Below are 57,671 nucleotides of genomic sequence, written 5' to 3'. Positions count from 1 at the left end.
CTGCAAAATCTTCTGGTTCTCCCCATCTTCCTGCCGGAATTCTAGCCAAAATAGAATTTGCCCGTTCTTCGTTATTACGTAAGGCTTCTGTATTGTCCGTACTTATATACCCCGGTGCAATGGCGTTGACATTTACTCCGCTACCGGCCCATTCGTTAGCAAAGGCCATGGTCAACTGACCGATCGCTCCCTTACTGGCTGCATAGCCCGGCACGGTTATTCCACCTTGGTAAGTTAACAACGATGCCGTAAATATTACTTTTCCTGTACCACGCTCAACCATTTCTTTTCCTATTTCCCTGGTTAAAATGAATTGTGCATTTTGGTTTACCTCTATCACTTTATCCCATAACTCGTCTGAATGTTCAACGGCTGGCGCCCTTAATATGGTTCCAGCATTGTTTACCAAAATATCTATTACAGGAAAATCGCCTTTAACGGCTGCAATAAAACTATATAGTGCTTTTCTATCACTAAAATCACACGCATAGGCTTTAAAATCTCTACCCAGTGCCTTTATTTCCTTTTCTACATCGCTACCGCTTGACTCTAAAGTAGCACTTACACCTATGATATTTGCACCAGCCTCCGCAAGACCTATTGCCATGGCTTTACCTATGCCTCGCTTACAACCCGTAACCAATGCCGTTTTTCCTTTTAAACTGAATTTATCCAGTACTCCCATTTTCTTTTAAAGTTTTAGTTCTTAGTTATGATTGACAATCCATCAAGACTTTTAGTCCGTCGGGGTTTTTATCTATATTTTCAAATACCGTTTGTATGTTCTTTAGCGGTTGCACGTCCGTAATCATTTCATTGAATGGCAATTCATTCGCCGTAATTAAACGTATAGCCTGTTCATAATCCTCTTTTTCATACACTCTTGCCCCTATTAATTTAAGTTCTTTCCAAAAGAATTTAAATAAGTCTACTTCTTTCTTTTGCCCATGTATAGCTACCATTACAATTCTACCTCTAATACCGGCAACCTCTGTCATAATATCCAATGCAGGCTGAACTCCTGCAACCTCGAATACAACATCTGCCCTTTTATCATCGGTCTTGCTTTTTACATAATCTACTAAGTCCGTTTTTATAGGGTTTACAGCATCAAGTCCTAATTCTTTTGCCTTGGATATTCTTGTTTCATTTACTTCAGATACAATTACCTGTGCCCCTTTTTCCTTGGCTACCAAAGCAACTAAAAGACCTATTGGGCCACCGCCCAAAACCACGGCGGTCTCACCTGCCTTTAATTCACCCATTCTTACATCATGCACTGCTACTGATAAAGGCTCTATCAATGCCGCCAATTTTAAGTCTGTTTCTTCTTTTAATTTATGAAGTGTAAATGCAGGTACGTTCCAGTACTGTTGCATAGCACCCGGACTATCAATACCAATAAACTTAAGCTCTTCACAAATATGGTTGAACCCCTTGTCAGATGATTTCACCTTTCTATCATCCAACGGTCTAACCACTATTTTATCACCTACTTTGAATCCGCTTACACCCTCACCTATGGCGTCTATGGTTCCGGACATTTCATGACCAATGGTCTCAGGTATGTTTACGCGTTTATCCATCATACCATGATAAATGTGTACATCTGTACCACATACGCCTACGTATGCCACTTTAATTCTAACTTCTCCTTTTGCTGGAGCTTCTATTTCTTTTTCTATTACAGAAAATGTTTTATCGCCTTTGTACTGTGTTGCTATCATTTTAAATTGCTTTTTCTCCTATTGCTGTATGTGATGTTTTATTATATGACGAAAACCGCTGTATACTTTGATAATCGTCGTTATTGTAAATATGGGTCAAACCCCATCTTAATATTTCTGTTGGATTACCCCCGGTATCCGCAGTCCTATTTAAACCTATGGCATGTGGCGGATTTTGAATACTCGCCACAATTTCAAAATTGATACCATCTGGAGACCATTGTATGGTATTTTTCTCCGGTCCGTCCGTAGTGATCAAAGATGCTATTCCATCATCATAGGGCCATACGCAGATTTCATGACCGCTATTGCTGATGGGATTATATACCGACTTTTCATAAGGTCCTAACGGATTATCCGCAATAGCAACCCCATGTCTAATTTGACGTCCGCCGAAGTTTATTTCCTCTCCCATTTGTTCGCCTTTGTAATACAAGTAAAATTTGTCTTTATACGGCAAAATGCATGGATCATGTACTTTATGACTATCAAAGTCCCCTTTTTTTTCAACCTTAAACCTATTATCCTCTTCACCTAACCAAATTCCGTTATCAGCTGGTGAAAGAATAGGTTCCGGTAATTTTTGCCAAGGACCAATAGGGCTATCTGACCAAGCCAAACCAACTTGATTTTTCACCCGAACCGTATATGGACTTTTAACCGTTTGATAGCTCAGGTAGAATTTATCATTATGCTTCATTACCTCTACTGTAAAAACAGAACGGTCATCAAAAGAGCCAGAATCTCCTCTTTTTACAGCGATACCTTCTTCCTTCCATGTCCAGCCATCTTTAGAAGTTGCATACCAGATATCGCAACGGTCCCATGGAAAAACCTTATCCTTCTCAATATTGCCTGCAAAACCCTGCGTAGCACCTAAACTTTTGCTATACCATACGTAGTATTTGCCATTCTCTTTAATTATAGCACTTGGGTCTCTTCTACAGACACCTTCTTCATATGCCAAATCTCCCAATAAAGGTTTAAGTTCTTCAAACTCAACAAACCATTCATTACCAACCTCGGGCCATTGTAATGCCCGTTTAGATGCCGCACTTAAATATTGTGCATTGGTAATCCCCAATTTGTCTAGCTTAATTTTTGGGATTTGACCTTCTTTAATGGTTGGTTTATTTATGGTTTGCATGGATTTTTTCCATATTGATTATTACTACATTGTCTATTGCAATCATCATTTTAAATAGAAAATGAATTATGTCTTTGTCAAAAACAAAAATTATTATGCTTATCAATTGTTTACTTTTTACTTCGCAACAATTTCATATTCATATTTTTTTTCTATAGACAATTATCATTTCGATAATGAGAAGCAATTTAGAAATAACCGTTCATCTACTTTAAAATAGACACTCAACAAAAACTGGACATACAATTAATTCAACAAAACGATTCTTCTACGTTTTAACTCTGTAGCGGTAAACTACCTCTTTCACACACCTTTTTAAGCACCATATCAGCTAAGAGATACTACAAATGATCAATCCTATTAAAAAATCTTTTCAATTAATATTTAAGGTATATTACTATCAGCAACTCATTTTTTTCCTACCAATACAATCCATAATTATTAAATATATCCACTAGATAGAACATACAGTCCAGTTTTTGTTCAGGTGAGTTTTTTTAACGTGATTTATATCCATATTCCAGAGACAAAATGGTTTAGACAATGACAGCCTAATTGACGCTATTTACCCAGAGACTTTTAATTCATTTTATCAAAAATCAAGCATAATATGAATTGCCAACATTATTGGATATTAAATATGACCAAGTTGAAGATCCTGAAAAAATGTTCTACTATAATTATATAAGAATAGAAGATCAACCAAAACTACATTGAAGTAATGCTTAACAGCAAGACTAATAATTAGTCTCAATAAGAAAAAGTCTGACAATAATTTGAATTAATGCCATGAGATAATTTTGAGAGAACTTATTCCCAACCAAAGTCGGCTAATTTGATAAACAAATATAATAACCCCTTAAAACGCTTAAAGGTCTATGATTATAGACTACCGAAAACATCAACAATTAAAATGTTGAAATTATCTTTAAATTCATTTATAACTGTGCTATAAAATCTTCAAGATTTTCCTTTCTTTCCAGTTTCAATTTTTTACGCAATCTATAACGGGTAGTATGTACAGATTCTACCGAAATACCTAACAGCCTGGCCATATCTTTACTGGAAAAATTCAATTTAATAAGAGCACAAACCTTATGGTCACTTTGAGTAAGATTAGGGTATTTTTTAGTTAATTTCTTATAGAATTTCTCATTAACTGCCGTAAATCTGAGTCTAAACTCCTCCCAATTATTATTATTGTTTACAGATATGGTCCGTAACAATTTATTTATCTCAGATTGCTGTAGATTGTCTTTATTGGATTTTAATTTTTCTTTTAAGTCTTTTAAAAACTCGTCTTTCTCAACAAGCTGTAACACAGAAGCGGCTAGTTCTTTATTCTTCAATTCTAAAAGTTCGTTAGCTTTTTGTATTTCTAATTCTTTGTTTCGTCTAATCAACTGTTTTTCTAACTTATGCTTATTACGAAGGTGCCTAAAAAAGAAAAATGCCAATATTAAAATAAAGACTATAGTGCCCAACAAAATCACACGCTGCAACATTGAAATTTTCTCTTCTTGTTTTAGCTTTTCAAATCGCTGTTGTTGTATTAAATCTAATTGCCGTTGTTTTTCAATTCTAAATTCATCCCGAATTTCTAACATGGATTTATTCTTAGAACTTCGACCATCAAAAAATAGTGCATCTAAATTCTTTGCTATTTTTAAATTCTCGTATGCTTTTTGATAATTACCTTGCTTTACATAATGTTCCGTTAAGCGTTCGTAAATAAGTGGTGTAAAATCAATATGCCGCTTATACTTTTCTGATGCATTTATAGCTTTTTCATAATATTTTACACTGTTATTTAAATCACCTATATTCTGTAAAACATCACCCCAATAAGTATAGACCAAAACCATATATGATGGTCTATTTTCTAGAAAATATGGTTCCAAATTTTTAAACAACTCTAGTGCTTCTTCATTATGCCCTGTTTTAGATAAAATAAATGCCTTTTCAAAGTTCAATTGAGGCATAGGCAATTGATTTTTTACATCTTTATAATAAATTAAACAACTGTCTAAATATTTACTTGCAAGTTTTGGCATATCAAACTCGCGATAGGTACTTACAAAAGCAAAGTAATTGAGGACCAAATAAGCGGGGTCTGCATTGCCTTCCTTAACCATATTTTTTTTAATGTTCAATGCCTTGTTCAAATACTTTAGAGATTCCTTTTCTCTTTTATAGAAGCTATAAAACCTACCTAAACGCCATGCGATCAAGGCGTCTAAAGAATCATTCTTTACACGATCCGCTAAAAAAAGGGATTGCCAGAACACATCATAGGAATTTGCATACTCTGCTCTATGGCCGTAAACATCTGCCAACTGCATTAAAACATCAATCCCCTGTAAAGTATCTCCCTTTTGAAGCAAGGTTTCATGTCTTTTTCGAAGTTCCTTAATTAACTCTCCAGAATTCTCATATTTTTTCCCTTTTGAATCTAAAAAGAAATTCTTACCGCTTTCATTAATATCGTTGGCTCCTTGGGCAAGTACGACACTACTAAATAACCAGAATGTTCCAATTACAAAAGAAATAATATTTGAATATAAACTAGAAAAAAGGTGTTTCAAAACTGTACAAATAGGAAGTTATTATACCTTTAAATATACAATAACTTATTGATTATATTTTTTATAAAAAATGTTAGACAAACAGAATATTTTTTAAAACAAACCATATAAAAAGTTAATAACGGAGATACTTGTTTTTCATAATATTTTGATTTTCAACATATTAATTCAAGGATTATGATAAGCTATACATTTACTACCTAATTGGACAATATCATATACTAGACTTCAGTTGCAACAATAAAGAAAAACCAAAAAAAGAGCATGGTAACAACCCCATGCCCTTAACTCAATTAAATAAACTAACAACTATTTTTCCACTGGTTTGTATATTCTTATCCAGTCTACCTTCAGCGTATGGCCTTCAGTATCTGAAAGCTCATTATCTGTTGGTGTATATGTATCCGATTGATTTCCAGATGCTGGACTAGATCTCCAGTCCTGATCTTCCACATCTATAATAATATCCATTTCTTTACTTAATCCTGTACGCGTATCAGAACTGGTATCGCCTGGGTTCGTTGCATTTGTGTAAAACAAAGGATCAATTTGATCCTTACCAGATACGGTCCTAATCAACTCCCCGTCTATATAGTACTCCAAATGCCATGGGTCTCTCCAGTATACACCATAGGTATGGTAGTCCTCTCTCCATTTAATATTATCTTTCATAAACCACGAACCTGCATCTTTAGGCTGATAATCTTGAAATGGGTCCCTTATAAATACATGGTGACTAATATGCATTCTAACTTCATACCATGAATGGCTCGCTTGGGCACTTTCTGAATATGCCGCTCCATAAGCTTCCATTATATCTATTTCTTGTGTATCATCTGGACTTAACATCCAAATACCGTTGGCTAAAACTGAGTTCATGATTTTAGCTCTCGCCTCTACATAAACAGGATACTGAACCCTTGTTTTATTCGTAATGCAACCTGTGCTTATTTTATTTGTACCAGCTTTTCTTTTCGCCGGTATTTGCAATAAACCATCGGCTACAAATGGGATATCCCTACTCCATTCGGTCAAGCCCGGTCCAGACCAATTATTATGGTAAAAGTCATCCCATTTATTAAAAAAGGCATCGCCTTTATTTCCTGCTGGTGCCTCATATTCAAAATCATCCGAAAAATCTTGAAATTTCCATTCCAATCCTGAACCTGGATCCGCAGGAACCGCCATTGTACTGTAATCTTCTTCTGTCTCTTCCTCTTTCTCCTCGCCTTCTTTTGGATCTTTATTGTCCACTTCTACATCAGGAGTTTCATTAACATCCGAACTAGAATTACAATTAGATGCCGTTAGCAAAAAAAGGAATAATGAAGACAGTATTAAAAATTTAAATTTCATGAGTGAGTTGATTTAAGCTTGGTTGAAAACCGATTTCAAGGTACAGTTATAAGAATAAAAACCTCAATTAAACAACTAGACAAAAACTGACATAGTCCTGAACATTTACTGATACCTATATTATTGAATTAGATGTACACAGACCTAATTACAGGACTTACCCCTTAAAAACAGCGCAATCCTGGAGAAAAAATATCTAGACCAATAAAATGAATGTAAAAATCCACACTGTTAAAACCATCAAAAAAATGTATTTTAAAGGTGAATTGCTCCAACTAAATCGACCATAAAATGTTCTTAAAAAGAATAGCACGCCTATTGCTGTCGTTCATGATAATCAGCTTAATGAGCTGTAATTATAACAATCAAGAACCTTATGTACTAAAAGCAAGCCTATTGGTTAATGAAGACCACTCTTGGCACAAAGCTTTTATTTTTTTTGGTGAACGATTAAAGGAAAAATCCAATGGACGATTAGTATTGGAAACTTTTCCTTCTGAGCAACTTGCCAAGGAAGTTGAGGCAATACGTATGATACAGGCCGGTGTATTAGATATGACCACCACTAGTTCCCTTCTTAGTAATTGGACAGAAATAATGACCTTTTGCGAGTTACCGTTTCTTTTAAAAACTCCTGATGATGTTGAAATTTTGATGCAAGGACCTTTGGGAAAACGTATATCCAAGGAAATGTTAGAGAAAACAGGCTTAAAACCTTTGGGTTATTTTCAAGCTGGTGTAAGACAACTAACTTCTAACAAGCCAATTACCCACCCAGATGACCTACAAGGTCTAATCTTGCGCGTACCCAATGTACCTTCTTTTGTATCTGCTTGGGATGCTTTGGGCGCAAAAACTACACCTATGGCATTTTCTGAAGTTTTTACCTCTCTACAACAAGGAACCATTGATGCGCAAGAAAATCCTTTGGCACTTATTAAGGTCTCCGGATTTTATGAGGTTCAAAAGTACGTGAACCTTACCAACCATGTAGTTAGCTGGTCATACCCCGTTATCGGTGAAAAATCGTTTCAGAAATTACCAGAAGACCTTAAAGCTATATTCTTAGAAGCATCGGAAGAAATGATTACCTACCATCAGCAATTATTTCTTGAAAATGAAAAAAAAATCAGAGAAGAACTTGAAGCAAAGGGTATGGTTTTCGTCAATGTGGACAACGCCGCTTTTATAGAAAAATGTGGCACAACAATATACGATACCCTATCTCCAGAAATGCAAGAAATATATAACACTGTAAAACAAGATTTACCTTAATGTCTTTATTTAAATTTTTCAGAAAATCAATGAAATGGGGTACTATCATAAGTACCTTACTTTTTGTTGGCATTACACTTGTTCAAATTTACGGTCGATTTTTTATGACCAAGGCACCTTCTTGGACTGAAGAAGCCGCCAGAGTTGCATTTATTTATGCTATTGCCTTTGCAGCAGGTTTGGCAGTTAGGGGTGCTTACTACGTTAATTTCGGATTCTTGGTCGAAAAATTCAGTCAAAAAAATCAAGAACTTCTTCAATATTTTATCTGGATCATCACTTCTCTTTTCATTCTAGTTTTTACCTACCACGCTTTTGAATTCATAATGATGGGGACCGTAGAAAAATCTCCAAGCTTAAAATATCCAATGGCCATATCGTTTTCAGGAATTGCAATTATGGGTATTTCTATTCTTGTTCATCTTTTAAAGGAAAAACCAAAAAACACTAAAATGCCTAAACCATGATCGTTATACTTCTTGTCGTCTTCGTCATTTGTTTATTATTACGATTTCCCATAGCTTTTTCATTAGGAATTTCGTGCATGGCATTTCTTATTTTTAATGGTACCGACCTTATTATCATGCCCATGAAAATGTATTCTGGCATAGATGTTTTTGTATTGTTAAGCATACCAGGATTCATCATTGCAGGAAACCTCATGAACCAAGGCGGACTTACCTCTAAAATCATTAAGTTCTGTAATCATCTTATTGGTCACGTACCTGGCGGACTTGCTCTTGCAAACATTGGTTCTTCTATGTTATTTGCCGGTATTTCGGGCACAGCTATTTCAGATACTGCCAGTATTGGCTCCGTTATGATTCCTGCCATGAAAAAGGAAGGTTACGATGCCGATTTTGCCTGTGCCGTAACTGCTTCTTCTTCTACTGTAGGACCAATAATTCCGCCAAGCGTTCCTATGATCATTGCGGCTACCCTAAGTGGTCTTTCTGTAGGTAAATTATTTTTAGCCGGAGCCTTACCCGGGTTATTATTGGGTGTAGCGATGTTAGCACTCACCTACTACATTGCCAAAAAAAGAAAATATCCAAAATACAAGCGAAGTTCCTTTAAACAGATATTTACAGGTTTTATAGATACATTCTGGTCTTTGCTAATGACGTTCATTATCCTTTTCGGAATCATTGGTGGTGTTTTTACACCTACAGAAGCATCTATAATTGCGGTACTCTACGCTTTTTTAGTGGGCACTTTCGTTTATAAGAGACTCAACTTTAAAAAGACCATGGCAATTTTAATAGATGCCATGAAAACTTCAGCCAGTTTAATGGTGCTCATTGGTTTCGCTAATTTGTTTGGTTACATATTAGTTTCGGAAAAAGTACCTCATGAGATTTCAAATATGATTTTAGGCTTTTCAGATAACAAATATGTGGTGCTTTTACTTATTAACCTACTACTAATTTTAGTAGGAACGTTTATGGAAACTATTGCGGCACTTTTAATTCTGTTTCCTATTTTATTAAAGGTAGCGTTAAGTGTAGATATTGACCCTATTCACTTTGCCATTATCGCATTACTGAACTTGATCATTGGTTTAACTACACCACCATTGGGGGTGTGTTTGTTTGTAGCATCTGGTATTGGAAAGGTGCCTTTAGAAAAGGTAAGTAAAGCAAATTTACCGTATTTGGGAATCAGCTTTTTAGTACTGATTTTGATTACCCTATTTCCACAAATAACACTGTTTTTACCAGACTTATTTATGGGCGATTGAGGAATTAAAGAACAAATAGGTTTTACGTATATGTTCTTGCCAGTATTCCCATTGATGACCGCCACTAAATTCAAAATATTCATGCGGTATTCGCAATTCGGTTAATTGTGTATGTAAATCTCTATTACCAGCGATTAATTGGTCTGATTTGCCACAATCAAACCGTAACGGTGGCAATGTAGTTCTGTTATCGGCAATCACATCTAGCACATTGGGTTGACTTGCACTATCTAAATAAACATTTAAAGGTTCTTCTACAAAAAGTTCCATTTCCTCTAATTTGGTAATGGCACTGTGTGCAGAAATGGCACTAAACTTATCAGAATATTTTGCGCCTAAACTTAAGGCTCCGTAACCTCCCATGGATAATCCGCCAATACAAAGTTTACTTTTATCACCCGCTTCCGGAATATTTTCTTGGATGGCCAAAGGCACATCTTCAACAATCCATTTCGCAAAGTCCTTGTTATGATGTGGAAAATAAGCAGAACCATCTCCCCACAATCCATCGGATGGCATTGCAATAATGGCCGGTTCTATTTCTCCATTGTTCATCATTTCTTGTGCAGAAATATGTGCGCCACCTTTTAACGCCCAAACCCAAGCACTACCGTATACGCCATGTAACAAAATATAAATAGGTAAATTGGTAAGCGGTTTTTTTGTCTTGGGTACAAATACGCAAATATCTCCCCTACCCTTTAAATTTGGGGTTTTGACGGTTAAAAATCGGAGTCCGTCAAATTCTAATTTAGTATCTGAAAGTTCTATGGTTCTAAATGATCCTTGCATAGTTTATTTAAAAACAATGACACCTTTTGCGTTTTTACCTTTCAACATATCATCAAAGGCTTTGTCAAGTTGGTGCAATTCATATTCTTTGGTTATCATCTCATCTAACAGTAAATCTCCTTTTTTATATAAGCCCATTATTTTAGGAAAATCTATTTGTGGGCGACATTTGCCGTAAAGCGGATTTATATAAATTTTGTCCCATTCGAACAAGCGCATATCTATGGTTATTTCTTCTTCAATTCCACTAACCTGAACGGCCGTTCCCGCATTGCGCACCATAGCCAAAGGGGCTGCACCTAATGCAGGTATGGCGGTACATTCAAAAGCATAGTCCGCCATTTTATTTCCTAGAAGGTTTTTTACTTGGGATGCCGCATTCAGTAAACCCACATCCTCTTTTTGAGCTAAAATAACATCCGTTGCCCCAAAGGTTTTGGCCAATTCCAACTTAGTGGGGTTAATGTCTATCGCAATAATCCTATTGGCTCCTGAAATTTTACAGGCGTTGATCACACTTAAACCAACACCTCCACAACCCAAAATTACAGCTGTGCTACCTGCATCTAATTTTGCGGCGTTTACTACGGAGCCGTAACCCGTCATAACCCCACAACTAACTATGGCGGCAGCTGAGAAATTCAATGATGTCTCTTTTACCTTCACCAAAGCTGATGCTTTCACCAGTACATATTCGCTCAAAGAGCCTAAATTAAAGGAACGTTCTATTGCCCAGCCCCGCCATTTTGTACTTTCTAACGTTGCATGCCCAGGCGTATGACCGTTACCACCTGCTACTACAGGAGAGTTATTATCACAAATATGCTGATTGCCTTCTTGGCATTGAAAACAGTGCATACACGGTGTTGCCCAATTTAAAATGACTTGGTCCCCCGCTTCAAATTCTAAATTACCATTTCCCACTTTTTCAACTACACCCGCGCCTTCATGCCCCATAACTATGGGTTTGCCCCAAGTAAGGGAATCGTAGTCCGTATGACATAGTCCGGCAGCCTTCATTTTTACCAAAACCTCATCGCTCTTAGGCTCATCAATTGTAATGGTATCTATTATAAATTTTCCATCACCAGTGGCAACAGCTGCTTTTACATTAATGGGCATTTGTTTCGGTTTTTATAAAATTATTCGGCTTAAACGGAATTGTATTATCTGCAATTTTCAATGGATCCACAAGAATCTTGTTCTGGATAAATTTACCCCCAAGAACAAAAGCTTTCCCATTATTTACGGCATCTACCGCAATAAGTGCATCATTTTTAAAATACCAAATTGAAAAGCAATCTATTTTATCTGCTTCGGTACGTTTTACCATATGTGTAAATCCTTTAGATAAGCCAACCATTTGCAATTTAACATGATATTGATCTGACCAAAACCACGGTATAGCACTATAGTTTTGTATATTACCAACTATATTAGAAGCTACATTTTTTGCTTGATCCACGGCATTTTGCACACTTTCCAATCGCATCCATTCTTTATAGGTAGGATGATAAAATTGTGCTACATCACCAATGGCATATACATCTTCTACCGTAGTTTGCAAATTCTCATCTACCTTAAAACCATTATTAATTTCTGCCCCAATTTCTTCCGCCACAAATGTATTTGGCTTTACACCAGTACCAACAATCAAAACATCGGCAGTAAAAACATTACCGTTATTACATTGTATTTCTATAGCAGTATCAGTTTCTTTTATTTTAATAGCAGAGGTACCTGTGTGAATTTTCACCCCGTTTGCCGTATGTAATTCTTGAAAATAATCGGCTAATGCTATAGGGGCTACACGTGCCAAAATACGTTCTTCACGTTCTAGAACGGTAATATTTCCGCCCAATTTCCTCAATGATGCAGCTGTTTCCAATCCAATATAACCACCACCAATAATTACCACTTCTTTATTGGTACTTGTTTTAAAATCTTGCTGTATCTGTATGGCATCTTTCGCACTGCGTAACACACTTACTTTTCTACAGGACTCTATACCTTCAATAGGTGGTACATTCGCAGAAGCCCCTGTAGCGATTACAAGCTTATCATATCTTATAGTTTCACCATTGCTCAAAATAACGGACTTCAGTTTTTTAATTACCTTGGTTACCTTAAGACCAAATTGTAAAGTGATTTCTTCTTCTTGGTATCGCTCTAGTGCAAACAACGGTTTAAATTTCGTTGCCCCTTCCTCTTCTTTTGATAGATATTCTTTTGATAAAGGCGGTCTATGGTAGGGCAAATGTGCATCGGTATCTATTAAATAAATATTGCCTTGCCAACCTTGCTTTCTTAGTTCCATGGCGCAATTAGCACCAGCATGGCTTGCCCCAATAATTACGCAATTTAAATTTGTAGTATCCACAGGTAATTTAATTTGCCACGCTTACGGTAATACCATCAACGGCTGCGGAAATAGGAATTTGACAGCATAGTCTACTATACTCCGTTACATTATCATCAAACTCCAACATATCTGATTCTATCTCTGTTGGTGCATCTAATTTTTGATAGAATTCTGGTGCAACATGCACATGGCAGGTGGCACAAGAACAGACTCCACCGCAGTCCCCATCTATACCGGCTACCTTATGCTTAACCGCTAACTCCATTAAACTACCACTATTGGCTTCTAGTTGTATTTCTTCTCCTGCTTTAGTGATGTACGTTATTTTTGCCATATTATTTTGCGTTTAATCTTATAGTTAATTTATCAAAACCCGCTTTTCGTTTATGAGCTCCCCAATTTTCAATATTTTCTACAGCATCTATAATTTCAATAGTACTTACCTTTTCAGTCAATATTCGTAAAAACACCTTCATTAATTGTCTTGCATGTGTTGCCCCTAAACATTTATGGGCACCAAAACCAAAAGCTACATGCGGATTCATTTTGCGATCCAAAACAATCTCGTTTGGATTTTCAAATACACTTTCATCTCTATTGGCAGATGCCCAACATAAGGATACACGGCTATTTTCTTTTACAATATGTCCGCTAATCTCTTTCTCCTCTTTTACCACCCTACCCATGTGGGTCAATGGTGAAAAGTAGCGTACAAATTCCTCTATTGCCGTATTTACTAACGCAGGGTTATCGTTTAATTTCTCAATTGCTTCTGGGTGTTCGGCTAAATAGGTAATGGTATTGGTCAAATAATTAATAACGGTATCCCTACCTCCTGCAAAAGTTAAAATAAGCACCCCTTTTACCTCCTCTTTGGTCATTTTACGACCTTGATATTCCGAGTTCAGTAAAACGGAATACAAGCTATCATCTGGAGCTGCTATAGCTTTGTCTATTTCGGCATCTATATAATCGTATAAAATAGAAGCCTTATCCGCATCTAAATCAGAATCTTCACTTCTAAACACATGCGTTCCCCAAGAAATCCAAGTTTCCGCTTCACTTAAAGAAATATTCAACAACAAGGTCAATGCTTTTGATTGTATGGGTAAAGACAATTCTGAGATGGCTTCTATAGCTCCTTTTTGCAATACACGTTCAATCTCTGCCTCAACAATCCTTGTTAATTTAAATTCATAATCGATATCTAATGGGCGTTTGAACCAATCTTCTACCAAGGCGCGATATTCTGTATGCTCAGGCGGATCTACTTCAAAGGGAATTTGCCTAGTATCCCTAATATTTACCTCTGACGGAACCACTATTCTACCGGGCTTTGCCGCTGAACTAAAGTCTTTTGTATTATGTGCCGTTTTCCTCACATCCTTAAAACGAAGTAACATAGTTACAGGATCATCTTGATCATTAAAAGGGCAGGTTCCTTTAGACGCTCTAGTGTCTTTAAAGGCATCAGAAAAAATGCTAGCGCTCATTTACATCTCTAGTTTTGATTATTTGTAGATCACAAAGACCAAAAAGTATTGACTCTATACATTTAAACTGGTCTTATTACAAAAATCATCATTATTTAAATTTCATTTATAATCTATATTTGCAATTAATTAATCTATATTGTCATATTATTTTAAAATAATTAAAATATACTGATTGAATAGTGAATAAATTTAAATATGAAACCACAATTAGAGGCTATACCATTTTCTGAGAACAGCAACATTTTGGCTTACCGATTTGTGGATAGCCATTTTGATGCTCCCTGGCATGTGCACCCTCAGTGCGAATTAACCTTTATTGAAAAAAGCAAGGGCACTAAATTTATTGGGGATTACGTAAGTGGCTATGAACCGGGAGAATTAGTACTTTTAAATTCCAACCTACCACATTGTTGGAAAAACGAGAATAATGCGGATGAAGAAAGTATTTCTATCGTAATTCAATGGAACAAAGAGATATTTACCTCAATACCGGAATTAGCAGAATTACATGATATGATGCAACAAGCAAGTAGAGGTATTCTATTTCAAGCAGCAACGACCACATCTATATTATCAGATCTTAAGTCTCTTCCTCAACTAAAAAGTGCAGAACAATATTTGGTCTTATTATCCATTTTACTTAAACTCTCCAAGGCAGAATTCTTTTTGTTATCCAATGCAAAATTTACCAAAGAACTTCCTTCTGAACATAATAATAGAATGGCCATTATTCACGATTTTGTTGCTACAAACTATCACGCCCCCATTAGTTTACACCAAGTTTCAAATATGGTCAACCTATCTCAACAAGCATTTTCCCGATTTTTCAAAAAAATGATGGGGCGTTCATTCTTTGTTTACCTTAATGAATATAGAATAAATTTAGCCGCCAAAATGCTGATTGATACTGACATGACCGTTGCAGATATTGCCTATAAATGTGGTTTTGAAACCCTGCCTTTCTTTTTTAAGAAATTTAAAACTCAATATGATACTACTCCTAACCTTTACAGAAAGCAACATGCAACCAAAGCACCTTAAAATTATACGCCAGAAACAACCTCTAAATTAGAATTCTTGGAAAATTGCTCAATTTCATCTGCACTTACCTGTGTTTGCCAGATGTAAACCTTTTTTAGGTTCGCCATTTCACTTAGCATAGGTAACAAATTGTTGGTCACATTAGTCTTATATACATTTAACGATTCAAGGTTTTTTAAAGTTTTAAGCGGTTGAACGGAAGTATCTGTAATTGTCGTATTGTCCAACACTAATTTTCTAAGATTGGTAAAACTTGCAATCTGAACAAGAATGGCATCAGAAAGTTCATTCCCGCCAAAATCTGCCCACAGTATTTGGTCTTTCAGAGGAACTAACAATTTAAAATTTTCTTCCCACTTGTTGATATTCTCCGCATTGATCTGTCCATCCTCTAGAGTTACCTCTACCAAACCGGAACCATCTATAAGCTCTTTCACCTTAAAACCTTGTTCGGTAATGGAATGTACAACTTCCATATTCAAAGGGTTTGCTGTTGGTAAAACATCAGTTGAGCCATGTGCCAAGCCTGCAGCTGCAAATCCTAAGGTAGATGCTGCGTACGCCAAAATATCTTCTGGCACCTCGGTTTCACCTAACGTGGTCAACTCATTGGCTTGCCCTTGTTCTATCCAATATTTAAGTAAGGCACTTTCCTGATCCGTTAATGGCGTTTTACCTTCCGGCGGCATAACATCCTCATGGTTTTCTGGCAGGTTTATTCTCCGTATCAATTCTGACCCTTCAGCATCGCCAGCGGTAAAAATTGATCCGTCATCACCACCTAACGTCAAAGCTTCAAAAGAATGCATGGCAAGACCTCCTTTTTTCTTGGATTCATTATGACAGCTTACGCATTTGGCTTCAAATATCGGTTTGACCAAATAAGGATAAACAGTTGCATCTTCTAACTTTGCCAATTGCGGCAAAGGCTCCTCTTTTTCTCTAAATGGCGCATATTTCACCAAATAATCTTCCCCATGGGTTAAATTTCCGCCATAGTGCCCTGTTACGCTTAATAATATAACCATTACTGTTAATAAGGCCAGATTGGGTTTTGCCTTTTGTAAAAATGCAATTTTAAGCTTACCCGACTTTACCGCCCAGGCAAAAAATGCAATTACCGTAGTACCAAAACCAAACCAAAAATGTCCGTTCAGCATATCTTCGTCATAACCGCCACTTTGGGATAACATGTATCCTAACATACAGGCTACGGCACCAGAAATAGCCCCAAATAGAAGTGCCAATGGTACAGCTGCGTTTAGGTGCTTCATTTTGGTATAATTATCCGCAAGTTCCAATACCAAGGCAAACATTAAAAACCCAATAGGTAAATGCACCACCAAAGGATGAAACCTTCCTAGAAACAAAACAAAATCTGAAACTTCTTGCATACTCATTATCGATATTAAACACGCTCTAATTTATAGGGAGCGGAATGGTTGGCGTTCCATTGACAGATGTATAAATTCTTATCTTCATCAACACAGACATCATGACCGTGTAAAATGGGGCTTTCTTCCAATTGATAGCTTTTTTGCAACACCCCTTTTTTATATTCCGGTTCAGTACCCCCAGGATTGGATACTACCTTATCTCCTTCCATTATGGTCACAAACCCGGTATGGTCTTTCCAGTTGGTCTTACCTACTTTTGGTTGCGACCAACAAACACCCGCATACAAATTATCGTCATCAAAAACTGCCCTGCAGACCTGCATATTGGGCATTTCTATAGTTTTCACATATACACCATCTAAGGTGTAGTATTTAAAACATTCTTGTGACCTTGAAGTTACTACTACCATAGGGTTGTCTTTGTCCCTATAGTCTATAGCTACCCCGTGGGCACTTACTAGTTTGTAATTGGGATCCGGATTTTCCATTCCGCCCCAATGGCGAATATATCTTCCATTACTATCATATTGAATTATTCTACTTTCCCCATAACCATCGGCTACATAAATATCGCCATTGGGACCAATGGCGGTTTCCGTTGGGCAAAAAGACTCGTTGGGTTTATACACGCCAATGGTCATAGGGTGACCAATATCAAACAACACTCTACCATCTACGGTAGTTTTGGCTACACGGCCATTGTGTTTTACCATTTGGTTGCCTTTGCCTAAAGCCCAACCAGAATCGGTAATGTAAAGCATATCTTCCCCTCCTTCGTCATGTAAGGTCAACCCATGACCTCCTTGGTAGGCGGTGCCCCAATAATCCAGTAATTTACCTGATTTGTCAAAAATCAGGATGTTGTTCTGAGGATGGTCTCCTACCATAATTAACCTTCCTTTGCTATCCATCACCATTTCATGGCAGTTCAACAAAGGAATTCTGGTAGCGCTAATCTGTGCCCAATTTTTAGTGAGTTTATACTTGTAATCACCATGGCCCAAAATGGTGTCCGTCTCATTCAACAAACGATCTGAATTCTTTTTAGAACCAATAACCGTAGCCCCAAATGCCATTGATGTAGTTGCCATAGCTGTGCTTGCCAACCCGGTAGTTTTAATAAAATTTCGTCTTGTGGCCATAATTGGTATGTTAGGTTAAAATATCTTTGACCACATGGCCATGTACATCCGTTAATCTAAATCGTCTACCTTGATGTTTAAAGGTCAAGCGTTCATGATCAACACCGAACAAGTGCAATAAGGTGGCGTGAAAATCGTGTACATGTACCGGATTTTCGGTTACGTTGTAACTAAAATCATCGGTCTGCCCGTAAGTCATTCCCGGTTTTACGCCTGCTCCCGCCATCCACATGGTAAATGCTTTTGGATGGTGGTCCCTACCGTAATTCTCTTTTGTCAATTGCCCTTGTGAGTACACCGTTCTACCAAATTCGCCGCCCCAAACCACTAAGGTATCTTCTAGCATGCCCCGTTGCTTTAAATCTTTGATTAAAGCAGCTGTGGCCTGATCGGTTTGTTTTGCCTTGAACTTAACCCCACCCGGACAACCAATATGTTGATCCCAACCTTGGTGGTACAATTGCACAAATTTTACGCCTTTCTCCAATAGCTTACGCGCCATTAGGCAGTTGGCCGCATATGTGCCCGGGTCTTTACTGTCTTTACCGTACATTTCAAAAATATGCTCTGGCTCATCTTTTGTATCGGTAACTTCAGGAATAGAAGTTTGCATACGAAAAGCCATTTCGTATTGAGCCATACGAGATTGTATTTCTTTATCGCCATAAGCATCATGTTGAATAGCGTTTAATTTCCCTAGATAATCCAACATTTTTTTGCGATCGTTGCCGTCATAATTATCAGGATTATTCAAGTATAATACCGGGTCTTTACCAGAACGAAATTGCACCCCTTGATGCTCTGTGGGCAAGAAACCATTGCCCCACAAACCGGCTTTTAAAGGCTGCCCAGTGCCATTTTTACTTATTAATGTAATGAAAGTCGGTAAATTTTCATTATCAGATCCCAAACCATAACTCAACCATGAACCTATTGAAGGCCTACCTGGCAATTGATGACCCGTTTGCATAAAAGTTACGGCCGGGGTATGATTTATTTGGTCTGTTTGCATAGATTTTACAAAACATAGATCGTCGACTATCTCAGCAGTATGCGGCATTAGTTCACTTACCCAAGCACGTGATTCGCCATATTGTTTAAAATTAAAAATAGACGGTGCCACGGGTAAGGTAGATTGGCTACCACTCATACCTGTAAGTCGTTGACCGCCGATAACGGATTCTGGCAAATCTTTACCGAACATATCTACAAGCCCAGGTTTATAGTCGAACAAATCTAATTGCGATGGACCACCACTTTGAAACAAGTATATAATTCGTTTTGCTTTGGGCAAATGATGGGGCAGACCAAGCTTGTTCTGCGTGAAATTGTTTAATGCTTCTCCTTGATTGCCAATTGCCCCCCATGCCTTATCTGCACTGAGCAAACTGCCCAATGCCATAGCACCGATACCTAAAGAAGTTTTCTTTAAAAAATGCCTACGGTCCAATTGTTTTTCAATCTCTTGAAAATCCCTATTATTTGAACGTAATGTATCATGATGGTCGCACATAATATTCTTTTTTATCGTTTAGTAATAAATGCATCAGAATTGATAATCGTTGATGCCACAACGGCATTGGCCGCTACCAGAGCTATATCATCCGTAGGCGCTATAGCATATTCACCAATACTTATCCAACCTTGTGCTTTTGCCTTGTTGTTCTTAAACTTTTCAAATTCTGTATGCTGTAATTCCGTTAATATGGTCAACTCTTCTTTCTTAATAGTTTTGCCGGTAAGTTTTTTATACGTTTTGGCTATGCCCTGCTTAATGCTGTCATATTCCATCATCTTTTTACCGAGTACTCTGGCCACCTCAACAAACGTTGGGTCGTTCAGCAACACCAACGCTTGTAATGGGGTGTTGGTTTCTTGTCTTCTTGTGGTGCATAGATCACGAGATGGGACATCAAAAGTTGAAATCGTGGGGTGTGGTACCGCCCTTTTCCAAATGGTGTATATACTTCTTCTATAAAGTTCTTCTCCTTGTCCCTGTGCATATTCATCTCCGGTGACACGCCATAATCCGGGTGGTTGATATGGGTACACGCTCTCACCCCCAATTTTTTCGTTCAATAAACCAGAAGCGTAAAGTGCATTATCCCTGAGCATTTCACCGGATAATCTTTTGGAAGGTCCTCTGGCCAACAATCTGTTTTCACCATCTAGCTCCAGTAACTCGCTAGAGGCAATACTGTTTTGTTGATACGTGTTGGACATTACCATAAGTTTATGCAAGGCCTTTACGTCCCACCCAGATTCCATGAACTCAATGGCCAGCCAATCCAATAATTTAGGATGTGATGGTAATTCACCCTGATTTCCAAAATCTTCGGCAGTTTTTACAATTCCGGTTCCAAAAAGATGCTGCCAATACCGGTTTACCGTAACTCTGGCCGTCAATGGATTATCCTTATCGGTAATCCAATTGGCCAAACCAATTCTATTTTTTTCGAACTTATCGGAAAATGGAAATATCGCTTCCGGTGTATTTGGAAAAACAGAATCGGTAGGTTGGTCATACTGCCCACGAGCCAAAAGGTACGCCTGCCTTTTTTGTTTGCTCTCTTTCATTACCATTATCTGTTTTACATTATCCATACTATCGGCAAGTACCAAACGGTCCTTTTCTAAAGCTTCTATAGCTTTCTTATATGACCTAGAATTTACCGATATGTAATATTCCTTTAATTCAGATTTTTCATCTGCCGTTAAATTGGCATAAGACTTCTCTTTTAAAGTCGATAATTGCTCTTTATTGGAAATCTGCAAAACTTCTACAGGTGTCAATTCTTTTTCAAAAACCATAAGGTTATCCACAACGGCACCACCTATGCCTTTTCCTCGCCATACTGCACCTATACGCAAGCCCGGTTCAATGATAGGGCTGTTTTCATATAATTGCAATCCATGAAAGATGATGTCTTTGTATAGGTTATCATACAAGGTTTTGGTTTGCAGTTTTTTTCCGTCCATATAAATGGAAACTCCATCTGCTTTACTTGTTCCATTATAAGTAAGGGTCAATTGTACCCATTTTTCCTTCGGAATTTCTTCTACAGATTCTACAACCAATGCATTATCCGGCCAAACATGTGCTAATAAAGCTTCTAACTTATTATCCTTTATCTTCAGGTGATATCCTCTAAAACTATGCAGTTCTGGACTATTCATTTTGTGGAAAATAACACCGGTTTCTAGGTCTTTGGGCACAAACACCTCTATTCCAATAGAAAAGGATTCCGCTCTTTGGTAAATACCTATTTTATCTAAATCCAACCAAGTATCACCATCCATTAGCAACCCCTTGCCCCTACTACCTTCTTTGAAAACCGGTTTTTCATTATCAACAAATTCTTGGCGCATACGAATGTTGTTCTTACCATTACCACCAATTGTATTCAATAATTTTCCTTGATCAAAATCCATTGCGACAACTAAATCACCAGGTTTTTCAGTGTTTGAAATGTTCTTAAATTTTTCCTGTTTTAGCCATTCTTCCGCTTTTTCTGCTTCGGTCTGAACAGTTTTAACCACTTTTTCTTCTTTTTCATTAACCAGAGTCTCTAAATATGCTAGCACCTTTTCTTGATCTTCCGTAGGAATCATCATAGCAGGAACGGGCGTAGCATTATCCCAAGAAATGAGGCCTGTTTCATCAACATTGTTAAAGAAGCTGAACATTTCAAAATAGTTCTTTTGAGAAATAGGATCGTATTTATGGTCATGACATTTGGCACATTCCATGGTCAAACCCAAAAAACCCTGACTGGCAACATGTGAGCGGTCGGCAACATACTCTACCCTAAATTCTTCATCAATGATACCACCCTCCATGTTTTGCGGATGTAAACGATTAAAGGTGGTTGCCAGTTTCTGTTCACGTGTTGCATTTGGTAGCATATCGCCTGCTAGCTGCCATAGTATAAACTGATCATATGGCATATTTTCATTGAATGACTTGATCACCCAATCTCGCCAAGGAGACGTATCCCGATACCTGTCTACACTATACCCATGTGTATCTGCATATCGTGCCAGATCCATCCAATCTAACGTGCGTTGCTCTCCATATTTTTCTGAAGCCAACATACGGTCTACCTGTTTTTCAAAAGCGTTGGGCGACTCATCGTTTACAAATTCTTCTATTTGCTCTAGAGTTGGCTGTAAGCCCGTTAAATCTATGGACGCACGCCTTAGCAAGGTTTCCTTATCCGCCTTTTCCGATAATTTTAAATCTAAAGGCTCTAGTTGGGCCAAAACAAAATTATCTATAGGATTGGCTACCAAATCTTCATTTATAATTTTAGGCACCTTATGCTTTTCCGGTTTTATAAATGCCCAATGATCTTTATACTCAGCACCATCTTCTATCCATTTTACCAACATCGCTTTTTCCTTGTTGGTAAGGGACAGGTGGGAATCTGGAGAAGGCATGATCAGATTGGGATTAGTAGTGATAATTCTATGAAACATTTCACTCTTTTCCAACTTACCGGGTACAATGGCAAAATTTCCGGGATTCTCAGACAATTCCGAATATGCAGCCTCAGCGGAATGCAATTGCAATCCACCTTTTATATTACCGGCATCCGGTCCGTGACATAGGTAACATTTATCTGAAAGAATAGGTTTTACATGCTGATTAAAATCTAATGTTTTCGGTAGTGCCTCATATTCAAGCGCTACTTCTTCTGGCAACTCTGGTCCGCCACAAGAGACTACCAACACCACTATTGGTATGAGAAAAAATCGTTTTAACATTCGCATTTACATATGTTGTTTTCCGTTAAGTCAAATCTATAAGAACAGTTACTTTTGCACCATGCCCAAAAAAGGCTAATAATTGTACATTTCCGACATGTAAAAATTCATCTTAGAATTTTCGTTCTTTTCTTGACCTTAATTTATTCGCTTCGGAATCTTTGTAAAATTTTTCTTTTTCAGGATTCCACACTAACGGTCTATTTAATTTATATGCAATGTTGGATAAGTGACAAATACTGGCACTTCTATGTCCCGTTTCTACATTGCAAATTGGTGTTCCTCCATTTTTGATAGCAGTTAACCAATTGGCGTAATGATTATCAGAATGAATCAACTGTATGTTCATTGCAGCATAATCCGTATCTACCAAATTTGCTGGCGTGGTTTCAAAATACCCTCTACTAATATCCATTTGACCTTCACTACCAAAGAAGCGAACACCCCAACCCCTGCCAAAATCTTTGTGCTCTACCTCAACGCCATTAGCATAATACATTTTTAAACCTCTTACCGCAGTAGGATCAGTAGGCGGAACAAATTCTACAGGTCCAGATTCATCCATCCCCAAAGCCCACTGAACAATATCGAACATATGCGCCCCCCAATCCGAAAGTATACCTCCACCTGTTTCTTGGAACAAACGCCAGTCTGGCCAAAAATCAACATCATTACTAGATGGTGCCAACCTATGATTGTATTTCAACAGAGGTGCAGGACCGCACCAATGGTTCCAATCTATTTCATTTGGAATAGCTTCCTCCATTAAATTATAAGCCTTTGCAGGGTCTCCTACATTGACCTCAACTCGCTTAATTTCACCTAAATGACCATTTCTAACCAATTCACAAGCTTTTCTAAAATTATCCCAGGAACGCTGCATGCTGCCCACTTGCAACACCCGGCCAGATCGTTCTACGGCTTTCACCATTTCCCTTCCTTCCTTTATATTATGAGAGAGCGGTTTTTCGCAATAGACATCCTTATCCGCCTTTAAACTATCCATTACATGTTTAGCATGCCAATGGTCTGGCGAGGCAATTACTACTGCATCAATTGCTGAATTTTCAAGTAATTCAGCATAGTCAATATAAGAGGTCAGGGTATTTTTTCTGTTAGAATTGTTTATCTCCAACTGATTTTGAGCTACGTGATTTTTAAACCAATCGTTTTTGGTAGTCCAAACATCTGAACAAGCTATAATTTCGGCATTGTTCTTTATAAAGTTCTTTGCCAGCCCCCTAGATTGTTTTCCCAATCCTATAAAACCAAGGTTAATTTTATCACTGGGAGCAGTAAATCCTTTTCCCAACACATGTCTTGGTACAATTGTAACCGCCCCGGCGGCCAAAGCTGTTTTTGTAATAAAACTTCTTCTTGAAACTTGAAAAGTATTTTTGTTCAATTCCGACTTTTTCACCACCTTAGAGTGTTTGTTATCTTTTTTCATCAGTACGTTGAATTAGTTGTAACTAAAGTTAATTCACTTGTTCTGATGACACCTGTACATATATTCTTTTAAGTGCAACAAATGTTTTATTTATGCTTCAACTACTACAATCCCTTAAAATAAGCTTACTGCATTCCGGCTATGCCAAACTTGACACAGCATGGAATTTTGATAATGTAATAAGTCCGTTTACCCGATTATGCTATGTTACCAAGGGGTCTGCAACCCTCTATCACAACAACAGAACCTACACTTTAAAAGAAGGTCATATGTACCTTATACCCAGCTATGTATATAATACGTACAAGTGCGAAAATTATCATGAGCAGTTTTACATCAGTTTCTTTGAAGAAATAAGACCCGGGCTTTCTATATACAATTTACGGTCTTTTAGATATGAAGTTCCCCTAAAAGAAGGGGATCATTTATTCTTTGAACGCCTAACACAGATGTACCCAAAAAGAAAAATTGTAAACAGTGACCCAAAAGCTTACTCACATAAACCGCAAAAACTTTTGCAATTTAACAAGGACAATGCCCAAATGAACACCCAACGTTATTTAGAGACCCAAGGTATACTGACCATTTTACTTTCTCGTTTTATTGAAAATGAACCTGCAACCAATGCCAATGTTTCCACTGGTAGATTAAATGATGTCCTTGTTTATATTGCCGAACATTTAAACCAAAGCCTAGAAGTACAGGATTTGGCAAAAAAGTACCATATGAGTACAGATCATTTTTCAAGGTTGTTTTTACAACAGTTTAATATGAGACCCTTAAAATACATCCAGACCAAAAGAATTGAACGTGCTCAATTACTGTTATGGACCACCAACCATTCCCTAGAAGAAATAGCCCATAAAATAGGCATGGAAAACTTCTCTTACTTCTCCAGAACCTTTAAAAAAATTACCGGCACTACCCCGGGAAAATATCGAAAAAACCAAGCTATAACTCCCTAACAATGTTGTTTTAAACATTCAATAATCATTTGTGGTAGTGTTTTGAACACTTGTTGCAATAATGCCTTCTATGCTTAATTTAAACGGGTTGTATTTGCATTATCTTGAAAACATAATCAAACACACTATTTAATTATGGCTTTTAAGCGCATTACTTTACTACTTTGTTCTGGCTTTTTAGGTTGTTCTTTGAATGCCCAAAAAGCTTTTCCGTTTCATCTACCTAAGGAGAAACCTGACCAACCGCTAAGCTTGGCAATGCAACGTAACTATGATCAATATTTAGCTCCACGCCCAGAAGATAACGAGCTATATTCCCAATTTAAATATACCGAATTAAAAGGGTTGGATTATAGCAATGGCGATGGCACAATATCAAGAAGAGATCCATCAAAGGTTATATTTCATAACGGTAAATATTATGTTTGGTATACTTATAGAAATACCAGTACACCTCCACAAGGTGCGGCCAAAAGTAATGACACCATACCTTCTAGCGACTGGGACCTTGCCGAAATTTGGTATGCCACAAGCGAAGATGGCATTACTTGGAAAGAACAAGGTGTAGCCATAGAAAGACCGGAAAAACCTAACGTAGGATGGCGATCTGTTTCAACTACAGATATTTTAGTTTATAAAGGAAAGTACTATTTGTATTATCAAGGTTTTATGGAAGCCAGTGGCAAAAGAGGCGATGATTGCCCTGTTGCCGTGTCATATGCCGATTCACCTGACGGGCCTTGGACAGCCCACAACAAAATCGTAATACCCAATGGTGGAAAAGGAGAATGGGACCAATTTTCCATTCACGACCCATACCCACTTGTTTACAACGATAAAATTTATCTGTATTATAAGTCAGATTTTGATGGCGACCCTAGATTAGTACGTATGCAGGGGTTAGCTACAGCCGATAATCCACTTGGTCCTTTTACAAAGAACCCATTAAATCCGGTTTTGAATTCAGGTCATGAAACCACTTTATTTCCTTTTAAAGAGGGTATTGCGGCTTTAGTCATCAAAGACGGTAACGAACATTTTACTATACAATACGCTCCTGACGGAGTAAATTTCTCCATAGCCGCTATTACCAATTCATTAATGCCAATTGCCGGCGGACCGTATGTGCCGGATGCATTTACCAATACAGATTATGGCAAGGGTATCTCTTGGGGAATATCGCATGCCATAACCGCAGGTACAAAAGGCAAACAACATTCTATTTTAATGCGATTTGATTGTGATCTTAGCCTAGATGTGGATGATCAAGAAATGAAAACACATTCAAATATTTGGCATTACAAACCAAGCGATTATTATGAATACGGATTAAGCAAAAAGCAACAAGAACGTATTGAGGCTCAAAACAAAGCCCTTAAAGAAAAATAAAGTTTTAACCAATACTGTTGCCATGATACGCTCTAAGATCATTATTACTGTACTCCTATTTTTAAGCTACTTTTTTGCAAACCAATTGTACGCTCAAGAAAGCCCTAAGAATATTGATTACCAGCTACAAGGAGAGCTTAAAAAATGGCATAAAGTCACTATAATTTTTGATGGACCACAGTCTTCTGAAGATGCAGATTTCAACCCTTTTACAAATTACAGGCTCAACGTTCTTTTTACGCACAGTACCACCAATAAAACTTATCTAGTACCAGGATATTTTGCTGCGGATGGAAATGCAGGTGAGACCTCTGCAACAGCCGGTAATAAATGGAAAGTTCATTTTGCCCCAGATGAAATAGGAGAATGGAATTATAAAGTTGATTTTAGAAAAGGAAACTGGAGCGCTGTAAGCGATAAAATAGATACCGGTGTAAGCGCAGAATTTATGGATGGTCATGAAGGCAGTTTTACCATCTCAAAAACCGATAAAGAAGGTAAAGACTTTAGGGCAAAGGGTAGATTACAACATGTTGGTGAGCGTTATTTAAAATTTGCGGAAACCAATGAATACTTCTTAAAACAAGGTGCAGATGCACCTGAGAACTTTCTGGCATATGCAGATTTTGACGGTACTTTTCATAATGACGGCCATGGAGATAATTTTATAAAAACATGGTCGCCACATATTCAAGATTGGAAAACCGATGACCCTGTTTGGAAAGATGATAAGGGCAAAGGAATGATCGGCGCACTTAATTATTTATCTAGCAAAGGCCTTAATGCGTTTTCTTTCATAACGAACAATATTAAGGGTGATGACAAAAATGTGTTTCCCTACGTTGATTACAATACTTGGGATCGTATGGATGTTTCTAAACTGGACCAATGGGAAATAGTATTTAGCCATGCCCAGAAAATGGGATTGTTTTTACACTTTAAAACCTTAGAAGTAGAAAACCAAGGCTTGTTGGATAATGGTGGGGTTGGTGCCAACAGTAAATTATATTACAGAGAATTAATTGCGCGTTTTGGACATCACCTGGCCCTCAACTGGAATCTTTGCGAAGAAAATGGTGAATGGGTAAAAAACCCTACTACCCCGCCACAAGATACTATGCAGCGCTTGGCAATGGCTCATTATTTTAAAAACCACGATCCTTACAATCATCATTTGGTAATACATAACGGCATAAAATTCGACGATTTATTAGGACTTGATTCTGGTATCACCGGACCTTCTGTGCAAACACATAGAGCGGATTTTGCAAGTATCCATAAAGAAGTACTGCATTGGCTGTCCGCTTCAAAAAATGCGGGCAAGCAATGGGCAGTTGCCGTAGATGAGCCAGGGGACGCTCAACATGCCCTGTTACCTGATACCGAAAACCCAAATCATGATCTAGCCAGAAGAAATGGACTGTGGGGAACACTTATGGCTGGCGGCTGGGGAAACGAATGGTATTTTGGATACAAGCATGAACATTCTGACCTGACCTGCGAAGATTACCGTTCACGTGATTTATTCTGGGATCAAGCCCATAATGCTTTACAATTCTTTGCCAATAACAATATTGAATACTGGAACATGACCAACCATAATGAACTGGTTGGCAACAAGGACAACGACAATACCATATACTGCTTGGCAAAACAAAACCATACTTATGTGGTATACCTCAACAGCGCAATTACGGCGAACCTTGACTTAAGTGAATCTAATTACCCGTATAAAGTAATGTGGTACAACCCAAAAATTGGGAGAAAATTAATTTCTTCAAAAATAAAAAAAGTGCAAGGCGGTCAAAAGGTAGATTTGGGCAGTGCACCAAAGAAAAGTCAAGGAGATTGGGTAATACTATTAACCCGAACCAAGAACTAAGGCGCTGTAGTAAGTGCCTATGCATTCTTGCTTGTCATATTTCGTCAATAATTCCACTACAGCATACAATTACATCCAATGATCATAATAGGCTGTTCAAAGTCTTAGCATAGGCCTAAAATATCACATAATCAATTCAACCACAGATAACACAGATGGTTAATGGCTTACCACAAATTTTATCAATTCGCCAAAATACTACCATTTATTATTTCAAAAACCATATGTACTGCTCTCTAAATCATATGTATCGTAAAAATTTAACATTTTTTTAAATATTGCAGTAACTGAAAATTAACAAACTATGCGAGTAACACAACTTAACTCAAAAACATTTTGGTTCTTATTATTATACTCAATAATAAGTGTCCAATTTATGCATGCCCAAGACTTAAATGTTAAAGGTAATGTAAGCGATGAATCAGGTCCTTTACCCGGTGTGTCCGTTATTGTCAAAGGAACCACTTCTGGGGTTGCCACTGATTTTGATGGTAACTATACCATTAAAGCTCAATCAAACGATGTACTAGTCTTTACCTATATAGGTTACAAGGCTAAAGAAGTTGCCGTTAATGGCAAAACCAATTTAAATGTTGTTATGACGACCGATGTATCTGCCTTGGACGAGGTTGTTATCATTGGTTATGGTAGCTCTAAACGAAAAGACCTTACCGGTTCTATTGTTTCTGTAAAAGCGGATGAACTTGATAAAGTAAAACCTGTTTCTTTTGAAGGAGGTCTTGCTGCAAGGGCCTCGGGTGTACAGGTGGTACAATCTGGTGGTGAACCAGGGTCTGGTTTTAATATTAGAATTAGAGGTGGTAGTTCTATTACGGCCAGTAACGACCCACTTTATGTGATAGACGGTTTTGCTTTACAAGGTAACACCGCCAGTACTGCTGTAGGTATCGGAAATTCCTCTACAAGTCCGCTATCAACAATAGACCCTAGCTCAATTGAATCTATTGAGGTATTGAAAGATGCTTCAGCGACAGCTATTTACGGTTCTAGAGGAGCTAATGGTGTGATCATTATTACGACAAAACAAGGTAAAAAAGGCAGGGCGTCTTTAAACTTTGAAACGTTTACAGGTGTATCTACATTGGCCAGACCATTAGATTTGATGACCGGTCAAGAATATGTAGACTTCTGGAACGATTATTTCCCATGGAACCCAGATGCTGAGGATACTTACACCAGAGCTTTTAGATATGATGATGGTACACCATTGGATTTAAGCGATTCTCGTGTATTGGTTACAGATTGGCAAAAAGAAATTACCAGACCAGCGATTACCAAGAGCTATAAAGTATCTATGAGCGGTGGTGGTGACAAGAACACATATTCAGCCTCGTTCTCTTACTTAAATCAAGAGGGTATCGTAAAAACATCTGATTTTGAAAGGTATAATGGTAACCTAAACATCAATCAAAATATAAGCGATAAACTTAAGGCCGGTATGAACCTTAATTTGGGTATTAATAAAAATAGCGGAATAGTTAACGCAGCCAATGAAAATGGAAATGGTAGAAACGGTATTATTACAAGTGCTATTTTATTTACACCAGTACAAGGTATCAATAGATATGATGATGCCGAATATGATGAGAACGGCAGAATAATCTCGGTAAGAGATGGTGATATTACCAATCCTTTGGCTACCCTAGAATTCAACAGTAATAATAGAACCGCATTTCAATCTTTCGGTAGTGTGTATATTCAATATACCTTGGCAGACGGACTTACCTTTAAGTCATCCGTTAGAGGTAATATATCCTCTACTAAAGGTACCGCATACTTTTCAGAGAAAATCAGTTGGGGTAGAACAGCAAATGGTAGAGCATTCGTAAACAACAACATGGGAACTGGTATAATAACCGAGCAAAATTTAAACTTCAGCAAGGTTTATGGAGACCACTCTTTGAATGCTACGGCGGTTTATGAAGAGCAACAGAATACATTTGAATTCAACAATTCAGCAGCAACAGGTTTTGATCTCCCTGGCGTAAACCTAAACAATTTGGGTTCTGCCACGGAGACCTTACCTAATTCATCTGGATTTACCAAAACAGCTCTACAATCGTATCTTGCTAGGGTTCAATATGATTACAAAGGTAAATACACATTAAATGCCAGTGCTAGATATGATGGTTCATCTAGATTTGCAGAGGGTAAAAAGTATGGTTTCTTTCCTTCGGTAGGTGCTGCCTGGAACGTTGCAAATGAAAACTTTCTTAAAGAAAACAACACCTTAAATCGTTTTAGAATTAAGGCAAGTTTTGGAGAAACCGGTAATACCGCCATTGGTTCATACCGATCTTTTGCTCAAGCTGGTGTAGCAAGTACCATTTTGAACGGAAACCAATTGGTTACCGGAGCCGCAATTCAACAACTGGCAAATGAAGAATTAACTTGGGAAACTACACAACAGTTTGATGCCGGACTTTCTATTGGAATGTTCAATGATAGAATTTCTTTAGAGGCAGATTATTACCGTAAAGAAACTTCTGATCTTTTATTAGAAGTTCCATTACCATCAACTACCGGATTTAAAACAGTATTTAAAAACTTAGGAAAAGTAGAAAATAAGGGTCTTGAATTTGCCCTGAACACAGTAAACTTTGACAATGAAAACTTTGGGTGGACAACTAACTTCAACATCAGTTTCAATGATAACCAGGTCCTAGACCTTGGTGATGCTGATCAATTTTTGGTAAACTCTATTGGTGACAATCAAATACAAGATGATTACATAGTAAAAGTAGGAGAATCTTTAGGTTCCATGTATGGTTTAGAAGTCGATGGTATTTACAACTATAGTGATTTTGCCGCTTTTGACGGATTATCAAATGAAGAAGCTGCCGCAAAAGTTAGACAAGACGCTGCAGATCAAGGTGTTGCTTGGTATGATGTGGTTTACGAGTTAAAAGAAGGTACCGTGCTTTCCTCAGGTCAGCCAGATAACACGAAATACAGACCGGGTATGCCAAAATTCGTAGATCAACTTACCGTTGATACTGATGGTGACGGTGTACCAGACGCTGCAGACGGCATTGTAAATTCTGATGACCGAAAAATCATTGGTAATGCATTACCAAAACACTTTGGTGGTTTTACCAATAACTTTAGATACAAGAACTTAGATCTTTCAGTAATTACCCAATGGTCTTATGGTAATGATGTTTATTTAAAAAGCCTTAGTAAAGGTACGGCCCAAGCTATTCCATTTTTAAATAAATATGGCAGAGTTGCTAATCGTTGGACACCAGAAACCCCTGATACAGATATCCCTTCTATTTGGGGAGATGGCGATGCCGGTATTAATGGAACTGCTTATTCGTCATTTATTGAAGATGGATCGTATTTCAGAATTAGCAATGTTACTTTAGGTTATGAATTACCTACCAGAGTAAAGAAAAACATTGGCCTTAAAAGCTGTAGGGTATATGCCGCTGTAGATAACCTTCATGTTTTCACAAAATACTCAGGATACGATCCAGACGTAAGTGTTGGCAACAATCAACTTACTCCAGGTCTAGATGCAGACTCTTACCCAAGATCAAGAACTATAAGATTAGGTTTAAGCGTAGGATTCTAATTAAAGAACAAAAAAATTAAAAGATGAAAAAAACTAAATTTTACGGAATATTAACTCTAGCGGCGGGACTGCTGCTTGTGTCATCTTGTGATGATGATATTTTAATTGAATCACCCAGTAATTTCTTGACTCCAGATGCTCTCTTGGTAGACGCCAAAGGTGCGGAAACCTATCTTATTGGTGCGTACGATGCCGTACAACCAATAGTTTCATCTGGCGCAAATGGTAAAGATGGCTGGGGCATTCATTGGGGCTCTATAGCTGCTGACGAAGTTGTTGTTCCGCCATGGGGCGGTGATAGAAAATTTATCTATCAGCATCAATTAACACCTTCTAATGGTGTAGTGCGATCTATTTGGGAGAATTTATACGTTGCATTGAACAGAATCAACAGTACAATTGACCGAATTGAAGCAATGAACGAAGATGAAATCGATAATGAATCTAAAACTAAATTCGTTGCCGAAGCTAAGTTCTTAAGATCAATGGTATTATTTTCTTTAGTATCCACGTATGAAAACATTCCGTTATTAACAAGTGAAACTACAGATTTGGAGTCTGTAGAAGTGAGTCAAGTTACACCGGAAGAAACCTATAACTTCATCATACAAGACTTGCAACAAGCCGCAAGTGTACTTCCGGAAGAACAAGGTGGCGGTCGTGCCACTCAGGGCGCAGCTAAATCTTTATTAGGTAAAGTTTATTTACAAATGAGTGGCTTTCCCCTTAATCAAACAGATAAATTGGCTAGTGCCGAAACTGTTTTAAAAGAAGTAATGGATAGCGGTGTTTATGATCTTTTACCTAATTACAGAGAGGTTTTCAATCTTAGCAACGAGCAAAGTGTAGAAATGGTGTATTCTATTGGCATGGATGGTCCTGCACGTGGAGAAGGTGGACTATTAAGTACTTTTTATGGTCCAAACGGTAACGTAAACAACGGTGGAGGCTGGGGTACTTGTTTTATCAACCATAGCTTTGAAGCATCTTTTGACAGAGAAGATGTAAGATTATTTAATAATATCGCAAAGCACAATGCAAATGATTTTACTCCAGAAGAAGGATTCTCTGATCCTGAAACGCATACGGTACCAATGAATAACTGGAGAGGATGGAAATGGCATGCCGAAAAACCAAATAGCTATCCTAACGATACACCATTTGACAACCCTTACATTAGGTACGCAGATGTTCTATTAATGTACGCCGAGGCTTTAAACGGGCAAGGCAAACTAACTCAGGCAGATTTGGACATTACCGTAAACAGATTGAGAGCAAGAGCTAGAATGACTACAGATGCTGTTCCAGATATGGTTGTAGGTTCACAAGACGATAATGCAACAGAACTTTTAGAAGAGCGTAGAAAAGAGTTATGCTTTGAAGGGTGGAGACGAAACGACCTTATACGTTTTGGTGTTTACCATGAAGCAATATCCGGTATTACACAAGGTGGACCAAATGCTGGCGATCCAGGACCTGAATTTCAAGATTTTGAAATACGCTGGCCAATACCTCAATCAGAGTTGGATATTAACCCTAATCTGGTGCAAAACCCTGGTTACTAGTAATATATTTTTAATATCTTAAACAAATAATCAAAAAGCCTATTCACCATTTCTGAATAGGCTTTTATGCTAAAACACAGTATATGTTTCTTCACCGTTTTCTAGCCCCTAAAACCGTAATAATTGTATTATCGATCAGCTTTCTATTTCATAGTTGTGAAGATAAAGAAGTGGCTCAAAAAATGAAGAATACCAAAGAAACACCACTGTTTAAATTAGTACAGCCCGAAGATTCAGGAATCAAATTTAAAAATACGATTGCCGAAAACTATGATAATTTTTTTGCCATTTTCAACTATGTATACAACGGTGCAGGTGTTGCCGTAGCAGATATTAATAATGACGGATTATCGGATATTTATTTTACCGCCAATGAAGCCCCAGATAAAATATACCTTAACAAAGGAAATTTCACTTTTGAAGATATTACAGAAAAAGCAAATCTTACCAAACAAGACGGTTGGCATAACGGCGTAGTCATGGCAGATGTCAATGCTGACGGACTAACAGATATTTATATATGTAGAGGTGGCTGGCAAGATACTCCGCAAGAAAGAAGTAACCTTCTTTATATCAACCAAGGCGATAACACTTTTAAAGAGTCTGCAGTTGAATACGGACTGGCCGATGAAGGATTTTCTGTAATGGCTTCCTTTTTTGATATGGATAACGATAATGACCTGGACCTTTATCTAACCAACAGACCTGAACACTTTTTTCTCAATTACCAGCAGGTTTTAGCCGGTAAGGCCAATGAAGATGAATTGTACAGAGACAAACTCTATATAAACAACTACGGAAAATTTGAAGAAGTAGGCCAGCAAAAGGGTATTAACGGCAATTTTGGTTACGGATTAGGATTAGTTACTTCTGATGTAGATAAAGACGGACAAGTGGATCTCTTTGTTGCCAATGATTATCTAGAACGAGATTACCTATATATGAACCAAGGCAAAGGAAATTTCAGCGAACAATTAAAGTCTAGGTTCAACCACATACCCTTTTACGCCATGGGTGTAGATATAGCGGATTTAGATAATGATGGCTGGGAAGATATTATACAGTTAGAAATGATGCCAGAAGATTACGAACGCTCCAAAACTACTATGGCAGACATGAATACCCAACTATTCAATAGTATGAAAAACAATGGTTTTCATTATCAGTATATGCATAACATGCTTCAAAAAAACCGTGGAGACGGTTTTTTTAGCGATGTTTCACAATACTCCGGTATTGCCAAAACAGATTGGAGCTGGGCATGCCTTGCCAGTGATTTTGATAATGATGGTTTAAGGGATATTTTCATTACAAACGGATTCAAAAGAGATATTTGGGATAAAGATGCAACCATAAAATTTAGACAGTATATGCAAAGTGCACAGGCGGCACAACGCAGTAATGAAGAAAATGCACAGCATATTATTTCACTGTTCAAGCAAAATAAAATTTCTAATTACCTCTATAAAAACCAAGGTGACCTAAAATTTACCAACATGAGCAAGGCTTGGGGCTTGGACCAACAAAGCTTTTCTAACGGCGCCGCAACTGCAGATTTGGACAATGATGGCGATTTAGACCTGATCGTCAACAATGTGGATGACCCCGCATTTCTCTACGAAAATTTGAGCAATACTACTGAAAACAAATTCCTAAAAATTAAATTAAAGGGCCCTGAGACCAATAAAGATGGCCTAGGTACAAAAATCACGTTAAAAACTAATGACAGCATACAATTCCATGAATTTAAAACGGTGCGCGGCTATCTATCTTCAGTAGAACCTATTGTCCATTTTGGGCTTGGAAAAATATCGAAAATAGACTCCATCTCTATAGTCTGGCCAGACGGTAAAGAACATCTAATTCAAAATGTTGCTTCTAGTAGCAATCTCATTATCGATTATAAAGAAGCAAAACAGCCTGTTGATAAGTCCATAACAAAGCAAACATTGTTTAAAGATGTAACCAACACTTCTTTCTCTTCCGTCTACGAACATCGAGAAAACCAGTTTGACGATTTTAAAATTCAGGTATTACTACCACATAAACTATCTACCGAAGGTCCTGGCATTGCCGTGGGCGACATTAATAACGATGGTTTAGAGGACTTTTACGTAGGCGGTGCATCTGGTAGTCCAGGAGCTCTTTACCAACAAACAGCTAGTGGATCATTTGAAAAAAAAGACCATCCTATTTTGTTGACCGATGCCAAATATGAAGATGTCGATGCCGTATTTTTTGATGTAGATAATGACCAAGACTTGGATCTATATGTAGTCAGCGGCGGAAATGAATTTTCCCAGAACTCTCCCCTACTCAAAGACCGACTCTACCTCAACAATGGTAAGGGGCTTTTTACCGAAAAAAGAGAAATGATGATCAGTGCTGAAAGTGGTGGTTGCGCTCTACCTTTTGACATTGATAATGACGGTGACCTAGACCTTTTTATAGGGGGCAGATTAGTCCCCGGTCAATATCCCAAAGCACCCAAAAGTCTAATTTTATTGAACGATAATGGAAACTTTAACGATGTTACAAAAGAAATGGCTCCAGAACTTGAACATATTGGTATGGTTACCGATGCTACATATGCAGATATTGATGGCGACAATACAAAAGAACTGATTATTGTTGGGGAATGGATGCCAATAACCATATTTAAAGCCAACAATGGCAAACTACAAAATGAAACTACCTCTTATGGTTTAAGCAAAACTAACGGCTGGTACAACTGCATTACTGTCGCAGACATTGATCAAAATGGCATTAACGAGCTTTTAGTAGGTAACCTAGGCCTCAATTATAAGTTTACAGCAAGTGACAAAAAACCTTTTAAAGTTTTTGCGAGCGATTTTGATCAAAACGGAACTAATGATATTTTTCTGGCGAAAGACTACAAAGGCAGACAAGTACCGATCAGGGGGTTACAGTGTAGCTCAGAACAGCTCCCCGGATTGGATAGAAAATTTCAAACCTTTACTCAATTTTCCAAGTCCAACCTAAGACAAATTATCGGTGAAGGTATTGATAATGCCCTACAGCTTAATGCTTATGAATTTGCTTCGGTAATCATTAGGTTCAATGATGGTAATGCCAAGCTCACTCCTTTACCCTACCCAGCACAATTTTCTAGTATTAACGGCTTTGTTACAGGGGATTTCAATGCTGACGGAGTAACGGATATTGCTTTGGCAGGAAACAAATTTGAATCTGAAATTGAGACCACAAGAGCTGATGCTTCGGTCGGGTTGATACTCTTGGGCACAAAAGAGGGACACTTTACACCCCAAAATAGATTAACAAGCGGATTTTTCGCCCCAAAAAATGTAAAGGCATTAAAGTCCATAAATCTCAATAATGGCAAAACTGGACTGCTAGTAGGCAATAACGATGACGAGATACAGCTATTTAAAAATTGATCTAAACAATTGAACTTGAAAAGAATAAAAATTAAAAAAGCGGAAGACCTACAACCCCCCGCTTTTTAAACAATTTGCACTTTAGCTATTCAAAACAAAAATCTTCGCTAGTTTATGCCGTTAGAATATGCAACTACCACAATACCCGTAATCATCAACGCAAGTCCTGCATATAGAAAACTTTTCGCTTTTGAAGAGGCATTGATCCATTCTTTGGTAATTAGACCGCTAACAATTGCCGTGGCCACAGATGATGTATTGAAAATAGCATAACCTACGGTATTACCAGAGCTACCCAATTTAAATGCGGCGTACGCAAATAATGCCGATGCGGCATAATGGAAAACTGCCATTATTAATATCAATATTACGTTTTTACCGAATGCCGGAGTCCTAAAGTTGCCCCAAGCATTGTTCTTACTTAATTGCCACAAGAAATATGCGGTCATTACAATACCTCCACTTAAAAATATAGGGAACATTACCGCTACGGCAGTTATCCAATCTGCATTTCCTTGAGCTATACTTGCTTTATGTAAATAAGGTCTACCTGCTGCGTTTGCATAACTGAAACCGGTTGCCAATAACCCACCAACTACGGCAATCATAATACCGGTAACCATAGAACCTTTTTTATCACTGGTACCGGCTTCATCCTTTTCCCTTAAAATACCTGCCCTACCATTTAAGATAACGCCGACCAACACAATAAAAATTCCAATTAAAATAAAGGTAAGTACATTGGTTGGCGGTAAACCGTCTTCTATAAAAGGTAATAATGAACCCACTAGAATTATGGTTCCTATAAAAATGGAAAAGCCTAATGAAAGCCCTATGTGATTAATTGCCTTGCTCCACATCATTACCCCTATTCCCCATAAGAAACTGGTAAGTCCCATCTTTACCCATATATCCATAGGCATATTACCGAATATTTCACCGAACCCGTTAATGAGCGTTAACGAAGCAAATATTGGTACAACGAACATAGTGAGTAGAAAAAACAAACTCCAAGTGTTCTCATATTTAAAGTCTTTGGTAAATTTTTCTGGCAGGGCATAAAGACCCAGCATTAATCCGGCAAAAATTGCCAACGATACTCCTTCTATCATCTTAGTATATTTTTGGTTTAGTTTATTTTATGGTTACCAGCCAAATTTAAAAATGGTCGTACTTCGGTAGGTTTCGTCTTTATCTAAAATAGATTTGGGGGCATTGGTAATATTTGGTCCGTTCGGGTATCGGTGTGTCTCTAGGCACAATCCCCTAAATTTTCCATATTGCAAGCCTGTCTCCCTTTTTAATTCGTCTGAAGTATACTTACCGGTGTAAAAAAGCATACCCGGTTCGGTCGTATATACTTCCAAACTTCTACCGCTGTTTTCCTCTGTAATTTCAGCTACCTTACCTAGCTCAAAACCCTTTTCATCAAACAGATAATAATGCTCAAAACCGTCTCCCATGGCGTCATGAACATCAATTATTTTCTTAGGTGTTCTTAAATCGTCCTGCTTGCCTAGTACTGAAATATTATTGCCCATTGCCGCTCCCGTATCGTCCCAAACTTGTTTTTTATCCGATGTTATTTTAACTGTGTGCTGCAAAACATCATCTTTAAATCCTGATAGATTAAAGTAAGAATGATTGGTGATGGTGAACGGTGTACTCTGATCCGTAGTAGCTATATAATCTATCTGTAGTTCATTGGTATTGGATATGGTAAAAGTTACCCAGACAACCACATTGCCAGGAAAGCCTTCTTCTAAATGCCCACTTTCCAATTTCATGGTAACCAATGCCTTGTTTTCATCATAGGTATCAACGGTCCAAATTTTCTTATCGAACCCTTTTTTGCCTCCGTGAAGATTATTATCACCAACTATTTTATTTAATTGATAATCAACACCTTCCAATGTAAATTTTGAATCTTTAATTTGAGAACAATATCTCCCTACAGTACCTCCAAAGTATGGGGCGTTACTGGTATATGCCGGTGAAAAGTAACTATCTAAGTCATCAAATCCGCACACGATTTCATCTATATTCCCTTCTTTATCCGGTACTTTAATAGAGGTTATGGTGGCTCCATAGTTTGAAATTTTAATTTCTACATCATGGTCATTTATCAACGTAACCAACTGTATGTCATTATCTTCAATAGTCCCAAAATGTTCTACGTTTGTTTTCATGTGCTGTGTTAATCTTTATTCATTCTTATTTTTGGAGCACTGTACGCATCCATTCTTTCTGCGGCCTTTCCTTCAAACTTGCGCTGTAGTTGCCATTTTGGTCGTTCTAGACCTAGCTCCCACTGAAATAGCTTTTTGTACATTGCCCTAACTCTATTTGGATATTGCAATGCCAAATCATATTCCTCGGCAGTATCTTTTGATACATCGTAGAGCTCTGCAGGTCTATCTGGATATCTAATTAATTTCCAATCCAATTCTCTGATAGCAGCCCTATTTTCCTTTTTCCAATACAAAGTTTCATGTGGGCGACCACTCTTATTTTTTTTCAAAAAAGGCAAAATATCAACTCCGTCCAACCCCTTTAAATTAGCCGCCTCAACACCGGCAATTGTGCTGAATGTTGGGTACATATCCAGCAAAGAAATAGGATAATCGTATGTTGTATTGCCCTGTAAAATTCCCTTCCAAGAAATTAAAAACGGAACCCTAACACCACCTTCTAAATGATTTGCCTTGGTGCCACTTAAGGGTTTATTCAATGACGCATTGGCATCACTTGGTCCTCCATTATCATTGGTAAATACAATGATTGTATTATCCAATAAATCTAGCTTCTTCAATTGATCGTACACCTTACCGCATGCCCGATCCATGGCCAAGGTCATTGCTGCCAGTTGTTTTCGCTTTCCAGTTAAATTTGGAAATTGATCTAAATCTTCATTTGTTGCCTGCATTGGCGTATGCACGGCATTAAAGGACAGATATATAAAAAATGGACGGTCTTTGTTTTGAGCTATAAATTGATTGGTTCTATCTGCCAGTACATCCGTTAAATATCCTTTGTGCTCTAGATAATTACCAAAACCCTGCTCTAATCTGTTTTCGTTCTTATCGATTTTATTGGTTTCATCATAGGGCATAAAACTACGAGACCCTCCCCTAAATCCGTAAAACTCATCAAAACCTCTATTGGTGGGGTGAAACCTGTCTGCGTTGCCCATGTGCCACTTACCAAAAATGGCGGTAGTATAACCCTGTTGCCTTAATTCATTGGCAATGGTTCTTTGATCTAACGGTAAGCCCATATCATCACCTGTTACTCCAGAAGTACTCATGTAACCAGGTACATTGTTTTCCTCAAAACCAAAGCGCTGTTGGTACTTACCGGTTAAAAAACCTGCTCTTGACGGACCGCAAACGGCAGCACTTACATAGGCTTGAGTGCAACGAACGCTCTCTTTGGCAAACTCATCTAAATATGGGGTTTTGAAATCTTTACTTCCTTGAAAACCAAAATCTGCATAACCGGCATCATCGGCAAGGATAAAAACAATATTGGGTTTGTTCTGCGCTGAACACCATTGCCCAACAACTAGAAATACCAATAGAATGAGCTTGTATCCATGAAGTGCTAATTCTTCATCAAAACTGGTGCTTATTTTTACTACCATATAAAGTACATAGATTCTAATATTTCTCTTTTTTACGAGAGGTAAAACGCATTATACTTTGATAGTCCCTACTATTATATACATGTGTTAACCCCCACTTTAAAACCTCTGTAGGTTCTTTTTCACTATCAACAGGTCTGTTTAAACCTATAGCGTGCGGCGGACTTGGAATTGACGCCATGATGTTGAAGTTTATACCGTCTTCCGCCCATTGAATGGTATTTTTCTCGGGTCCGTCCGTTGTGATCAGGGATGCAATTCCTCCGTTATACGGCCATACACAAATTTCATGTCCGCTATTACTAATTGGATTATATGGAGATTTCACATATGGTCCTTTTGGATTATCGGCAATGGCGACACCATGTCTTATTTGACGGCCACCAAATGTAATTTCCTCGCCCATTTGCTCACCTTTATAATACAGGTAGAATTTACCCTTAAAAGGTAGAATACAGGGGTCATGAACTTTATGGCTATCAAAGTCTCCCTTTTTCTTTACCGAAAAGCGATCATTAGGATCATCACCTTCCCAAATACCATTGTCTGCAGGACTCAAAATTGGTTCTTTGCTCTTGATCCAAGGACCATTGGGAGATGTTGACCAAGCCAAACCTATCTGGTTCTTAACTCTTTTATTGTACGGTGATTTTACAGTTTGATAGGTTAGATAGTACATATCTTCATACTTCATAATCTCTACTGTAAAAACAGATCGATCATCATAGGCGCCCTTTTCTCCTCTTGCAACGGCAATTCCCTCTTCTTTCCAAGTAATACCATCTGTAGAAGTTGCATACCAGATATCACAACGATCCCAAGGAAATACTTTTTCGTTTTCTATATCTCCATCAAAACCTTGCGTAGGCCCAACACCTTTAGAGTACCAAACGTAGTATTTACCATCTTCTTTGATCATGGCACTTGGGTCTCTTCTTATTACACCTTCTTCATATGCCAAATCGCCTTTTAACGGTTCTAGTTGATTAAATTCTAAAAACCACTCATTTCCTAAATCGGTTGGCCAAGCTAATGCTCTTTTTGAAGCCGCACTTAAATGCTCAACATCGGTTATACCTAAGTGGTCAATTTGCTCTTGGGTTATAGTCAAATTATCTTCTTCGCCCGTATTACTTTCAGTTGACTTTATAGCTTTCTCTTGGCAACTTATAAATACCAACACAACAGAAATACCTAGTAATGTTTTAATTATTCTCATTTATGAAATAAAAATTTAGGTTTAATTAATTTTTTTAGGGTAATTTTTATGTATTCTTTAAAGTTGAAATTTAAAATACCTTTCTTAAAGCCCATTATTTCGTTACTAGACATTAACTGAACAAACAACTAACACATTCAACAACAAATAGTTAAACAATACAATACCCAGCCTTAATGTATTGTAATTCACTACCCGTTTATGATAATTATCTCTTCTATCTTACTTTAAAAAGCATATCAAATTTTATTGATATAGATGTAATAGACTCCGTAAGTATCAGAGCCAGACACAAAGTCCGCTACCAAAAACGTTTTACCTTTTTCCAAAAACACCTTAAAATCTATTGACTGATCATTTGGGTTAATAGTCTTTTCTAAAATTTGATTGGCTATCCGTAATCTTATCTTATCCGGAGAAATGGACACATACTCAAAATTTGATTTAGGAAATTTATTTGGCACCCCTAGAATAGGACCAGGTACTTCTTTGGACCAACGCATACATGAAATAGTATACATGCCCTCTTTTGCAACCTCTATAGCGTGTGTATTATTTTTATTTTTTACACCCGCAGCCACTTGTTCGGTTTTCCAAATACCGTTAACGTCACCAATGGCGTGTTGAATTGTTAATTTTATTTCTTTTTGATGTTCCGTGCCTATAATAGCTACCGGTATTTCATTAATTACATCATTACCTATAGCCGATGTATAAAAAGTTGCATTCTCACTTTGTAAATCTTTGACCAATTTCGGATGTTCATTTGCTATGTTTTTCTTTTGCACGGGGTCAGTAACTATATTGTAAAGCTCTTTGCCTTGTAGTAATCGCCATTCGTTGCGTAAAACAAGTCCGTCAGATTCTTGTCTGGGCGGTCTCCAGTCTTGCCGATTATGCAGGAATAGCGTTCGATCTTTTAAAATTGCATCTGTATTTTTTAATACGGTAGAAAAATCAACTCCCTCTAAACCCAATGTATCGGGCGTATCTAGTTTACATAAACTTGCCAGCGTTGGTATAAGGTCTATGTGAGCCGCCAACGTATTATTGTCTTTACCCCCATTAATTCTTGCTTCAGGATATCGAATAAAAAAAGGAACCCTATGTCCGCCTTCTTGTTTGCTACCTTTTATTCCGCTATAGCCCTTATTGTAGCCTAAATTATCAGCTTCTTGATACCCATAGCGTGTACCGTTATCTGACATAAAAATGACAATCGTATTCTTTTCTAATTTTTCCGCTTTTAAAAACTTGGTCAGCTTGCCAAAATTATGGTCAATATTGGCTATCATTCCATAAAGATTAGCACTAACTATTTCCTTGCCTTCTAAATGTCTGTACGGGGCAGCATATTTTTCATCCACATATAACGGATCATGAGGCGCATTCAATGGCAAATACACAAAAAACGGTTGGTCCTTATTGTTCTTGATAAAGTTTATGGTCTCATTGAACCAAACATCGGTACAGTACCCTTTAAATTGTTTAGGTTGATTGTTTACATAGTAGACATCATCAAAATAATCGTTTCCCCAATAATCGGACAATTCACCGATACCACCTGCCAAATGATGAATAGCCGTGTCAAAACCAGAATCTGTTGGTCTGTTGGGATAATTGTCCCCTAAATGCCATTTTCCGAACAAAGCGGTTTTGTAGCCATTTTTCTTAAATACATCTGCCATGGTCACCGGATTGGAAAGGGCATCTCTACCTTTGTATGTTGCCCACGCCCCATTGCTTATTGGATACTTACCGGTTATTATTGCGGCTCTAGTGGGCGTGCATAACGGAGACACATGAAAATTGGTCATTCTTACGGCATCATTATAAAAAGTATCAATTTCGGGTGTTTTTAACCACTTATTGCCATGCGCACCCAAATCGCCAATACCTTGGTCATCTGTTAGTACCAAAATAACATTTGGCCTTGACTGTGATTGCAAGGAAAATATACAGCCAAGACCTATACAGTATAGACCTATTAGCATCTTTTTGATAGTAAAGACCGAATATTTCATCATCGAAAAAATTAATCTATATGCGCCTCTACATCTCCACCAATATTATTCTCTTTGTAACCTTCTAAAGTAATTTTAAAAGCATGGGCATATTCCGTAGGAAAAGAGGATGGTTTTTGAATGACCAAACCTTTCTCATTCCGTTCCCATTTTAATTTCTCGGTACTACCAATTAGTTGCACCTCTAGAATAGCTGAATTTAATGCTCCAATATCAGTAGACAACGTTTTCATGATTACATCGCCTTTGGGCTCGTCTAATACAATAGCAAAAAATTCTTTATCGCCTTTCTTGGTATATCTTATGTCGTTCTCATTGTATTCTATTTTTAGCTTCTCCTCTACTTTATGCCCACCTTCTGGCAATCTAGTGGGCCCTTCACCAAAAACGGTCCATGGACGTGTATCATAAATTGCCTCGCCGTTAATTTCTAACCAAGCTCCCATATCTGTCAATAATTTTTGCATTTCCGGTGGAATGCTACCATCTGGGTTTGGTGGTACGTTCAACAACATTAATCCGTTTTTTGCCACAATATCCGCAAGTATATCTATGAGCTCATTGGCTGTTTTAAATTTGGCATTGGGTCTATAGAACCACGCTCCCGGTGAAGTATCCGTTAGCCATGCATTCTGTTTGGGTTGATTTGGTCTACCGCGTTCATAATCCTTTATAGCAACATCTTCGTTAAAGGTTGCTTCTTTATAACAAACGGCTACTTCCTTACCCCACTCCTTACCCTTGTTATAGTAGTAGGCCAAAAACTTAAGTCGGTCTTCTTCCGGTAGATTCTCTAACCACCAATCGAACCAAATAATATCCGGTTGGTAATTATCAATATATTCCTTTAAGGCGGCCCACCATGCTGTCCTAAAAGCTTCATCTGGAGTGTCATTATCCAAACTGTGCGGGTTGGTATACAAATCATAATCTTTAGGATCAATGTTACCGTGTGCGTGTGCAGGACCAAAATATTTCCAGGTAAATGCATGGTGAAAAGATCCTATAAATCGCATGCCTTTTCGATTTATCTCCTTTTTTAGTGCTGCAGACGGATCAATACCTCCATAATTCATAGCATTCCATCGGGTTACCTTGCTATCCCACATCGCAAAATTATCATGGTGCATGGCTACAGGACCGGCAAACCTTGCCCCCGATTTTGCAAATAAATCTGCCCACTCCTTGGCGTCAAAAGCTGTTGGAGAAAAATCTTCTATGATTTCTATATATCCTTTTTTTGATGGTTTACCGTATTTCTTTTTATGATGGAGGTAATTGTTACTGGGTTTACCGTTTTTGGTTTCAACTATTTTACCATCATTATACATCATCATACCATGCCAACCTGCATAATGCTTGCTTGGTTCGGTTCCCTCAAAAGCACTTGATACCGGACCCCAATGTGCATAAATACCCAATTTGGCATCTAAAAACCAATCTGGCGTAGCATTTACCTTGGCTATAGACTCCCAAGTTTCTGCATATTTATCGTTTTGGCCATATATATGTGATTGATAGCTTGCTCCTAATACTACAGCAATAATCCCTAGTTTTTTACCGATGTGTTTTATCATTTGAAATAGATTTAATCCTATGAACAATTAATTTCCTGAGCCAGTCTAGCTATGAGACCTTAGCACTGATAACTAACTGAAAGGTCTATAACAAGATTATGATGATTTGCCCGAAACCAGCACTACATATGACCCATTTAGGAATATAAATGGTTCTAAAAGACGATTATTAAGCTATTTAATCTTTAAAATAAGGTTGTTACGGTCTAAAATGGTTTTATCATCGTCTTGTACAGGTTGTAATTTGGCAAGTAAACGATATTCGGTATCTGCATTCAACGTGTTGCTCAACTTTAATTTATGTCGAAAATGACCATAACCAGCAAGCAATTGTACTTTATCCGAAGCTATTTTTTCATCGGCCGTATTATAGATTTCCAAAACCAATTGCCTTGGTTCGTTTGCTTTATAGGAAATCGGAATTTCCAAGTTAGACCCCTTGCCTAACGTAATTTCCGTAGTATCAAAAATGACACTTTCATCATACAATTGTAATTCCTTTTCTAAAGGGCTATGAGATATCTTCTTTGAAATATCCTCTAATTTATACGCGCGGACCCAATCATAATAAACTACGTTTTTACTTGGATCGGACAATTCTTTTTCGTTTGGAAGCTCTATCCAAGGAAAAGGATAGGTTTCAGATACCAAACGCATGTACATGGGTTGATCAAATGGTTTTTCCTTTACTTTATTATAGAATTTTTGATGTTTTGGTTCTCTATGGTCATAATAGTAACTAGCGGAACTTTCATTACGCCACCAACCACCATATACATGAAAATTTTCTGAGGTTACCTCGTTATCTTCAAATCTTACCTGAGCAGCCCTCCGATCATGTCGCTCGCCTTCGCAATCAGTATACCAAAAGTGACTGTTGGAGTGCATTCCACTTGCAAAATAGCTACCACTGTAATCGCCTGATCTACCAACCGATTCATGAATATCCCATTCTAGGCCATATTTATCACAACCGTTAGGTCCTTTAAAACTACCTACGGTAGAAAACCAAAATGTAGTAGACATGGTAGTTGCCGCGGCTTTTACCCTTGTTTCAAAATACCCGAACTGTGTTTTCTTCTTGGAAACTACCGCAGCACCGGCAATTGAAAATGTCCTGTTGCTACCATAGGCATTTATTGTGGTGTCCTTTTTCATCATTTCGCCTTTCAGCTGTAAGTAACCATCAGCAACGGATACTTGTGATTTCATGAATAATCCCGGTTCTCTTCCTATCCAAGTAGGGTGATGATCCAACCATTTTGTAGTATCTAACGCTGTACCATTAAATTCATCTGAAAAATCGGGATTCATGACCCATCTTTTTCCTAGTGGCGGTTTTGGCGGACCAACCCGTACATCTTCGTTTTCTGGACTATAACGTTGCCCATGCACTTCACCTATAAATAGAAAAAGCATGCAACACGTGATAATACATTGTATACTATTTCCCGACTTTCTACTGATTATTTGTTCCATTCTTGCAATTCTATTCCGTTTAACCAAATTCCTTTTCCTGCTGTTCCTTGAATATTAACTTTTGCAGTACCATCATCTTGTATATTAAATAGGATCGTACTATTACCTGGTTCTTGAAACTGCATCATTTTACCTTCCGTGACTTTAACTTCTTTGGTATTCTCCCCTGCCGATATGGTTAATTTGCGTTCGTAGGGAATATTCAAAATTCGTATCTCTTTCAACTTATCCTTATTGGGATCCATTTCATCAGAATTACTTTGTGGTGCATGGTGGTACGTGGTCAACTTGTATTTTCCCTTTGGTAGTCCTTTAAAGTTAATACTTAACCCATTTTCATCTATACCAAGGACACCATCGCCATACACAAATCCGTATTTACCTATAACGTTCATTTCACCCAACCAGCGCAAAACACCATCAGTGCTGTTTGTTGCCAGGTTTACTTCGGCGTTTTTGAAAAGGGGTAGTTTATAGCTGCTCTTTTCCTCGTCCTTGCCATGCCAAAAATCCCATCCGAATTGAACCAACTGGTCATGGGCTCCCATGTCTATTTTAACTTTCTTAAAATCATAAATAGCTCTTGCATTCGTTGCCAAAACATTTGGGTCATAGGCTGTTAATTGCACGTTTGCATTGGCAGATTTTAAACCTTTGGCACTTGCCGTAATTTTGACCTCACCTGCCGTAGTACCTGCTCTAATCAATGCTGGTGCAATACCATACTCCGTGAACATAGGGTTGGCATTGATATTCGCATTATCACCTACCACCATGGCATTCTTACTTACAGAAAAAGTAACCTTACCATTGTACTCTTTAATTGCGGTGCCGTTCTTATCTACAACAGTAGCGTAGGCCATAAGAATATCAGCACCATCTGCAGTAAACTTTCTACCTACGGTATCTACCATTAGTTCTATGGCATAGGGTTTTCCCGGAGTTTTATGAACTACTTCTTTGGTTTTTCCATCTTTAAAAATGGCTTTGGCCTTAACCTCACCATCGGCATATTTTAAATTTTTAAATATAAAGGGCGCATGGTGTAAACCATTATAAATAGTATCTTTTGAGGAGGTTTGGGTAGCTGCCGTTTTACCGTTTACACTTAATTCTACGTTTTCTGCATTGCTATAGACCGTGATGGAATCTTGCCCTTTTTTCCAGTCTTCCAGCATATATACAAAGGGTTCTTTTCCGAGCTCTGCCTTATACCAGTGTAACTCTGGTCTAGGATTTCTAAAAATGGTCATTCCGCCACTTCTTGTTCTGTCTATTTTGTTTGATGCCTTATCGTGAGTTGGATGAAAAGTATAATAGGCATGGGCCGTCCATGATATTAATCCTGTCATTAGGGAATCTTTTATAAACGGTGCCAAGGCTTCCGGTCCATGATGCCCTTCCATAGCGAACATAGGTTCTGCACGGTCCCAGATAAATGGTCCGTAAAGCATATTTGCATTAATATCTGTTAGACCAGATGTTTGCCAACCTGTCCACCGTGAACCCTGTGAGGCGGTAAGCCTTGTTGGATCTTCTTGTTTGGCGGTATTGTGTGCTACAGGCACATACCCTCTGTGGTTAATCCCTCCTCCCCAAATTATTACGGAAGGGTGATTTCTATGATTGCGAATCATAGCGCGTTCCGATTGTTCAAAATTGTTCCACCACTCCTTATCCGTGCTCATGGATATCCACGACGGTGCTTCTTCATATACCAGAATACCCAGCTTATCACAGGCGTCTAAAATGGCATTATCTTGTGGGTAATGTGCGGTTCTCATAATGTTAAAACCGAACTCTTTAAACTGCAACATATCTTTATAATGCAGGGCATCTGGTACCGCATCGCCTATATATGGAAAGTGCTGATGCCTATTGAAACCCATAAGTTCTATTGGTTTGCCGTTAAGCATAAACCCGCGATCGGGATTCAATTCAAACTTTCTAACCCCCAAATTGTTCTCCACGACATCTACAGATTTGCCATTTAGCAAAACCTCTGTATTTACGCGATACAAATAAGGATTCTCAACATCCCATAATTGAACATTATCCTCTAAACTACCTATTTGGTCAAACTCATAATTGCTATTTTGAGCAATTTTTGCATCATCGATCAACTTTAGCACCACAAGACCTTCAGCATCTATAACTCTTGTGATCACTGTCACATTTTCAGCTTTGCCGTTGGTATTTTTTACGACGGATTTAATATCTATGGTCGCATTCTTGTTCACCACATCTACCGTTGGCGTAGTTATGGTTACCCCGGCATGCCTAGCTTCCCAATTAAAACCAATATGCACCGGATGCTTTTCTACCAAATACACATCTCTATACAGACCACTAAATTTTACATAATCAAAAGGCCCTGGATCTGGAGGAACTACCATGCTTCTTCTATTATCCGCCAAAATGGTTACTTGGTTTTCTTTTCCTTTATCCACAAACCGCGTAATATCAAAATGAAATGGTGTATAACCACCCGTACCATGCTTACCAATATGTTTACCATTAACCCAAACATCGGTTACTTGATGTACCCCCTCAAATTCTAAAAACACTTTATTGTTGTTCTCTGGTACCATTATATTTCTTCTGTACCAACCTACATTTCTATGAAACTTGAGCTGAGTTTTTTCATCTTGCAAACCATCTAAAGCCAACGATGTTAATGCCAAGGTATGTGGTACGTTCACGGTTTCCCACGTGGTATCTTCCGTATTTTTTTCAAAGTACGCTGCATCAGGATTTCCTAAGTGAAATTTCCAACCTTGATTGATACTTATTTTGGTACGCTCAGTATCTGGATAGCCAAAAGGTAGTTCTTGAGAGAAAGCCTGTGCCGTTAATAATAGTATGAATAAAAGACTATATAGGCTTTTGTTAATATTTTGTTCGGTCATTGCTGGTAAATTATCTATTATTTTGGTTCTATGATTACACCACGTTCCGCTTCACTATCAGAGGTATACCGCAATACTTTTGGTGCCTCATTTCCTCTGGCAAAGGTTATTTTCTCTTTCCACACGGTTCTCAATTTTTCCAATACCGATGCATGTTCCGCCACCCCTGCTAGATTGGTAGTTTCATCTGGGTCATTTTCCAGATCGAACAGTTCTTCATAAACTGCTTTTTCGCCTTGTAATGGTCCTTCTACGAATGAGCGATACAGGGCGATATCCGGATCATGGACTTTATATAACATTGCCGTCATCTTAATGCCCATTTGCTTTGCTGTCTCAATCTTTTTTTGTGCCGAAAAATTTTCGTTCTTATAGTATCTAATATATTTCCAGCGCGTGTCTTTAACAGCTTCGCATCTTGGATTCCCAAACTGGGTAGACCATAAATTTTCTGTGTATAAATAGTCTCTGACGTCGCTTACCTTTTGTGCCAATAGTGGTGATAAATCGCTACCTTGATACGTATCCGGTACCGGAATACCTGCTTTTTTAAGTAAAGTTGGGGCAATATCTATGCTTTGTACCAGAGCGTTGGACTTTCTACCCCTATTCGCTTTTTTTTCGTTCGGATCATAAATAATTAATGGTACATGCGTGGTTATTTCATAACAAAGGGCTTTACCACCAATACCAAATTGCCCCATAAACAAACCATGATCAGATGTAAAAACGATAATGGTATTCTTATCCAATTTTTGGGCTTTTAGCGTTTTTCTAAGTTCGCCCACCATACGGTCAATGCCTGTCATTGCCTGTAATTGTAACTGATACCTTGTCAGAAGGCTATCTGGATAATCTACATAATCATACCCCTCTTGTCTATCATTTGTTTTGTGAATTTCCGGTGGTAATTTAGGATGTACAATATCTTTTTTAGCAATGTAATTCTTAGGCAATTTTAAGTCTACATCATCATACAAAGTTTTATAGATTTCATCATCGGTTTCTCGCTGTGCCATGGTAGATACGCTTGCACCATGTGGTAAATTAAAGTTGACCGAAAGCACGAATGGTTTATCTTTTGGTCGCTGATCTAAAAACTTTTGTGCACCTTGTAATTTTTGCTCGTTAGACAGGAAATCTGAAATTCCTTCGCTTATAATCTCTACCTGAGTATCATCTTTTGCATGCTTGAATATCTTATGCCTGTCTTTGGGGTAAAAGGTCAAATGACCGTGCCCGGCATACCAATAATCAAAACTTTTATCCATTAAACCACTGGTGTAACCACCATCACCAACAGGCAAATGGTTTTTACCTATCCACCCAGAATAATATCCGTTATCACGAAGCACCATAGGATAGGTATTATTCCACCCTTCCTCTGACATACTGGTACCCGAATTAAAATTTACGCCATGTTTACGTTCAAACTGGCTCGTTAAAATACTTGCCCTACTTGGCGTACATATGGCACTGGTAATATGTGCGTTCGTAAAAAGTACACCGTCTTTTGCCAACTTATCAATATTGGGAGTCTGTACTACTTCATTACCGGTACAGCCCATCATACCATAAGATTGGTCATCGGTTAAAATGAAAATAAAATTAGGCTGTTCTTGTGCCTGTACCACTCTAAAGATCAGCGTAATAATCAAAACAGTTAATGATCTGGCAAAATGGGTGTTTACATTCATATACTTAATTTTTTGGTCTAAGTGATTTTTCTCTGATCATTCTATAATTCTTCTCCTCTTTAATGACATTTTCCGGATGCGGATCTACCCAACCTGGTGCCACATTTTTGCTATCCCACGCTGTGTATAAGGCTTTTAATTTTGTCATAATTTCTGGATGACTTTCAGCAATATCATGACGTTCCAAAGGATCTTTTTCTAAATTGAAAAGCATAGTTCTGCCTTTGTAAGCGCTCTTGTATAATTTGTATTCTTGGTGTCTTACGGCATACTCAAATCCACCAACACTGCGCCAGTATAAAGTCTCATGCGGCTTTTCATTCTTTTGATCTAAAAATGGTAATAGGTCTACGCCATCTAGCTGTTTTTCACCTTTAACATTACCCCCTGCCGCATTGAGTAGCGTAGGAAATATATCTAAAGAACTTACAACCTCATCATAAGCTTTGTTGGGTTTAATATGATTTTGCCAAACCATGAAGAACGGTACTTTTATGCCACCTTCAAACAACATTCCCTTATGTCCTCTATTTGGACCATTATTGGCATGCATGGTACGCCCGCCATTGTCGCTCAAGAATACCAAAATGGTATTCTCTTTTAACCCTTTTTCTTTTAAATATGCATCAATTTTACCAACACCTGCATCTACCCCGTTTACCATGGCCGCATAAACACTTCTACCGCCATATTCTATATGCTTGGTCCTTTCTAAGTATTGCTCGGTAGCGTGGTCTGGAGCATGTGGCGCATTGTACGCCAAATAAATAAAAAATGGATCTTGCTTGTTATTTTCTATAAATGAGATAGCTTCATTGGTGAAATCATCCGTTAAATAAGATAATTCGCTTTCCGGTACTTTATTTTCATTTCTGAATATGGTGCGCAATGGCCCATTGGATTCTCCCCAATAATTCATTGCACCGCCTGCAAAACCGAACCAATGGTCAAAACCTTGCCGAGGAGGGTGTAAATCAGCATAATCACCTACATGCCACTTACCTATTGCGCTTGTAGCATAACCTTGCTCTTTTAAAGCTTCCGATATCATCTTTTCAGATAGTGGCGTACCTACAGATGCATCATTTTCACCATCATATGGCATATTACAATCATGCCCAAAACGTGCTTGATATCTACCGGTCAACAGCCCGGCCCTGGATGGACTACAATACGGATGCGATACATACCCATTTTTGAATATGACACCTTCTTTTGCCAAATTATCCAAATTTGGCGTGGGAATATCGGTGCTTCCATTAAACCCCACATCTAACCAACCTTGGTCATCGGTTAAGATTACAATTATATTCGGCTTATTACTATTCTTCAAATTTTGTGCATTGCAGGTAATACTCAAACAGCCAAGAAATAGTAAAATGCATAATTGAAAAGGTTTTGTCATATTTGCGTTCTAAAACTCTACACCAATAAAACTAAGGGTTAACTTTTTCTAGCCAAAACTTTTAAAACATGTGTTGCATGGTTTAGAACATTTGTTCTTGCAATAGAAACTTACAACTGAAACGACTTCTGCTTAAACGAAAAAGCACCCTCTCGGGTGCTTCTAACAAAATAAAACTAACAATTACCATTAATGTAATTCCAACTCAGGTACCGATGCATTATCGTTCCCTCTAATACGTTCATATACTGATTTTAGTTCTTTTAATTTTTCAGGATTCTCTGCCGCTACATTTGTTTGTTGACCTAGATCATTTTTAAGATCATACAATTGGTGAGATTCATAATTACCCAATTCTATATTCACTTGGGTATTTACGGCTGCGCCCGAATATGGCGGAATAAATGCCCAATCGCCTTTTCTAAGAGCGGTTCTACCACCGGCCTCAATAATCAGCTGATCTCTGCCTTTTTCTGATTTCCCCAGAAATGTGCTGAGTAAATTTTGGCTATCGGGTAACTTAGACTCGGCTCCTGCTAGTTCGGCAAGAGATGCATATAAATCTATTTGGCAAACAAGTGCATCAGATGTTTTGGGTGTTATCTTTCCTTTCCAATAGACCGAAAATGGGACTCTGGTACCTGCTTCAAAAAGGCTATATTTTCCTCCTCTCAATCCACCTGCCGGAGTATGTTCTCCCAACTTTTCAACGGCATTGTCATAATAACCGTCATTTAGCACAGGACCATTATCACTCGTAAACACAATTAACGTGTTCTCCAAGATTCCTTGTGTTTCCAGTTCTTTTAAAAATTCGCCGATTACCCAATCTGCCTCAACGATTACATCGCCCCTTGGTCCCATACCCGATGCACCTACAAATCTAGGATGTGGCGTTCTTGGCACATGTGGTTGTTGTAAGGCATAATACAAGAAAAACGGAGCGTCTTTATGACTAGCTACGTATGCCTTAGCTTTTTCCAAAAAATGGTCTGCCATATCAATATCGTTCCACTTGGCGGCTTCTCCACCTTTCATATAGCCAATTCTAGGTACACCGTTAACTATACTTTGGTTGTGGCCATGGTGCCATTTCATGGTGGTCAACTCAGGATTATCCTTACCAGTTGGTTCACCTTCAAAGTTTTTCTCATAACTAACTTCTATAGGGTCGTTAGGGTCTAAATTATCAACCTTGCCGTTATCTATATAAACTGTTGGCACCCTGTCTTGTGTGGCAGCTAATATGTACGAATAGTCAAAACCTAATTGATTGGGACCGGGAGTAATTTCTTGGTTCCAGTCTACATTACCGTTACCCAGTCCTAAATGCCACTTACCTACGATACCTGTTTGGTATCCCTTCTTCTTTAGCATTTTAGGAATTGTGGGTTGATCGGTATCTATTATCAATGGTGCCGTCCCTGGCAATATCGCCGCATTTACACGCCATGGATATTCACCTGTAAGCAATGCGTACCTACTAGGCGTACAAGTTGCAGAACTGGCATAACCGGAAGTAAACTTTACCCCCTCATTGACCAACCTGTCCATATTCGGTGTTTTTAATTCGGTTGCGCCATAAGCCCCAACATCGCCATAGCCCAAATCATCCAAATAAATGATGACAATATTCGGTTGTTCGTTTTTTGATGGTTGTTCTTCTTTTTTTTCTTTCTGCTCACCACAGCTTGTTGCAATAAAGATGGCGATTATACACCCTATTTGTTTTAAAAAACCACTTTTCATACTACTATTATTTGATAGTTTCCTTGTATTCGTTTGACATTTTGTGAAACCCAATTTCTTCCCCAGCCAACATTCTTTGATAATCTTTTGGTCTCTCTTTTTTAACCCATTCTAAAACATCTACAGACTCGGCGTGTACAGGGTCATAACTATCACTGATCGGTTTAAAGGCTTTATTATAATCTAAGGTTTGCTGTCTCATTTTTTGTACTACGGCAGCATATTCAGCATCCAAAACCAAATTATTCAGTTCAAATGGATCCTTTTCTAAATCATACAGCTCTTCTGCCGGTTTTAATCCGAAGAAAAGTAATTCATTTTTATTCAATTTACCCTGTTCTTTTAAGCTTCGCATTACGTGTACGGCAGGCCTATAAAATTCTAAATATGCTTGATGGGCATCCCAAGGAATCTCTGGTTTAAAATTTCTGATGTACTTGAACTTGTTGGTGGTTATGGCTTTGCTTTTTTCCGGAATTTCATCCCACAAATCACGAGATGCAAATACCTCGGTTCGGTCAAAATCCTCATCTAAAAATGATTTTCCGGTCATAAAATCAGGAATTTTAACCTGTGCCAAATCTAAAATGGTTGCCGTTATATCTGTTGAACTTACTATTCGGTCATCTATTTGGCCCTTGTCTATTCCTTTGGGCCATTTCACCAATAACGGAATTCTTAAGCCAGAATCGTGTAAATATCCCTTCCCTCTAATATTGCACCTACCATTATCACCTATGAAAATTACTACTGTATTCTCTGCAAGTCCTTTTTGTTCCAGTTCTTTAAAAAGCATTCCAATTTCAGCATCCATATATTCCATCTGATCTAAATATTTGGCCCAATCTAACCTAATTACGGGATCATCCGCCAAATATGGTGGCAGCTCCACATCATTGGGGTTTACAGGATGTTTGGATTTTGCACGGATTTCATCCCACCAATCGCCCCTGTGGGTTACGTTCAATGTTATCTGCGAAAAAAATGGTGCATCTTTTGGCAGAAACTCATCGTACTTATCATAAATACCAAAATTTGATTCACCGTCCCAAGTACCTATAGCTGTATGTTTAAAATTCACATCGATCTTTCTTCCTTTTCCACGCACATCTTTATGTCCCAAAATAGTGGTGTAACCCGCATCCCTTAATAATTGCGTAAAGGGAACAAATGGTTTTGGCAATACTACCTCTCTATTACTACGGTGATTGTGGGTATTGCTTTTTTGTTGATGTGTACCCAAAATCATGGCTGATCTACTTGGTGAACAAATAGGGTTGGTCACAAAACAATTATTAAAGCGAATGCCATCTGCCGCCATTTGATCTAAGTTGGGTGTCTTAACCGCTTTGGTACCATAACACGCCAAATCTAAACTAATATCTTCTGCCATTATCCAAATAATGTTTGGCAATTTTTTACTGTTTTTCTGACTCATTAAAAACTGTACAGTGCACAAAAGCAAGCAAAAGAATCTAATTTTTAACCGCATTATAAATTGATTTTTATTTAAAGTTTGTTATCATTAATTGAACATATTCCAAAGAAATACATATAAAACCTAATAAAAAACAAGGATAACCATTTGTTGTAATCATTAAAACATCTGTTATGAATTCCATAAAACAAAAAACGGAATTTAGCAGCTCTTACTTAGATACACATCTAATAAACGATCACTACATGAACAAGAACAAGTACTTTGTATACCCTTTACTATTGTTAGCATTAGTTATAGGCTGTAAATCACAAACCGAAAAAAAGGAAAAAGAAACCGTTGAGTCAACGAAAATTTATGAGCCTAATTGGGAATCTATAAAAGAAAACTACAAAGACCCGGAATGGTTCAATGATCAAAAATTCGGCATTTTTATTCACTGGGGTGCCTATGCCGTGCCAGCGTATAGTTCTGAATGGTACCCTAGAAGAATGTATATGGATTCTGCCACCTTTTCGGCACAATTAAAACATCAACAACTTGGTCCAAATGAAGTGTACCTATATCATAAAAAGAAGTATGGCGATCAAAAGGAATTTGGGTACAAAGATTTTATACCCCAGTTTAAAGGTGAAAAGTTCAACGCTGCAGAATGGATAGATATATTTAAAAAATCTGGCGCCAAATATGTCATTCCTGTTGCAGACCACCATGATGGTTTTGCCATGTACAAGTCCAATACCACGAGATGGAATTCAGTAGACATGGGCCCTAAAAAGGATATTCTGGGCGAATTATTTAAAGAAGGCCGCAAAGAAGGCCTTATTATGGGCGCTTCTTCCCACTATGCGTTCAACTGGTCTTTCTATAATAAAAAGGACCATTTTGACACTACAGATCCTGAATTTGCGGATTTATATTCTGCAAAAGGTAAAGATCTGAACGAACCTGTTTCTGAAGAGTTCAAGAAATTATGGTGGAATAGAACGGTTGATTTAATTGACAATTACCAACCAGATATTCTATGGTTCGATTTCTATTTAGATATACCAGATTTTAAGGAATACAGACCTAAGCTTGCTGCTTACTACTACAATAAGGGTATAGAATGGGGCAAGGAAGTAGTCATAAACGATAAAAATTTTGATCATGAGGCTTTTCCTGAAGGAACTGTTATCTACGATCTAGAAAGAGGAAAATTGCCAGGTATTAGAAAATTGCCTTGGCAGACCGACACTTCCATAGGTAAAAACTCATGGGGCTATGTTACCAATTGGGAATCTAAAAACACCAATGAACTAGTTGACGATTTAGTCGATATCGTTTCTAAAAATGGAAATCTACTTTTAAACATAGGTCCTAAAGCAGATGGCACTATTCCAGAAGATCAACAAAAAATACTTTTTGAAATTGGCGATTGGTTAGAAATAAATGG

General features: G+C 37.9%; 38 protein-coding genes (2 of these 38 running past the window's edge). 11 read left to right on the top strand and 27 right to left on the bottom strand.

Features of this window, described 5'->3' with window-relative positions; translation table 11 throughout:
* The 5 genes from I600_RS15500 to I600_RS15480 form a co-directional block, all read right to left on the bottom strand.
* Positions 1 to 685, bottom strand: the 5' portion of a protein-coding gene (locus tag I600_RS15500; protein WP_058105465.1) for an SDR family oxidoreductase. The gene continues 86 nt to the left of window position 1, outside the view; only the first 685 of its 771 coding nucleotides appear in the window; it begins with the start codon at positions 683 to 685; its stop codon lies beyond the left edge, outside the window.
* Positions 686 to 710: 25 nt separating this feature from the next.
* Entirely contained in the window at positions 711 to 1,727 is a 1,017-nt protein-coding gene (locus I600_RS15495; RefSeq protein WP_058105464.1) for a zinc-dependent alcohol dehydrogenase, read from the bottom strand.
* Between the two features lies 1 nt (position 1,728).
* On the bottom strand, positions 1,729 to 2,874 hold the full coding sequence (locus I600_RS15490) for a glycoside hydrolase family 117 protein (protein ID WP_058105463.1): 1,146 nt from the start codon (positions 2,872 to 2,874) through the stop codon (positions 1,729 to 1,731).
* Between the two features lie 938 nt (positions 2,875 to 3,812).
* Entirely contained in the window at positions 3,813 to 5,459 is a 1,647-nt protein-coding gene (locus tag I600_RS15485) for a hypothetical protein (RefSeq protein WP_058105462.1), read from the bottom strand.
* A 309-nt stretch (positions 5,460 to 5,768) separates the two neighbouring features.
* The gene (locus I600_RS15480) at positions 5,769 to 6,815 is read right to left on the bottom strand and encodes a family 16 glycosylhydrolase (protein WP_058105461.1); all 1,047 of its coding nucleotides are present in this window, start codon (positions 6,813 to 6,815) and stop codon (positions 5,769 to 5,771) included.
* A gap of 291 nt (positions 6,816 to 7,106) precedes the next feature.
* Between I600_RS15480 and I600_RS15475 the strand changes: the two genes are divergently transcribed.
* From I600_RS15475 to I600_RS15465, 3 genes are read left to right on the top strand one after another with little or no spacing between them, the layout of a single operon-like run.
* Positions 7,107 to 8,090 (top strand): TRAP transporter substrate-binding protein, encoded by a 984-nt coding sequence (locus tag I600_RS15475; RefSeq protein WP_058105460.1) that lies wholly within the window; start codon positions 7,107 to 7,109, stop codon positions 8,088 to 8,090.
* A complete protein-coding gene (locus I600_RS15470; RefSeq protein WP_058105459.1) occupies positions 8,090 to 8,557 on the top strand; it encodes a TRAP transporter small permease in 468 nt (155 codons plus the stop codon). The genes I600_RS15475 and I600_RS15470 overlap by 1 nt, the downstream gene beginning before the upstream one ends.
* A complete protein-coding gene (locus tag I600_RS15465; RefSeq protein ID WP_058105458.1) occupies positions 8,554 to 9,831 on the top strand; it encodes a TRAP transporter large permease in 1,278 nt (425 codons plus the stop codon). Before I600_RS15470 ends, I600_RS15465 begins: the two co-directional genes overlap by 4 nt.
* Here I600_RS15465 and I600_RS15460 read toward each other — a convergent pair.
* The 5 genes from I600_RS15460 to I600_RS15440 are packed head-to-tail and all read right to left on the bottom strand — an operon-like array spanning position 9,814 to position 14,478.
* Complete coding sequence (locus tag I600_RS15460; RefSeq protein WP_058105457.1) at positions 9,814 to 10,623, bottom strand: alpha/beta hydrolase; 810 nt, start codon at positions 10,621 to 10,623, stop codon at positions 9,814 to 9,816. The two genes, I600_RS15465 and I600_RS15460, sit on opposite strands and share 18 nt — an antisense overlap.
* 3 nt (positions 10,624 to 10,626) lie before the next feature.
* On the bottom strand, positions 10,627 to 11,745 hold the full coding sequence (locus I600_RS15455; protein WP_058105456.1) for a Zn-dependent alcohol dehydrogenase: 1,119 nt from the start codon (positions 11,743 to 11,745) through the stop codon (positions 10,627 to 10,629).
* Complete coding sequence (locus I600_RS15450; protein WP_082642998.1) at positions 11,735 to 13,003, bottom strand: NAD(P)/FAD-dependent oxidoreductase; 1,269 nt, start codon at positions 13,001 to 13,003, stop codon at positions 11,735 to 11,737. The genes I600_RS15455 and I600_RS15450 overlap by 11 nt, the downstream gene beginning before the upstream one ends.
* A 7-nt stretch (positions 13,004 to 13,010) precedes the next feature.
* Positions 13,011 to 13,319, bottom strand: a complete 309-nt coding sequence (locus I600_RS15445; protein ID WP_058105455.1) for a 2Fe-2S iron-sulfur cluster-binding protein — start codon at positions 13,317 to 13,319, stop codon at positions 13,011 to 13,013.
* A gap of 1 nt (position 13,320) precedes the next feature.
* Positions 13,321 to 14,478 carry a cytochrome P450 gene (locus I600_RS15440; RefSeq protein ID WP_058105454.1) on the bottom strand — a complete coding sequence of 386 codons (1,158 nt, stop codon included), beginning with the start codon at positions 14,476 to 14,478 and terminating at the stop codon, positions 13,321 to 13,323.
* A 198-nt stretch (positions 14,479 to 14,676) separates the two neighbouring features.
* On the opposite strand from I600_RS15440, the gene I600_RS15435 reads away from it, so the two are divergent.
* Complete coding sequence (locus I600_RS15435) at positions 14,677 to 15,522, top strand: AraC family transcriptional regulator (protein ID WP_058105453.1); 846 nt, start codon at positions 14,677 to 14,679, stop codon at positions 15,520 to 15,522.
* Between the two features lie 2 nt (positions 15,523 to 15,524).
* Here I600_RS15435 and I600_RS15430 read toward each other — a convergent pair whose 3' ends face one another.
* The 5 genes from I600_RS15430 to I600_RS15410 all read right to left on the bottom strand — a co-directional run bounded on the left by I600_RS15430 (position 15,525) and on the right by I600_RS15410 (position 24,278).
* Positions 15,525 to 16,922, bottom strand: a complete 1,398-nt coding sequence (locus tag I600_RS15430) for a c-type cytochrome domain-containing protein (protein WP_082642997.1) — start codon at positions 16,920 to 16,922, stop codon at positions 15,525 to 15,527.
* Positions 16,923 to 16,930: 8 nt separating this feature from the next.
* Positions 16,931 to 18,061, bottom strand: a complete 1,131-nt coding sequence (locus tag I600_RS15425) for an NHL repeat-containing protein (protein WP_058105451.1) — start codon at positions 18,059 to 18,061, stop codon at positions 16,931 to 16,933.
* A 10-nt stretch (positions 18,062 to 18,071) separates the two neighbouring features.
* On the bottom strand, positions 18,072 to 19,574 hold the full coding sequence (locus tag I600_RS15420) for a DUF1501 domain-containing protein (protein WP_058105450.1): 1,503 nt from the start codon (positions 19,572 to 19,574) through the stop codon (positions 18,072 to 18,074).
* A gap of 11 nt (positions 19,575 to 19,585) precedes the next feature.
* Entirely contained in the window at positions 19,586 to 22,834 is a 3,249-nt protein-coding gene (locus I600_RS15415) for a DUF1553 domain-containing protein (RefSeq protein WP_058105449.1), read from the bottom strand.
* Positions 22,835 to 22,940: 106 nt separating this feature from the next.
* Positions 22,941 to 24,278 carry a Gfo/Idh/MocA family protein gene (locus tag I600_RS15410; protein WP_058105448.1) on the bottom strand — a complete coding sequence of 446 codons (1,338 nt, stop codon included), beginning with the start codon at positions 24,276 to 24,278 and terminating at the stop codon, positions 22,941 to 22,943.
* Positions 24,279 to 24,370: 92 nt separating this feature from the next.
* On the opposite strand from I600_RS15410, the gene I600_RS15405 reads away from it, so the two are divergent.
* The 6 genes from I600_RS15405 (at position 24,371) to I600_RS15380 (ending at position 37,096) form a co-directional block, all read left to right on the top strand.
* Positions 24,371 to 25,243 (top strand): helix-turn-helix domain-containing protein, encoded by an 873-nt coding sequence (locus tag I600_RS15405; protein WP_058105447.1) that lies wholly within the window; start codon positions 24,371 to 24,373, stop codon positions 25,241 to 25,243.
* A gap of 135 nt (positions 25,244 to 25,378) precedes the next feature.
* Positions 25,379 to 26,632, top strand: a complete 1,254-nt coding sequence (locus I600_RS15400; RefSeq protein ID WP_058105446.1) for a glycoside hydrolase family 117 protein — start codon at positions 25,379 to 25,381, stop codon at positions 26,630 to 26,632.
* Between the two features lie 22 nt (positions 26,633 to 26,654).
* Positions 26,655 to 28,514, top strand: a complete 1,860-nt coding sequence (locus I600_RS15395) for a DUF5060 domain-containing protein (protein WP_058105445.1) — start codon at positions 26,655 to 26,657, stop codon at positions 28,512 to 28,514.
* Between the two features lie 376 nt (positions 28,515 to 28,890).
* The gene (locus I600_RS15390; RefSeq protein WP_058105444.1) at positions 28,891 to 32,112 is read left to right on the top strand and encodes a SusC/RagA family TonB-linked outer membrane protein; all 3,222 of its coding nucleotides are present in this window, start codon (positions 28,891 to 28,893) and stop codon (positions 32,110 to 32,112) included.
* 23 nt (positions 32,113 to 32,135) lie between these two features.
* Positions 32,136 to 33,677 carry a RagB/SusD family nutrient uptake outer membrane protein gene (locus I600_RS15385; protein ID WP_058105443.1) on the top strand — a complete coding sequence of 514 codons (1,542 nt, stop codon included), beginning with the start codon at positions 32,136 to 32,138 and terminating at the stop codon, positions 33,675 to 33,677.
* A gap of 83 nt (positions 33,678 to 33,760) precedes the next feature.
* Positions 33,761 to 37,096, top strand: coding sequence for a VCBS repeat-containing protein (locus I600_RS15380; RefSeq protein ID WP_058105442.1), 3,336 nt, complete (start codon positions 33,761 to 33,763; stop codon positions 37,094 to 37,096).
* Between the two features lie 107 nt (positions 37,097 to 37,203).
* On the opposite strand, the gene I600_RS15375 is transcribed toward I600_RS15380, so the two are convergent.
* The 12 genes from I600_RS15375 to I600_RS15320 form a co-directional block, all read right to left on the bottom strand.
* Positions 37,204 to 38,208 carry an L-rhamnose/proton symporter RhaT gene (locus tag I600_RS15375; protein ID WP_058105441.1) on the bottom strand — a complete coding sequence of 335 codons (1,005 nt, stop codon included), beginning with the start codon at positions 38,206 to 38,208 and terminating at the stop codon, positions 37,204 to 37,206.
* A 33-nt stretch (positions 38,209 to 38,241) separates the two neighbouring features.
* Positions 38,242 to 39,285: an aldose epimerase family protein gene (locus I600_RS15370; RefSeq protein ID WP_058105440.1), complete on the bottom strand. Its 1,044-nt coding sequence runs from the start codon at positions 39,283 to 39,285 to the stop codon at positions 38,242 to 38,244.
* 8 nt (positions 39,286 to 39,293) lie between these two features.
* Entirely contained in the window at positions 39,294 to 40,739 is a 1,446-nt protein-coding gene (locus tag I600_RS15365; RefSeq protein ID WP_058105439.1) for a sulfatase-like hydrolase/transferase, read from the bottom strand.
* Between the two features lie 16 nt (positions 40,740 to 40,755).
* The gene (locus I600_RS15360) at positions 40,756 to 41,958 is read right to left on the bottom strand and encodes a glycoside hydrolase family 117 protein (protein ID WP_058105438.1); all 1,203 of its coding nucleotides are present in this window, start codon (positions 41,956 to 41,958) and stop codon (positions 40,756 to 40,758) included.
* Positions 41,959 to 42,197: 239 nt separating this feature from the next.
* Entirely contained in the window at positions 42,198 to 43,985 is a 1,788-nt protein-coding gene (locus I600_RS15355) for an arylsulfatase (protein ID WP_245188903.1), read from the bottom strand.
* Between the two features lie 8 nt (positions 43,986 to 43,993).
* The gene (locus I600_RS15350) at positions 43,994 to 45,559 is read right to left on the bottom strand and encodes an alpha-L-fucosidase (RefSeq protein ID WP_058105437.1); all 1,566 of its coding nucleotides are present in this window, start codon (positions 45,557 to 45,559) and stop codon (positions 43,994 to 43,996) included.
* Positions 45,560 to 45,733: 174 nt separating this feature from the next.
* Entirely contained in the window at positions 45,734 to 46,978 is a 1,245-nt protein-coding gene (locus tag I600_RS15345; RefSeq protein ID WP_082643002.1) for a family 16 glycosylhydrolase, read from the bottom strand.
* A 47-nt stretch (positions 46,979 to 47,025) separates the two neighbouring features.
* Positions 47,026 to 49,947 carry a glycoside hydrolase family 2 protein gene (locus I600_RS15340; RefSeq protein WP_082642995.1) on the bottom strand — a complete coding sequence of 974 codons (2,922 nt, stop codon included), beginning with the start codon at positions 49,945 to 49,947 and terminating at the stop codon, positions 47,026 to 47,028.
* 17 nt (positions 49,948 to 49,964) lie between these two features.
* Positions 49,965 to 51,644 carry a sulfatase-like hydrolase/transferase gene (locus I600_RS15335; RefSeq protein ID WP_058105435.1) on the bottom strand — a complete coding sequence of 560 codons (1,680 nt, stop codon included), beginning with the start codon at positions 51,642 to 51,644 and terminating at the stop codon, positions 49,965 to 49,967.
* Between the two features lie 4 nt (positions 51,645 to 51,648).
* The gene (locus I600_RS15330; protein WP_245188902.1) at positions 51,649 to 52,977 is read right to left on the bottom strand and encodes a sulfatase-like hydrolase/transferase; all 1,329 of its coding nucleotides are present in this window, start codon (positions 52,975 to 52,977) and stop codon (positions 51,649 to 51,651) included.
* Positions 52,978 to 53,238: 261 nt separating this feature from the next.
* Positions 53,239 to 54,798 carry a sulfatase family protein gene (locus tag I600_RS15325; protein WP_058105433.1) on the bottom strand — a complete coding sequence of 520 codons (1,560 nt, stop codon included), beginning with the start codon at positions 54,796 to 54,798 and terminating at the stop codon, positions 53,239 to 53,241.
* Positions 54,799 to 54,805: 7 nt separating this feature from the next.
* Positions 54,806 to 56,236, bottom strand: coding sequence for a sulfatase-like hydrolase/transferase (locus I600_RS15320; protein WP_058105432.1), 1,431 nt, complete (start codon positions 56,234 to 56,236; stop codon positions 54,806 to 54,808).
* 245 nt (positions 56,237 to 56,481) lie between these two features.
* Here I600_RS15320 and I600_RS15315 point away from each other — a divergent pair, with 245 nt between their 5' ends.
* Positions 56,482 to 57,671 carry the 5' portion of an alpha-L-fucosidase gene (locus I600_RS15315; RefSeq protein WP_058105518.1) on the top strand. 367 nt of this gene lie beyond the right edge of the window, so the window shows 1,190 of its 1,557 coding nt (coding positions 1-1,190); the start codon lies at positions 56,482 to 56,484; its stop codon lies off the right edge, out of view.

This window comes from Maribacter dokdonensis DSW-8, assembly GCF_001447995.1.
Taxonomy (GTDB): domain Bacteria; phylum Bacteroidota; class Bacteroidia; order Flavobacteriales; family Flavobacteriaceae; genus Maribacter; species Maribacter dokdonensis.
This window is presented reverse-complemented; position numbering and strand designations above follow the sequence as displayed.

Excerpts from the sequence above, each read along its gene's own strand:
- I600_RS15380 (WP_058105442.1), top strand. The coding sequence starts at position 33,761 with ATGTTTCTTCACCGTTTTCTAGCCCCTAAAACCGTAATAATTGTATTA.
- I600_RS15355 (WP_245188903.1), bottom strand. The coding sequence starts at position 43,985 with ATGATGAAATATTCGGTCTTTACTATCAAAAAGATGCTAATAGGTCTA.
- I600_RS15465 (WP_058105458.1), top strand. The coding sequence starts at position 8,554 with ATGATCGTTATACTTCTTGTCGTCTTCGTCATTTGTTTATTATTACGA.
- I600_RS15405 (WP_058105447.1), top strand. The coding sequence starts at position 24,371 with ATGCTTCAACTACTACAATCCCTTAAAATAAGCTTACTGCATTCCGGC.
- I600_RS15460 (WP_058105457.1), bottom strand. The coding sequence starts at position 10,623 with ATGCAAGGATCATTTAGAACCATAGAACTTTCAGATACTAAATTAGAA.
- I600_RS15495 (WP_058105464.1), bottom strand. The coding sequence starts at position 1,727 with ATGATAGCAACACAGTACAAAGGCGATAAAACATTTTCTGTAATAGAA.
- I600_RS15470 (WP_058105459.1), top strand. The coding sequence starts at position 8,090 with ATGTCTTTATTTAAATTTTTCAGAAAATCAATGAAATGGGGTACTATC.
- I600_RS15390 (WP_058105444.1), top strand. The coding sequence starts at position 28,891 with ATGCATGCCCAAGACTTAAATGTTAAAGGTAATGTAAGCGATGAATCA.
- I600_RS15440 (WP_058105454.1), bottom strand. The coding sequence starts at position 14,478 with ATGAGCGCTAGCATTTTTTCTGATGCCTTTAAAGACACTAGAGCGTCT.
- I600_RS15320 (WP_058105432.1), bottom strand. The coding sequence starts at position 56,236 with ATGAGTCAGAAAAACAGTAAAAAATTGCCAAACATTATTTGGATAATG.
- I600_RS15400 (WP_058105446.1), top strand. The coding sequence starts at position 25,379 with ATGGCTTTTAAGCGCATTACTTTACTACTTTGTTCTGGCTTTTTAGGT.
- I600_RS15435 (WP_058105453.1), top strand. The coding sequence starts at position 14,677 with ATGAAACCACAATTAGAGGCTATACCATTTTCTGAGAACAGCAACATT.
- I600_RS15395 (WP_058105445.1), top strand. The coding sequence starts at position 26,655 with ATGATACGCTCTAAGATCATTATTACTGTACTCCTATTTTTAAGCTAC.
- I600_RS15365 (WP_058105439.1), bottom strand. The coding sequence starts at position 40,739 with ATGGTAGTAAAAATAAGCACCAGTTTTGATGAAGAATTAGCACTTCAT.
- I600_RS15350 (WP_058105437.1), bottom strand. The coding sequence starts at position 45,559 with ATGATAAAACACATCGGTAAAAAACTAGGGATTATTGCTGTAGTATTA.
- I600_RS15455 (WP_058105456.1), bottom strand. The coding sequence starts at position 11,745 with ATGCCCATTAATGTAAAAGCAGCTGTTGCCACTGGTGATGGAAAATTT.
- I600_RS15410 (WP_058105448.1), bottom strand. The coding sequence starts at position 24,278 with ATGAAAAAAGATAACAAACACTCTAAGGTGGTGAAAAAGTCGGAATTG.
- I600_RS15375 (WP_058105441.1), bottom strand. The coding sequence starts at position 38,208 with ATGATAGAAGGAGTATCGTTGGCAATTTTTGCCGGATTAATGCTGGGT.
- I600_RS15425 (WP_058105451.1), bottom strand. The coding sequence starts at position 18,061 with ATGGCCACAAGACGAAATTTTATTAAAACTACCGGGTTGGCAAGCACA.
- I600_RS15340 (WP_082642995.1), bottom strand. The coding sequence starts at position 49,947 with ATGACCGAACAAAATATTAACAAAAGCCTATATAGTCTTTTATTCATA.
- I600_RS15345 (WP_082643002.1), bottom strand. The coding sequence starts at position 46,978 with ATGCTTTTTCTATTTATAGGTGAAGTGCATGGGCAACGTTATAGTCCA.
- I600_RS15325 (WP_058105433.1), bottom strand. The coding sequence starts at position 54,798 with ATGAAAAGTGGTTTTTTAAAACAAATAGGGTGTATAATCGCCATCTTT.
- I600_RS15415 (WP_058105449.1), bottom strand. The coding sequence starts at position 22,834 with ATGCGAATGTTAAAACGATTTTTTCTCATACCAATAGTGGTGTTGGTA.
- I600_RS15445 (WP_058105455.1), bottom strand. The coding sequence starts at position 13,319 with ATGGCAAAAATAACGTACATCACTAAAGCAGGAGAAGAAATACAACTA.
- I600_RS15480 (WP_058105461.1), bottom strand. The coding sequence starts at position 6,815 with ATGAAATTTAAATTTTTAATACTGTCTTCATTATTCCTTTTTTTGCTA.
- I600_RS15335 (WP_058105435.1), bottom strand. The coding sequence starts at position 51,644 with ATGAATGTAAACACCCATTTTGCCAGATCATTAACTGTTTTGATTATT.
- I600_RS15360 (WP_058105438.1), bottom strand. The coding sequence starts at position 41,958 with ATGAGAATAATTAAAACATTACTAGGTATTTCTGTTGTGTTGGTATTT.
- I600_RS15430 (WP_082642997.1), bottom strand. The coding sequence starts at position 16,922 with ATGAGTATGCAAGAAGTTTCAGATTTTGTTTTGTTTCTAGGAAGGTTT.
- I600_RS15475 (WP_058105460.1), top strand. The coding sequence starts at position 7,107 with ATGTTCTTAAAAAGAATAGCACGCCTATTGCTGTCGTTCATGATAATC.
- I600_RS15490 (WP_058105463.1), bottom strand. The coding sequence starts at position 2,874 with ATGCAAACCATAAATAAACCAACCATTAAAGAAGGTCAAATCCCAAAA.
- I600_RS15370 (WP_058105440.1), bottom strand. The coding sequence starts at position 39,285 with ATGAAAACAAACGTAGAACATTTTGGGACTATTGAAGATAATGACATA.
- I600_RS15385 (WP_058105443.1), top strand. The coding sequence starts at position 32,136 with ATGAAAAAAACTAAATTTTACGGAATATTAACTCTAGCGGCGGGACTG.
- I600_RS15420 (WP_058105450.1), bottom strand. The coding sequence starts at position 19,574 with ATGTGCGACCATCATGATACATTACGTTCAAATAATAGGGATTTTCAA.